The sequence below is a fragment of the Streptomyces huiliensis genome (genome assembly GCF_020037025.1).
Taxonomy (GTDB): Bacteria; Actinomycetota; Actinomycetes; order Streptomycetales; family Streptomycetaceae; genus Streptomyces; species Streptomyces huiliensis.
In genome coordinates this window covers 1-57671 of the sequence record NZ_JAIQLH010000079.1, presented here as the reverse complement: position 1 = coordinate 57671, position 57671 = coordinate 1, and the positions used below count along the sequence as shown (strand labels likewise).

The 57671-nt window shown below is 74.5% G+C and carries 49 protein-coding genes, 1 pseudogene and 2 riboswitches (1 of these 52 running past the window's edge); of the genes and pseudogenes, 34 read left to right on the top strand and 16 right to left on the bottom strand.

Annotated elements, in window-relative coordinates; genetic code table 11:
• The 3 genes from JNW98_RS16080 to JNW98_RS16070 form a co-directional block, all read right to left on the bottom strand.
• A protein-coding gene (locus tag JNW98_RS16080; protein ID WP_223768910.1) for a DUF6114 domain-containing protein crosses the window boundary here: on the bottom strand, positions 1-226 show its 5' end (the start). The gene continues 875 nt to the left of window position 1, outside the view; 226 of the gene's 1101 nt are visible here — the first part of the coding sequence; the start codon lies at positions 224-226; the stop codon falls past the left edge of the window.
• Between the two features lies 1 nt (position 227).
• Positions 228-851 (bottom strand): DUF6230 family protein, encoded by a 624-nt coding sequence (locus tag JNW98_RS16075; RefSeq protein ID WP_223768909.1) that lies wholly within the window; start codon positions 849-851, stop codon positions 228-230.
• Positions 852-943: 92 nt separating this feature from the next.
• On the bottom strand, positions 944-1864 hold the full coding sequence (locus tag JNW98_RS16070; RefSeq protein ID WP_372459258.1) for an esterase/lipase family protein: 921 nt from the start codon (positions 1862-1864) through the stop codon (positions 944-946).
• 309 nt (positions 1865-2173) lie between these two features.
• Between JNW98_RS16070 and JNW98_RS16065 the strand changes: the two genes are divergently transcribed.
• The 3 genes from JNW98_RS16065 (at position 2174) to JNW98_RS16055 (ending at position 5549) form a co-directional block, all read left to right on the top strand.
• Complete coding sequence (locus JNW98_RS16065; protein ID WP_223768908.1) at positions 2174-3181, top strand: class I SAM-dependent methyltransferase; 1008 nt, start codon at positions 2174-2176, stop codon at positions 3179-3181.
• 75 nt (positions 3182-3256) lie between these two features.
• Positions 3257-3790: a GNAT family N-acetyltransferase gene (locus tag JNW98_RS16060; protein WP_223768907.1), complete on the top strand. Its 534-nt coding sequence runs from the start codon at positions 3257-3259 to the stop codon at positions 3788-3790.
• Between the two features lie 31 nt (positions 3791-3821).
• Positions 3822-5549 carry an SMI1/KNR4 family protein gene (locus JNW98_RS16055; RefSeq protein WP_223768906.1) on the top strand — a complete coding sequence of 576 codons (1728 nt, stop codon included), beginning with the start codon at positions 3822-3824 and terminating at the stop codon, positions 5547-5549.
• On the opposite strand, the gene JNW98_RS16050 is transcribed toward JNW98_RS16055, so the two are convergent.
• Together JNW98_RS16050 and JNW98_RS16045 are read right to left on the bottom strand one after the other, a co-directional pair.
• Positions 5446-5847 (bottom strand): hypothetical protein, encoded by a 402-nt coding sequence (locus JNW98_RS16050; protein ID WP_223768905.1) that lies wholly within the window; start codon positions 5845-5847, stop codon positions 5446-5448. The genes JNW98_RS16055 and JNW98_RS16050 overlap by 104 nt on opposite strands.
• 290 nt (positions 5848-6137) lie before the next feature.
• Positions 6138-6671: a hypothetical protein gene (locus JNW98_RS16045; RefSeq protein ID WP_223768904.1), complete on the bottom strand. Its 534-nt coding sequence runs from the start codon at positions 6669-6671 to the stop codon at positions 6138-6140.
• Positions 6672-6984: 313 nt separating this feature from the next.
• Here JNW98_RS16045 and JNW98_RS16040 point away from each other — a divergent pair, with 313 nt between their 5' ends.
• The 8 genes from JNW98_RS16040 (at position 6985) to JNW98_RS16005 (ending at position 23589) form a co-directional block, all read left to right on the top strand.
• Positions 6985-9702, top strand: a complete 2718-nt coding sequence (locus JNW98_RS16040) for an AMP-binding protein (RefSeq protein ID WP_223768903.1) — start codon at positions 6985-6987, stop codon at positions 9700-9702.
• A 163-nt stretch (positions 9703-9865) separates the two neighbouring features.
• Positions 9866-12907 (top strand): AfsR/SARP family transcriptional regulator, encoded by a 3042-nt coding sequence (locus JNW98_RS16035; RefSeq protein ID WP_223768902.1) that lies wholly within the window; start codon positions 9866-9868, stop codon positions 12905-12907.
• 383 nt (positions 12908-13290) lie between these two features.
• The gene (locus tag JNW98_RS16030) at positions 13291-15111 is read left to right on the top strand and encodes an aromatic prenyltransferase (protein WP_223768901.1); all 1821 of its coding nucleotides are present in this window, start codon (positions 13291-13293) and stop codon (positions 15109-15111) included.
• Positions 15112-15172: 61 nt separating this feature from the next.
• Positions 15173-16963 (top strand): FAD-dependent monooxygenase, encoded by a 1791-nt coding sequence (locus JNW98_RS16025; protein WP_223768900.1) that lies wholly within the window; start codon positions 15173-15175, stop codon positions 16961-16963.
• A 49-nt stretch (positions 16964-17012) separates the two neighbouring features.
• Positions 17013-18530, top strand: a complete 1518-nt coding sequence (locus JNW98_RS16020) for an FAD-binding oxidoreductase (protein ID WP_223768899.1) — start codon at positions 17013-17015, stop codon at positions 18528-18530.
• A gap of 82 nt (positions 18531-18612) precedes the next feature.
• Complete coding sequence (locus JNW98_RS16015) at positions 18613-20232, top strand: prenyltransferase/squalene oxidase repeat-containing protein (protein WP_223768898.1); 1620 nt, start codon at positions 18613-18615, stop codon at positions 20230-20232.
• Between the two features lie 39 nt (positions 20233-20271).
• The gene (locus JNW98_RS16010) at positions 20272-22383 is read left to right on the top strand and encodes an MMPL family transporter (protein ID WP_223768897.1); all 2112 of its coding nucleotides are present in this window, start codon (positions 20272-20274) and stop codon (positions 22381-22383) included.
• Between the two features lie 105 nt (positions 22384-22488).
• Entirely contained in the window at positions 22489-23589 is a 1101-nt protein-coding gene (locus JNW98_RS16005; RefSeq protein ID WP_223768896.1) for an AfsR/SARP family transcriptional regulator, read from the top strand.
• Between the two features lie 67 nt (positions 23590-23656).
• Here the strand turns inward: JNW98_RS16005 and JNW98_RS16000 are convergent, their stop codons facing one another.
• The 4 genes from JNW98_RS16000 to JNW98_RS15985 all read right to left on the bottom strand — a co-directional run bounded on the left by JNW98_RS16000 (position 23657) and on the right by JNW98_RS15985 (position 27571).
• Positions 23657-24670, bottom strand: a complete 1014-nt coding sequence (locus tag JNW98_RS16000) for a class I SAM-dependent methyltransferase (RefSeq protein WP_223768895.1) — start codon at positions 24668-24670, stop codon at positions 23657-23659.
• Positions 24667-25734 (bottom strand): type III polyketide synthase, encoded by a 1068-nt coding sequence (locus tag JNW98_RS15995; protein ID WP_223768894.1) that lies wholly within the window; start codon positions 25732-25734, stop codon positions 24667-24669. The genes JNW98_RS16000 and JNW98_RS15995 overlap by 4 nt, the downstream gene beginning before the upstream one ends.
• A 140-nt stretch (positions 25735-25874) precedes the next feature.
• Positions 25875-27029: a DegT/DnrJ/EryC1/StrS family aminotransferase gene (locus JNW98_RS15990; protein ID WP_223768893.1), complete on the bottom strand. Its 1155-nt coding sequence runs from the start codon at positions 27027-27029 to the stop codon at positions 25875-25877.
• Entirely contained in the window at positions 27029-27571 is a 543-nt protein-coding gene (locus JNW98_RS15985; RefSeq protein WP_223768892.1) for a cupin domain-containing protein, read from the bottom strand. Before JNW98_RS15985 ends, JNW98_RS15990 begins: the two co-directional genes overlap by 1 nt.
• A 376-nt stretch (positions 27572-27947) precedes the next feature.
• Here JNW98_RS15985 and JNW98_RS15980 point away from each other — a divergent pair, with 376 nt between their 5' ends.
• Together JNW98_RS15980 and JNW98_RS15975 are read left to right on the top strand one after the other, a co-directional pair.
• A complete protein-coding gene (locus JNW98_RS15980; RefSeq protein ID WP_308015615.1) occupies positions 27948-29099 on the top strand; it encodes a polyprenyl synthetase family protein in 1152 nt (383 codons plus the stop codon).
• A 104-nt stretch (positions 29100-29203) separates the two neighbouring features.
• Complete coding sequence (locus tag JNW98_RS15975) at positions 29204-30802, top strand: class I adenylate-forming enzyme family protein (RefSeq protein ID WP_223768891.1); 1599 nt, start codon at positions 29204-29206, stop codon at positions 30800-30802.
• A 60-nt stretch (positions 30803-30862) separates the two neighbouring features.
• Here the strand turns inward: JNW98_RS15975 and JNW98_RS15970 are convergent, their stop codons facing one another.
• The 3 genes from JNW98_RS15970 to cynR all read right to left on the bottom strand — a co-directional run bounded on the left by JNW98_RS15970 (position 30863) and on the right by cynR (position 33084).
• Complete coding sequence (locus tag JNW98_RS15970) at positions 30863-31264, bottom strand: DoxX family protein (protein ID WP_372459256.1); 402 nt, start codon at positions 31262-31264, stop codon at positions 30863-30865.
• Positions 31265-31526: 262 nt separating this feature from the next.
• A complete protein-coding gene (locus JNW98_RS15965) occupies positions 31527-31991 on the bottom strand; it encodes a hypothetical protein (protein ID WP_223768889.1) in 465 nt (154 codons plus the stop codon).
• Between the two features lie 184 nt (positions 31992-32175).
• The gene (gene cynR, locus JNW98_RS15960; protein WP_308015614.1) at positions 32176-33084 is read right to left on the bottom strand and encodes a transcriptional regulator CynR; all 909 of its coding nucleotides are present in this window, start codon (positions 33082-33084) and stop codon (positions 32176-32178) included.
• A 124-nt stretch (positions 33085-33208) separates the two neighbouring features.
• On the opposite strand from cynR, the gene JNW98_RS15955 reads away from it, so the two are divergent.
• The 3 genes from JNW98_RS15955 (at position 33209) to JNW98_RS15945 (ending at position 34913) form a co-directional block, all read left to right on the top strand.
• A complete protein-coding gene (locus JNW98_RS15955) occupies positions 33209-33814 on the top strand; it encodes a carbonic anhydrase (protein ID WP_223768888.1) in 606 nt (201 codons plus the stop codon).
• A 34-nt stretch (positions 33815-33848) separates the two neighbouring features.
• Positions 33849-34319, top strand: a complete 471-nt coding sequence (gene cynS, locus JNW98_RS15950; RefSeq protein WP_223768887.1) for a cyanase — start codon at positions 33849-33851, stop codon at positions 34317-34319.
• An 81-nt stretch (positions 34320-34400) separates the two neighbouring features.
• The gene (locus tag JNW98_RS15945; protein WP_223768886.1) at positions 34401-34913 is read left to right on the top strand and encodes a nucleoside deaminase; all 513 of its coding nucleotides are present in this window, start codon (positions 34401-34403) and stop codon (positions 34911-34913) included.
• On the opposite strand, the gene JNW98_RS15940 is transcribed toward JNW98_RS15945, so the two are convergent.
• Together JNW98_RS15940 and JNW98_RS15935 are read right to left on the bottom strand one after the other, a co-directional pair.
• On the bottom strand, positions 34882-35097 hold the full coding sequence (locus JNW98_RS15940; RefSeq protein ID WP_223768885.1) for a ferredoxin: 216 nt from the start codon (positions 35095-35097) through the stop codon (positions 34882-34884). The two genes, JNW98_RS15945 and JNW98_RS15940, sit on opposite strands and share 32 nt — an antisense overlap.
• Positions 35098-35101: 4 nt before the next feature.
• Entirely contained in the window at positions 35102-36328 is a 1227-nt protein-coding gene (locus JNW98_RS15935) for a cytochrome P450 (protein ID WP_223768884.1), read from the bottom strand.
• A 334-nt stretch (positions 36329-36662) separates the two neighbouring features.
• Between JNW98_RS15935 and JNW98_RS15930 the strand changes: the two genes are divergently transcribed.
• From JNW98_RS15930 to JNW98_RS15895, 8 genes are all read left to right on the top strand, one after another.
• A complete protein-coding gene (locus JNW98_RS15930) occupies positions 36663-37073 on the top strand; it encodes a VOC family protein (protein WP_223768883.1) in 411 nt (136 codons plus the stop codon).
• 22 nt (positions 37074-37095) lie between these two features.
• On the top strand, positions 37096-37605 hold the full coding sequence (locus JNW98_RS15925; RefSeq protein WP_223768882.1) for a helix-turn-helix transcriptional regulator: 510 nt from the start codon (positions 37096-37098) through the stop codon (positions 37603-37605).
• Positions 37606-37672: 67 nt separating this feature from the next.
• A complete protein-coding gene (locus tag JNW98_RS15920) occupies positions 37673-38086 on the top strand; it encodes a VOC family protein (RefSeq protein WP_223768881.1) in 414 nt (137 codons plus the stop codon).
• A 103-nt stretch (positions 38087-38189) separates the two neighbouring features.
• A riboswitch (cobalamin riboswitch) is annotated at positions 38190-38427 on the top strand.
• A 207-nt stretch (positions 38428-38634) separates the two neighbouring features.
• A complete protein-coding gene (locus JNW98_RS15915) occupies positions 38635-40134 on the top strand; it encodes a CoA-acylating methylmalonate-semialdehyde dehydrogenase (RefSeq protein ID WP_223768880.1) in 1500 nt (499 codons plus the stop codon).
• A 5-nt stretch (positions 40135-40139) separates the two neighbouring features.
• On the top strand, positions 40140-41288 hold the full coding sequence (locus JNW98_RS15910; RefSeq protein WP_223768916.1) for an acyl-CoA dehydrogenase family protein: 1149 nt from the start codon (positions 40140-40142) through the stop codon (positions 41286-41288).
• On the top strand, positions 41285-42385 hold the full coding sequence (locus JNW98_RS15905) for an enoyl-CoA hydratase/isomerase family protein (RefSeq protein WP_223768879.1): 1101 nt from the start codon (positions 41285-41287) through the stop codon (positions 42383-42385). Before JNW98_RS15910 ends, JNW98_RS15905 begins: the two co-directional genes overlap by 4 nt.
• Positions 42382-43335, top strand: a complete 954-nt coding sequence (gene mmsB, locus JNW98_RS15900) for a 3-hydroxyisobutyrate dehydrogenase (RefSeq protein WP_223768878.1) — start codon at positions 42382-42384, stop codon at positions 43333-43335. The genes JNW98_RS15905 and mmsB overlap by 4 nt, the downstream gene beginning before the upstream one ends.
• Complete coding sequence (locus tag JNW98_RS15895; protein ID WP_223768877.1) at positions 43332-44126, top strand: enoyl-CoA hydratase; 795 nt, start codon at positions 43332-43334, stop codon at positions 44124-44126. The genes mmsB and JNW98_RS15895 overlap by 4 nt, the downstream gene beginning before the upstream one ends.
• A gap of 56 nt (positions 44127-44182) precedes the next feature.
• On the opposite strand, the gene metE is transcribed toward JNW98_RS15895, so the two are convergent.
• Positions 44183-46507 carry a 5-methyltetrahydropteroyltriglutamate--homocysteine S-methyltransferase gene (gene metE / locus JNW98_RS15890; protein ID WP_223768876.1) on the bottom strand — a complete coding sequence of 775 codons (2325 nt, stop codon included), beginning with the start codon at positions 46505-46507 and terminating at the stop codon, positions 44183-44185.
• A 169-nt stretch (positions 46508-46676) separates the two neighbouring features.
• Positions 46677-46899, bottom strand: a riboswitch (cobalamin riboswitch).
• 133 nt (positions 46900-47032) lie between these two features.
• On the opposite strand from metE, the gene JNW98_RS15885 reads away from it, so the two are divergent.
• From JNW98_RS15885 to JNW98_RS15860, 6 genes and pseudogenes are all read left to right on the top strand, one after another.
• The gene (locus JNW98_RS15885; RefSeq protein ID WP_223768875.1) at positions 47033-47602 is read left to right on the top strand and encodes a 2'-5' RNA ligase family protein; all 570 of its coding nucleotides are present in this window, start codon (positions 47033-47035) and stop codon (positions 47600-47602) included.
• A gap of 336 nt (positions 47603-47938) precedes the next feature.
• Positions 47939-48073 (top strand): annotated as a pseudogene (locus tag JNW98_RS15880) (alpha/beta hydrolase); the annotation flags it as partial.
• Between the two features lie 32 nt (positions 48074-48105).
• Positions 48106-48282: a hypothetical protein gene (locus tag JNW98_RS15875; RefSeq protein WP_223768874.1), complete on the top strand. Its 177-nt coding sequence runs from the start codon at positions 48106-48108 to the stop codon at positions 48280-48282.
• A gap of 321 nt (positions 48283-48603) precedes the next feature.
• Complete coding sequence (locus tag JNW98_RS15870; RefSeq protein ID WP_223768873.1) at positions 48604-49920, top strand: SGNH/GDSL hydrolase family protein; 1317 nt, start codon at positions 48604-48606, stop codon at positions 49918-49920.
• A 348-nt stretch (positions 49921-50268) separates the two neighbouring features.
• Positions 50269-51903, top strand: a complete 1635-nt coding sequence (gene abc-f, locus JNW98_RS15865) for a ribosomal protection-like ABC-F family protein (protein ID WP_223768872.1) — start codon at positions 50269-50271, stop codon at positions 51901-51903.
• Between the two features lie 60 nt (positions 51904-51963).
• Complete coding sequence (locus tag JNW98_RS15860; RefSeq protein ID WP_223768871.1) at positions 51964-52524, top strand: CGNR zinc finger domain-containing protein; 561 nt, start codon at positions 51964-51966, stop codon at positions 52522-52524.
• Between the two features lie 12 nt (positions 52525-52536).
• Here JNW98_RS15860 and JNW98_RS15855 read toward each other — a convergent pair whose 3' ends face one another.
• Positions 52537-53148 (bottom strand): TetR/AcrR family transcriptional regulator, encoded by a 612-nt coding sequence (locus JNW98_RS15855; RefSeq protein ID WP_308015613.1) that lies wholly within the window; start codon positions 53146-53148, stop codon positions 52537-52539.
• A 279-nt stretch (positions 53149-53427) separates the two neighbouring features.
• Here JNW98_RS15855 and JNW98_RS15850 point away from each other — a divergent pair, with 279 nt between their 5' ends.
• The 4 genes from JNW98_RS15850 to JNW98_RS15835 all read left to right on the top strand — a co-directional run.
• The gene (locus tag JNW98_RS15850) at positions 53428-53973 is read left to right on the top strand and encodes a 2Fe-2S iron-sulfur cluster-binding protein (protein ID WP_223768870.1); all 546 of its coding nucleotides are present in this window, start codon (positions 53428-53430) and stop codon (positions 53971-53973) included.
• The gene (locus tag JNW98_RS15845) at positions 53970-54968 is read left to right on the top strand and encodes an FAD binding domain-containing protein (RefSeq protein WP_223768869.1); all 999 of its coding nucleotides are present in this window, start codon (positions 53970-53972) and stop codon (positions 54966-54968) included. The genes JNW98_RS15850 and JNW98_RS15845 overlap by 4 nt, the downstream gene beginning before the upstream one ends.
• The gene (locus JNW98_RS15840) at positions 54968-57241 is read left to right on the top strand and encodes a xanthine dehydrogenase family protein molybdopterin-binding subunit (RefSeq protein ID WP_223768868.1); all 2274 of its coding nucleotides are present in this window, start codon (positions 54968-54970) and stop codon (positions 57239-57241) included. Before JNW98_RS15845 ends, JNW98_RS15840 begins: the two co-directional genes overlap by 1 nt.
• Positions 57225-57671: XdhC family protein (locus tag JNW98_RS15835; RefSeq protein ID WP_223768867.1), on the top strand; the 447-nt coding region annotated here is incomplete at its 3' end. The genes JNW98_RS15840 and JNW98_RS15835, both read left to right, overlap by 17 nt.

Genomic DNA, 57671 nt, shown 5'->3' with positions numbered 1-57671 from the left:
CGGCGGCGGCCAAGGCGCAGCCCAGGCCGAGCGTGGCGAGTCCGCCCGTTCCCAGCGTGATCACCACGGGGAGCGGGGCGCAGGTCACGGCGACGAGTTCGGCGCCGGCCAGCAGCAGGAGCGTTCCGGCCCAGAACGGCCGGGTGCGGCGCCACCTGCGCGGTGTCGTACGGGGTCGGGGAGCGGGGGGCGGCTGGTCCGGCGCCGCGTCGTGGTGCTCGTGCACGTCAGTAGCACCCCTCGTCGCCGGGGCGGACGCTGAGGGCCAGGCCCTTGAGGCGGAAGTTGCCTCCGGTGGCGGAGCGGGCGTGGGTGCGGACGCCGTCCACTTCGAGATCCGTCGCCTGGAGTCCGAACTGCCCTGCTGCCCCTCGGCTGTGAGGCACCGCGTCCAGCGTGGAGGCGTCCCGGCCGAGCTCCATCCGTCCGAACCGGGCGTCGCCCGTCAGGTCGTCCACGTCGATGACGAGGTCGTCGACCGTCACCGCGGTGTCCCGGTCGCCGGCGGTGAGTTTGAACGTCACCGTGCCGACCGGGGTGCTGATGCGCGTCGACTCGCACAGGCCGGTGAGCGTGGCGCTGCCCAGGGCGATCCTGGCCTGCGGCCGGCCCGGGCCGTCGACGGTGCGGTCCACCTCCGTGAACACCGTCAGCCCTTTGCCGGTGAGCTTCCGGGCGGAGATCTGGGACGTCGTTCCGGAGACGGCGAAGGACGCCGCCAGGATGCCCTGGGCCATGGCCACCGCCATCACCCCGACCAGGGCCAGCGCGAGGGCCGCCACGGGCACCGCCCGCCGCCACACCGTGCGGCCCTCGGCCGGAGCCGCCGGGCCGGCCGCGACTTCGCTCATGTCCCTTCCGCCTCCCCCGCGGCCGAAGCGAGCCCCCTGGCCTCCCCCGCAAGAAGCTGCCCGCCCGCCGGGGCCGTAGTCGTGACGCCTCGTCACCCGTGAGGAGGAACGTCGGGACGGGCCGCGTCCGCTTGCTCCGACCGGTCCACGGCTTCCGCGTCTCCGGGGACGCAGGTGGCGGGAGCGGCGTGCGAGGGATCCAGGGCGTTGGTCACGAGCCGGAAGGCGACGGGGTCCGCCGTGGCGAGGCCCCAGTGTTCGGCCGGGTCCACCGGACACACGTCCTGGATCAGGATGTTGTCGACGTTCGGGCCCGTGAGGAACTGGGAGCGGTACGGGACGACCGTCTCGTCGAAGCGGGTGGCGATGACGGTGTACCGCACGCCCGGCACGGTGTCACCGTCCCGGTTGAGCGTACGGAGGAACGCGGATCCGGCGAGCTGCTGCCGGACCGCCGGGTGACGGAGGAGGAGCGCGGTGGCGGGAACGTACCGGGTGAGGGTGGGGAGTCCCAGCACGGCCGTGCCGTGATTGCTGGGCGCGAGGCCGACGAGGGTGTGGACCTCGCGCGCTCCCCCGAGGAACCGCAGGTAGTAGCGGGGCATCAGGCCGCCCTGGGAGTGCCCGACGATGTCCACCTGCCGGGCACGCGTCGTTGCCAGCACCGCGCGGACGAAGGAGGCGAGTTCACGGGCCGAGCGGTCGATCGGGCCGAGACCGGCCAGGCCGGGGGCGTCGGGGACCCGCCCGTAGTCCAGGGCGAAGACGCAGTACCCGCGCCGCGTGAGGTGACCGGCGAGCGCGGGCCAGGTGGCGGCGGAGTCCAGCCACGTTCCGTGGACGAGCACGACCGGGCGCGGGTGTGCGGCCGACGGCTTGCACGGGCGTCCGTCGCCGCCGCTCCCGAGGCGCGCCGGGAGGCCGGGCCGTGCCGACGCAGATGCCGAAGCCGAAGCCGGCGCCGTCGACGCGCCCGCGCCCGTGCCCGTGTCGGTGCCTGTGCCCGGTGACATCGCGCACAGGCAGAGGAGGGCCGGCAGTACGGCGGCGGACAGGACGCGGCGGAGCGTACGGCGTGGTGGAGTCACTGCGGCGATGCCTCCGTGGATGCCCATGGGGCGCGAGGCCGCGCGCCCTCCCGACGGTGGACCTGTGCTGCGGCAGTGGGCTGTGCGCTGCGGCAGTGGTCCGTGCGACTGCTACCCGGCGCGTGCGCCGTCGAACTCCGGCGCGGCGTCGCACGGATGTGCCCGGCTACCCCCGGGAGAAGGGTCGTCCCGCCGCCCGCCCTGCCCGGCAGGGCCGGCGGGTAGACGCGACCCATGGGGACTTCCGCGGAAGGCCGGGCACCCGGCGGGGACGGCGGGCTCCCGGGCGACCGGGGCGCACCGGCCGTGCCGCCCGTCGTCCTGCCGGAGAGCGCCGTGCCGGGGACGGATCTGCCGGAGCCCGCGCCGCCGGAGACCGCCCTGCCGCAGGCCGACGCGCCGCCCATCGCCCTGCCATCCGTCGCCCTGCCGTCCGTCGCCCTGACGTCCCTGTGGACGCTGCACCACCGGGCGTCCGCCGCCCGACGGAACCCGCCGCTCCTCCACGACCCCGTCGCCGTCGCCCTGGTCGACCGGTGTGCCTGGCCCCTGGAGACGTGGTTCGGCCGGCCGCGGTCGCTCCCCGAGCAGTATCTTGCCCGCCGCGCCCGGCTGTACGACGCGGCGGTGGCGGAGTTCCTGCGCGCCCGTCCCGGGGCGACCGTCATCGCGCTGGGGGAGGGCCTGGAGACCCAGTTCTGGCGTGTCGGCGACGGCACGGCACACTGGCTCTCGGTCGACCTTCCCGAGGTGCTCGACCTCCGCCGGGCGGTGCTGCCGCACGGCCGGCGGCAGCGGGCCGTCGGCTGCTCCGCGACCGACCCGCGGTGGGCGGAACGCGCCGCCACCGAAGCCCCGGTACTGATCTCCGCCCAGGGCCTGCTCATGTACCTGTCCCCGGCCGAGACCACCGCCCTAGTCCGGCTGTGCGCCGGCCACTTCCCGCGCGGCACGCTGCTCTTCGACACCCTCCCCGAATGGGTGGCCCACCGCACGGCCCGCCGCTTCATGACATGGGGCGGCACCTTCCGGTTCCCTCCGCTCCGGGCCACCCGCCGCTCGTCCTACCTGCGGACCGGCCCGGGGCGGGACCGGTACACGGTGACCGAGCACCCCATCGGCCCGTACGTGCTGGGCACGTGCGCGGCGGCCCGGCCCCTGCACCTGGCCCAGCGGTCGCGGTGGGTGCGCGAGGTCTTCCTGCCGACCCTCGTCCGCCTGGACCCTCCCGCCGGCCGGTAGCGGGAGGAGCCGCCCGGTCGTCGCCGTTCGGCACCGCGTTCGGCGGGGCGCGGCGCGCAGGGCAGTATGGGGGCCATGACCGAGATCCACACGCCACGCCTGCTCCTGCGCCGCTGGGACGACGACGACCTGATCGCCCTGTCGGACATCACCGCCGACCCGCACGTCATGCGCTGGATCGGTGACGGCTCGGTCCTCGACGGGGACGGTACGGCGGAGGCCGTCGAGCGGTGGGAGGAGGAGTGGGACGACGAGGGCTTCGGCGTCTTCGCGGTGGAGCTCCTGGGGTCGGGCGAACTCGCCGGTGCCGTCGGGCTGTCCGTTCCGGAGTACCTCCCGGAGGTGCTGCCGGACGTGGAGATCACCTGGCGCCTCGGCCGGCCCTTCTGGGGGCAGGGCTACGCCTCCGAAGCCGCCCAGGCCACCCTGGAGTTCGCACTCCAGGACCGCGGCCTCGACCGGGTCCTCGGCATCGTGCGCCCGGAGGACGCGGCCTCAAAGAACGTGCTGCGCAAGCTCGGCATGGAGCCGGAGCGCCAGACGGCCCACCCGGCGTACGGCTTCCCCCTGGACGTCCACTCCATCGACCTCACGGAGTACCAGGCCTGACCGCCCGCGGCGCGAGAAGGGAAGCGAGTTCATGGTGGGAAGCGAGTCCATGGTGGGAAGCGACTCCATGGTGGCGCGAGCGGTGCGGCGGATCGCCGAGGGCCTGAGGGCGAGCGCGCCGTCGGGGTGGCAGCGGGCCGTGCTGGACAGCACGGCGGGCCCGGGGAGCGTCGGCGTCGCCGGCGGTTACGCCGTTCCCGGGCAGCCGCTGTGGCGCAACCCGGTTCCCAGCCCCTTCGAGGAGCTGCGTGCGCTGGCGGAGGCGGTGCGGAAGGCGCGGGGCTGGGAGCGCGTCACCGTGGAGGTGGAGTGCCGGCCGTCGGGGGAGTACCGGCTGGTGGCCTGGCGGGACGCCGTCACCAGCCTGCGCGGGCGGGGCGGTGGCTGGCAGGCCGTCCTCGACCCCGCCTGCCGGCTGCCGCAGCCGGGCTTCACCCAGGACGAGGGCACCGCGGCGCCGGCCGGCGACCCCGACCTGGCGCGGACCCGCCTGCTCGCCTTCCTGGAGCGGCGCGCCGCCGTACTTGGCCGGGCCGAGGAACTGCCGCCGCCCGCCTCGGCCGCGGCGCTGGAGGAGGCCGAGCGCCGCATCGGCCGTCCGCTGCCGGCGGACCTGCGGGCGCTCTACCGGGTGGCCGACGGCGACGGCGACAGCATCGGGATCGGGCACCGCTACCTGCTCGGCGGCAACGCCTGGCTGTCCCTGAAGGACCTGGCCGCCGTGCACGCCCTGCTCCAGGAGCCGGCCCGGACCCATTGGGAGCTGGACTGGCACGCGGTCATCCTCGACGCCGACCCGCCCGAGACCGTACGCCGGTGCGCCGGGCACCCGGGATGGGTGCCCTTCGCCAGCGGCGAGGACGGCAACTACCTGGCCGTCGACCTCTCGCCCGCCGCCGACGGCCGGCCCGGGCAGGTCATCCGGATCGGCCGCGACCACGACCGGCGGCCGGAGTACGTCGCCGACTCCGTCACCTCGCTGCTCGGCCACCAGCTGGAGCAGCTCGAACGCGGGGCCTTCGAGACGTACGACGACGACCTCGAACTGCTGGAGCCGGTTCCCCGCGCGGGCGACGGCGGCCGGGCGTGGATCTCCGAAGACCGGATACCGGAGGAGCTCCCGCCCGCCGTGCAGGAGCTCCACCTGAACGACGCCCCCTGCCCGGTCGACCTGGGCCCGCTGCGGGCCGCCGGCAGCCTGCGGCGGCTGACCCTGAACCGCTGCTCCACCACCGACCTCGCACCGCTGCGTACGCTCCCGGTCGAATCGCTGTGCCTGACGCTGACCGGCGGCACCCTCGACCCGCTCCGGGACCACCCCCATCTCACCTCCCTGGCACTGAGCGGCGATGAGCCGGTCGACGTCGCCGTGCTGCGCACCGTCGCGAACCTGCGGGGCCTGGACCTCTCCCGCGCCCGCGTCGCCGACCTCTCCGTCCTGGCCGGTCTGACGGAGCTGCGATACCTCTCGCTCACCACCGCGCAGTGGGCCGCCCTGCTGGACGCGGGCCATGCGCCGCCGGCGCTCGCCGCCGCCCGTCTGACCGACGACGACGCCACGCTGGAACAGGCCCTGACCTGGGCGGCCCGGCTCGGCCTGGAGACGGCGGACGCGCTGCGCGCCGCCGGGGAGCTCGGGCCTGTCTCCGAGGGGCCTACCCCCGAAGAGGCTCGGCCGCCGGGCCGGGGCCGGGGCCGGGGCCGGGGCCGGGGCCGGGGCCGGGGCCGGGGTACACCGCGAAGCGCAGATAGGTCGTGACGTCGCCGGGGCGGCGGCCCGTCCGGTGGCTGACGAGTTCCTGGAGTCCGGTGAACGACTCCAGCGGCCCGGGCGCCAGGGCGTCGACGAGAGCGCGGTAGGGGCCGGTGGGCGCGCCCTCGTCGCGCAGGACCGTCTCGACGCGGCGGACCGCCTCCCGTTCGTCCTCGCAGAGGCCCGGCATCCGCAGGTACGTGGTCGCCTCGACCGCCCGTTCCGCGCCGCCGCGGAACGCCAGGCACGTCAACGCGGCCTCGCCCGCGTCCTTCCGGTCCGGGCCGGCGAGGGTGCGGTACACGTGCGCCGCGTGGAGCGGATCGTGGTGCAGCGCCGCCGAGGCGAAGGCGTTGACCGTGCCCAGGTCCGCGGCGCGGGTTCGTGGCCGGCGTCGTCGAGGTTCGCCATCCCGACCATCGTGCCCCGGTCGGGATCCAGCGGCGAGGCGTGAGCATGTTCTGCCGACCAGAATGACCCACGCCGCGCTTGCAGCGGCCGCGACTCCGATCACCTCGCGGCCGGGCGCCCGCGCGGCCTCCCCGGGGAGCATCATGCTCCTCGGGGAGGCCGCGGGACCGTGGCCCCCGTGGACTACCAGGTGAAGGCGGCCGACTGGTTGCCGGTGGCGGTGCAGTAGGAGCTGAAGCTGCCGGTGGGCTTGTTGACGGTGAGCTTCAGGGACCAGTTGTTCTCGTCCGGCGCGCCCGCGAGGGCGGCCGAGTCGGTGGTGTCACCGGCGGAGAGGGAGCCGGTGGTGAGCGGGAGCGGGCCGAAGGAGATCGGGTCGCCCGTGCCCGCGGCCGCGTGCGCGGTGCCGGAGAACCGCACCTCGCCGGCCGCACCGCCCGAGGTCTTCTTCAGCTTCAGGGTGGCGGTCACCGTGTTGGCCTTGAGCGGGTACTGCTGGCGGATGTCCGCGGAGTCGATCCGGATCGTCTTGCCGCCGCCGGAGTCGGCCGCGGTGAGCGTGACGGTACCGGCGCCCGCGGAGCCGCAGTCGTAGGTGGCCGTCGCCGTCGCCGGGGCGACGGCCACCGCGGAACCGGCCAGGGCCAGGGACGCGGCGAGCGCGCTGGAGGCGGCGATCGAGGTCAGGGCGACGCGTCGCGCCGTGAAGCCATGCATGAGGTGCTCCTTCGTGGCAGGTGCCGTTTTCCTGACGGAACGGGGGAATGCGTACGAGTGCCGGGCCCGGCGTCTCGTCCGCAGTCAATCCCGCGGGTCTCTGCCGGTGGTTGGCGGCCGGTTGGCGATCTCTTGGCCGCCGCCGGCGGACCACGCCCACCAGGGGTCCGGCGGGGCCGCCGTTCCCGCGGAGTGCAGTCCCCCCATAGGCCGCGTATGGCGTATCCGGGCAGGATGGTCTCCAAAGTCCGGACTCAGGGAACTTAGGGAACTCAGGGAATCAGGAACGCCCATGGACCCGACAGGAGCAGCGTTGTTCGAACCACAGGACGTCGCCCGCGCGGAGTGGTGTGTCGTGCTCAACGGCGAGGAACAGTACGCGATCTGGCCGGACGCCCGTGACCTGCCCGCCGGCTGGCGGGCGGAGGGCACCAGGGGGGCGCGGGAGCGGTGCCTGGCGCGGGTGCAGGAGGTGTGGACGGACCCGTGTCCGGCGGGCCTGCGCCGCCGGGCGGCCGAGGGCCTGGCCGTGGGCGGCGCCGACGGCGTGGCGTCGGCCGTCGGGAGGCAGGCGTGCCGGATCCCGGGGGCGGAAGCCGTGCGCGGTGACGGCTTCGCCCTGACCTTCGGGGAGTTGGACGCGGCGTCGAACCGCTGGGCCCGGTACCTGCGGTCGCTGGGCGCGGGGCGCGGCGCGGTCGTCGGGGTGCTGCTCGGGCGGGGCGCCGGACTGCACGCGGTGACGCTGGGCGTGTGGAAGGCGGGGGCGGCGTGCCTGCCGCTGGATCCTGAGTCGCCGACGGCGGCGCGTGCCCTGCTCGGCGTCGCCGGGGCGCGGTTCCTGGTCACCGAGATGCCGTACGGACCCGGTGACTTCGCGGGACGGGTGCGGTACGCGGACGATCCCGAGGTGTGCGGCGCCCTCGCCCGGCTCCCGGACGAGCCGCTCGGCGGAGGCCCGGATCCCGGCGACGTGGCGTACGTGACGCGGGTGCCCGGGGCGGACGGCCTCCCGCTCGCCGTCGAGGTCACGCATCGCGGGCTGGCGCATCATCTGGCGTCCCTGGAGCGGGAGTTCGACGGTACGGGCGGCGGCGGTACGGCGGTCTTCGGGTCGGTCGCCTCGGAGGCGGCGGTGACGGGGCTGTGGGCGCCGCTGTGGGCCGGGCGGCGCGTGCTGCTCGCGCCGCGGGCGCTGGATCCGGAGGGGTCGGGGGAGTGGCTCGCGGCGGATGGTCCGTTCGCCCTCCTCTCGGTGACGCCTGATCAGATAGAGCTCCTGGCAAGGCAGTTGGGATGCACGGCCGGTGACCGGCTCGCCCGGCGGTTCGTGGTCGCGGGCGGCGCGCCGGGGCCCGCGGCGGCACGGCTCGCCGGGCTGCTCGGCCCCGGCCGGCTGCGGGCCGTGTACGGAGCGGCCGAGACGTCGTTCGGCCCCTTCCTGACCCCCGCCGCGGGGCCGGACGGCGGCACCCGGCTGCTGGTGCTCGACGACGCCTTCCGGCCGGTGCCGGACGGCGCGGTGGGGGAGTTGTACGTGGCGGGCCCGGGGGTGGCCCGCGGCTATGCGGGCCGGGCCGCGCTGACGGCCCGGCGGTTCCCGCCCGACCCCTGCGGCCCGCCCGGGGCGCGGATGTTCCGCACCGGGGAGCCGGCCCGCCGCACGGGCACGGGCGAGGTGCGGCTGCTCGGCCGCACGGACCGGCGGCAGGTGTGGGTGCGCGGCCACCGGACGGATCCGGCGGAGGCCGAGGAGGCGCTCCACGACCACCCGGGCGTCGCCGAGGCCGTCGTCGTCGCCGTCGAGGACGCGCCGGACGACGTCCGGCTGGCCGCCTACGTCGTGCCGCGCCCCGGGGGGCGTGGGCCGGCCCCGGCGGCGCTGGAGGACCACTGTGCGCGGCGGCTGCCCGCCCACCTGGTCCCCGCGAGCGTCACCCTCCTCGACGAGGTGCCGCGCGGCGCCGACGGGCGGGTGGCGCGGTCGGCGCTCCCCGGAGCGCACGGACGGCCCGAAGGGTGCGGGCGGTCCGAAGGGGACGGACGGCCTGAAATGCACGGGCGGCCCGGAGCGCACGGATGGCCTGAAGTGCACGGACGGCCTGAAGGGTACGGGCGCGGCGGGCGGTTCGTGACCGGGCCCGGGCCGCGTCCGTTCCCCGGTGGGTCCGGTCTCGTGGAGGCGCTCGCGGCGCACCGGGTGCCGGGGGCCTGTTTCGCGCTGCTGGAGGGCGGCCGCCTGGTGGCGGTCGAGGCGGCGGGCAGCGACGGCGCGGGCCGGCCCATCACCCCCCGCACCGCCTTCCCCGCGGGGCGGCTGAGCGGGCACGTCGCCGCGCTCGGCGCCCTGCGCCTGGTGGACCAGGGGCTGCTGGCGCCGGACGCCGAGGCCGGCCGCGCCGGAGACGCCCCGGTCACCCTGGCGGACCTGCTGTGCCGCCGCCGGGCCGGCGCGGCTGCCGCGCCGCCGGCCGCCCTGCTGGCCACGCTGCTGGAGAACGTCACGGGCGAGGCGTTCGGCCCGCTGCTGCGGCGCCTGGTGCTCGGGCCGCTCGGTCTGGATGGCAGCTGCTTCGGCGCGCCCCCGCCCCGGAGCGGCGACGGGGACGGCGCGCCGGTGGCCCGCGTGGGCCATGACGCCGCCGGCCGGGTGCTGCCCGGCGCGGAGCGGGCCGGGGACCCGGCCCAACTCTGGAGCACCGTAACGGACTTGGCCAAGGTGGCGGGGGAGCTCCGGCGCTCCCTGCGGGGCGCGCCGTTCGGCCGGGACGTCGCGGCGTGCGGGGCGACACCGCGCCCGGACGGCCCCCACGGTGCCGCCACGCGGGCCGGAACCCCACGTTCCGAGCGCGTGCGCGCGTCCGACACGGCGCCCCCGGGCTACTACGCGGCATCGGTGTTCTGCCCGCGCGCCGACCGCGGTCTCGTCGTGCTGGCCAACGGCAGCGCGGGAGAGCGGGTGGGCAGGGAGCTCGCGGCGCGTCTGAACGCGCGTACGTCATATGACGGACGAGCCCCGGACGATCGGTGACGGAACGTGGCGGCCCTCGCGGGACCCGCAGGTCAACCCCAACTGCCAGGCACGCACAGTGAGTTCTCGTACAAGTATGTTGTCGAGATCAGATCCGCTCCACACAATGAATTGGCAATGTCTTCGCGGGGGGCGGGGCGTGCGGGTCCTGGAGGGAGGCTGGGTGGCGCCCCGATTGTCGTTTCAGGTGCTGGGGCCGCTCAAGGTGAGCGTGGACGGCAGACCACTGCTCCTGCGCAGCGCCCGGCAGCGCACGTTACTGGCCCTGCTGCTGCTCACCCCGGGACGCGCCGTCTCCGTCGACGCGCTCGCGGACGCCGTCTGGTCCGGCGACCCGCCCGCCACCGCGCGCAACCAGATCGCCATCTGTGTCTCCGCGCTGCGCAGGACCTTCCGCGACGAGGCGGGCGCGGACGGCCTCATCGAGACGCAGCTGCCCGGCTACGTCCTGCACAGCGAGAGCCACTACGTCGACGTGGCCGACCTGTACGCGTCGGCCGCGGCTGCCCGGGCCGCCGTCGAGGCGGGGGACGCGAACGAGGCCGCGGCCCGCTTCGAACACGCCCTCGCGCTCTGGTCGGGGCCGGTGCTCGACGGCCTGGACGGCGGCGCGCTCAGCGGCGCGGTCGGCCGGATCTCCGAGCTGCGGACGAATCTGACCGAGGAGTACGCCGCCGTCCGGCTCCGGCAGGGCCGCTACCGGTCGGTGGTGGAGTGGCTGGCGCCGGTCGTCGCCGAACACCCGCTGCGCGAGTACGCCCGCGCCCTCCTCATGCGGGCGTACCACCTGTCGGGCCGCCGGTCCGAAGCGCTGGACTGCTACCGCGAGGGGCGCCGCGTCCTCGTCGCCGAGCTGGGCGTCGAGCCCGGCACCGAACTGCGGGAGGCGCACCGCGAGGTGCTGGCGGGCGAGGAGCGCGTCACGGCCGCGCCGGACACCGCCGCCGCGCCGGACACCGCCGCCACCCCTGCCTCCGTGCCCGCCGAAGCCCCCGTCCCCGCCACCGTGCCGCACCGCATCCCCCTGCCCCCCGAGCCGTTCGTCGGACGCGAGGGCGAACTGCGGCTCCTGGAGCGGCTCGTGCCCTCGTCACGGGGGTACGCCGACGGCACGCCGGCCGGCGTCGCCGCGATATGCGGCCCGGCCGGCGTCGGCAAGAGCGCGCTGGCCCTGCACTGGGCCGACCGCATGGCGGAGCACTTCCCCGACGGCCGCCTCCACCTGGACCTCCGGGACCCGCACGGCGGCCCCGGATCCCCCGCGGCCGCCCTGGAGCAGGCGCTCCGCGCGCTCGGCGTGCCCGGCACCGCGATCCCCGCCGGCCTGGAGGACCGCGCGGCGCTCTACCGCGGCGCCCTCGACGGCAGACGGCTGCTCGTCGTCCTCGACGACGCCCGCTCCGCGGCGCAGGTCCGCCCCCTGCTGCCCGGCCGCGGCCCAGCCCGGGCCCTGGTCACCAGCCGGGACCCGCTGCACGGCCTCGCCGGGGCGTCCCTGGTCCGGGTGGAACTGGGCGTCATGAGCCGGGCCGAGGGCCTGGACCTGCTCACCGCCACGATCGGGGAACACCGGATGGCGGCCGAACGGACTGCGGCCGAGCGCCTGGTGGACCTGTGCGACCGGCTTCCGCTGGCCCTGCGGGTCGTCGCCACCCGGCTGCTGTCCGACGACCGGTGGACGCTGCGTCAGATGGCGGCGCGGATGGAGGACCGCCGCGAGCGCGTGAGCATGCTCAGCCCCGGCGAGAGCGGGGTCCGGTCGAGCGCCTGGATCGGCTACCGGGCCCTCTCGGTGCAGGACGCCCGGCTCTACCGGCAGTTGAGCATGCTGGACGGGCCCGACTTCCCGGCCTGGATCGGCGTCCCCGTCCTCGGCGTCGGCCCGCGGGCGTCCGAGGACGTGCTCCACCGCCTCGTCGCCGCCCGGCTCCTCGACGTCCGGCCGGGGCACGGCGGCACGAGCCGCTTCCGCTTCCCGGACGCCCTGCGCCGGTTCGCCCGCGAGCGGTGCCTGGCCGAGGACGACGAGCAGGAGCGCGAACGGACCCTGGACCGGGTCCTGAACGCGGTGCTCACGCTGGTGCGCGCGGCCCAGGAGCAGCTGTACGGCAAGGGCGACGCCCCGCACGGCGGCCCGGCGTCCGCCGGGACGGTCCCGGGCGAGACGGTGAGCGAACTCGTCGCCGAACCCATCGAGTGGTTCGAGGCCGAGCGGGAGGCGCTCGGCGCGCTCGTCGCGCAGGCGGTGCGCGAGGGCCGGACGGAACGCGCCTGGCACCTCGCCGTCGGCATGGTCCCGTTCTACGAGATCCGCAACCACCTGGAGGACTGGCGGCGCACCGCCGAATGCGCCCTGGAGGGCGCCCGGCACGCCGGCGACACCCGCGGGGCGGGCACCATGCTCCGCTCCCTGGGCACCCTCGCCATCTACCAGCGCCGCTACGAGGAGGCGCGGGAGCGGCTGCTCACCGCGCTGTCCTGCCTGGAGCGGAGCGACGACATCCAGGGCCGGGCCATCGTGCGGCGCAACCTCGCGGTGTGCGCCCGCTTCTACGGCGACCTCACCGAGGCGGCCCGCTACTGCGAGGAGTCCCTGACGCTGTTCCGGCGGGCCGGCGACGACTCCGGCCTCTCCCACGCGCTGGGGCTGCTCGCCCAGATCGAGATCGAGCAGGGCGACCCGGAACGCGGCGTGGAGCTCAGCAACCAGGCGATCGAGGTCAGTTACCAGGCGGGCTCGCTGCGCAGCCGCACCCAGAACCTCTACCGGCTCGCGGAGGCGCTGCTCGGCGCGGGCCGCTCCGCGCAGGCCGAGCGGGTCTGCCACGACGTGGTGGGGCTCGCCCGCGGCCAGGGTGACCGGCTCGGCGAGGCCCACGGCCTGTGCGCCCTCGGCGAGGCCCAGTGGCGGCAGCACGAGCCGCACAAGGCCCGCGCCAGCCTGCTGCTCGCGCTGCGCCTCGCCGAAGAGGTGGGTGACCGGTTCCTGCAGGCCCGCATCGTCACCCACCTCGCCTGCGCGGACGCGGTCCGCGGCGGCGCGGGCGCGGGCGAGCCGCTGGACTGGGCCCAGGAGGAGTTCCGTACGCTCAACGCGCCGACGTGGGAGCGGCGTGTCGGCCGGCTGCGCGAGGCCCTGGAGTCGCACGACGCGGTCCGTCCCATCGAGGGAGCGGTCCTGGCCTGCCTGCTCGCCGACCGCTGACGCGACGTGGCCCACCGCTGACCCGCGCACCCCGATCCGCCGGGGCGCGCGGACACGTCACGTCCAGGGCAGGTCGTCGTCGTCCGCCCCGGAGCCGGGGAGCTGCGGAGGGACGGGCGCGGTGCCGGCGGGCGTCCTGGTGACCGTACGGGTACGGGGTCTGCGCATGAAGGAAACTCCTCATGGATGCGCCGGAATTGTTTTCCCAGTTTTCCGAAGTACGTGGAACGGTTTTCCTCCGACATTCTAGAGGAGCGCGCTTTTGACGCGCTTTCGCCGCCGTTTCGCGTGCTCGAAATCGATCCGATAACGCGCGGAGAGAACCCGGGGTTAGGGTCCTGGCAGGTTGTTCCCAGGAGATGCCACGGGACGGAGATCGCGCTGTGCCGCATTCCACTGGTGCCGCTTCCCGGCCCGTCGAAAAGGACGTCGGCCGGGACGGCCCGGACGCCGAGACGCCCGGACCGCTCGCCTTCCGGCTGCTCGGCCCGGTCTCCGCGACCCGGGCCGGCGCGGCGGTCCCGCTGGCCGGGACGAAGGTCCACACCGTACTCGCGGTGCTGCTGCTCGCGCGCGGCGCGCCGGTCGCCGACCGGCGGCTGAGCGCCGCGCTGTGGGGAGACGCGCCCCCGCCCACGGCGCCCGCCCAGCTCTACACCCATGTCTCCCGGCTCAGGAAAGCGCTGGGAAACGGGGCGCGCATCCACCGGAAAGGAACGGGTTACGTTTTCGACGGCCGGGGGGCGGAGGTCGACCTGCTCGCTTTCGAGCGGCTCGAGCGGCTCGGCGGGCAGGCGCTCGGGGAAAACCGCCACGACGAAGCGTCGGGACTGCTCGGCGCCGCACTCGGCCGCTGGAGCGGACAGGCCCTGGAGAACACGACCGAGCATCTGCTGCGGTACGAGCGCCCGCGGCTGGAAGCCCTGCGGAAGCGGACGCTGGAGCGCCGGATCGAGGCGGACCTGTCGCTCGGCAGGCACCGCTCGCTGGTGCCCGAACTCCTGTCCCTGGTCGCCCGCTTCCCCACGGACGAGACCCTGCGCGCCCAGCTCATCACCGCGCTGGACCGCTCCGACCGGCAGGCCGAGGCCGTCCGGGTCTACGGCGAGGGCCGCCGGATCCTCGACGAACAACTCGGCGTCCTGCCCGGCCGGCGGCTCAGCGGCGCCTATCTGCGGATGCTGCGCGGCGGGAGCGCCGGCCCGCCGGACAGCCGGGTTCCCGACCGGCGGCCGAGACCGGCCGCCACGAACACAAGGATGGTGACTGCCGTGAGCGAGCCCGACCCGACCACCCGGGGGAGCGCCGCCGAGGCCCTCCGCTCGGCCATCGAGGAGGCGGCCGGGCTGCTGGAGGTGGACTACGCGCGCGACGACGTGCGGCGCGTCCTGGACGTGTACGGAGGCGACCTCACCCGGGCCGTGGTCGCGTTCCGGGTGTCCACCGGCGCGCACCGCACGGGCGAGCTCGACTGCCGGTTCACGGTGCCGCGGGACGTCGACCCCTACCGACTCGCCCTGGAACACGGGCTGTTGGAGGAGACCGGCCACCCCGTGGGCCGGCTGCTGGCCGAACTGAGCGCCCACTGTCCCGTGGACGGCTACGGCATCGACTTCGGTGTCGTGGGCGGCTTCAAGAAGATCTGGGCGGTGCTGCCCCGCACCGCGCTCCAGGACGTCCGCGGACTCGCCGGCCTCCCGTCGATGCCCCGCGCCCTGGGCGAGAGCCTCGGCTTCGTCGCCCGGCACGGCCTGGGCGACACCGTGGGCCTGCTCGGCATCGACTACCGCCACCGCACCGTGAACGTCTACTTCGGCGAGCCGCCCGCCGGGGGCATCGCCCCCGAGTCCGTACGCGCCATGCTCCGCGAGGTCGACCAGGCGGAACCGAGCGAGCAGATGCTCCGGCTCGGCCGCCGGGCCTTCGGCGTGTACGTGACGCTCACCTGGGACTCGCCGGTCATCGAGCGGATCTGCTTCGCCGTGGCGACGACGGATCCGTTCTCCCTGCCCGTCGAACTCGACGAGCGGATCGGGCGGTTCGTCCGCCACGTGCGGCGGGCCGACCCGGACACCCGGTTCGTCTACGCCGTCGCCTCCCAGCCCGACGGCGAGTACTACAAGCTCCAGTCCTACTACCGCTGGGATTCCGGCGTGCGGGACATCATGCGGCTCCCCGAAGGGGCCCTCGCGGACCCGGTGTGACCGGCGCGGCCCCTCACCTCCCCCTGTCTTCTTCCCTTTCCCTCCTTCGGAAGGACCGATCGTGAGCACCCTGAAAGTCCCGGTACTGATCGTGGGCGGCGGCGGTTCCGGGCTGGCAGCCTCCGTCTTCCTCTCCGGCCACGGCGTCGACCACCTGCTGGTCGAGCGCCGCGCGGACACCTCGCGCCTGCCGAAGGCGCACTACGTCAACCAGCGCACCATGGGCATCTTCCGCCAGCACGGCCTGGCGGACGACGTGGCCGAACGGGCCGCGTCACCCGAGCAGTTCGGCACGGTCCGCTGGCAGACCACGCTCACCGGGCCCGGCCCGCTCGACGGCCGGGTCATCCACGAGATGGACGGCTTCGGCGGCGGCGCGCTGCGCGAGCGGTACGAGGCGGCGGGCCCCGCGCTGCCGGCCAAACTGCCTCAGCTGCGGCTGGAACCGGTGCTGCGGCGCCACGCGGAGGAGCGCAACCCCGGACACGTCCGGTTCGGCCACGAGCTGGTCTCGCTCACCGAGAACGGCGACGGCGAGGACGTCACCGCCGAGATCCGCTGCGTGGAGACCGGCGGCGTCACCACGGTCACGGCGCGCTACGTGATCGCGGCGGACGCCGGCCGCACGGTCGGCCCCGCCCTCGGCGTCCGCATGGAGGGCCTGCCCGCCCTCTTCGACGCCACCACGGCCTACTTCTCCGCCGACCTCTCCGCCTGGTGGACCGGGGGCTCGGTCATCACCTGGTTCCTCAACCCCTACCGCCCCGACCTCTCCAGCGCCCTCATCGAGATGGGCCCCACCTGGGGAAAGCACTGCGAGGAGTGGGGACTCCACCTGCCGCTCGCCGGCATCGACCGCACCGACGAGAAGGCGGTCACCGGCCGCATCCGCGAGGTCCTCGGCCTGCCCGACCTCGAACTCACCCTGCACGACGTGACGAGCTGGAGCGTGGAGGCCGTGCTCGCCGAACGCTACCGCCACGGCCGGGCGTTCCTCGTCGGCGACGCCGCCCACCGCCAGCCGCCCGCCGTCGGCCTCGGCCTCAACAGCGGCATCCAGGACGCGCACAACCTCGCCTGGAAGCTCGCCGGGGTGCTCTCCGGTCGCGCCGGCGAGGACCTGCTCGACACCTACGAGGCCGAGCGCCGGCCCGTCGGCCAGGCCAACCTGGGCTGGGCGATGTCCGCCGCCGCGCACCACCAGGTGGTCATCGACGCCGCCGTCGGCCTCGGCCCGCACGTGCCGCCGGAGCGCCGCACGCCCGCGTTCTTCTCCTACTTCTCGCCGACCCCGGTCGGCGCCGCGCAGCGCGCCAGAGCGGCGGAGATCTTCGCCACCCACCGCGGCGAGTGCCAGGCCCTCGACGTGGAGACCGGCTTCGCCTACGAGCAGGGCGCGGTCGTCCCGGACGGCAGCCGGCCGCCGGCCCGCGCGCCGCTGGGCGACGAGTACCGGCCCACGACGCGTCCGGGGCACCTGCTGCCGCACGCCTGGGCCGAGCGCGACGGCCGGCGCGTGTCCACCCACGACCTGGTCGGCCCCGACGCGGGCTTCGTGCTGATCACCGGGGCGGACGGGGAGGCGTGGACCGAGGCCGCCGCGACGGCGGCCGAGAAGCTCTCCGTCCCCGTGACCGTCGTCCGGATCGGCGCCGACGGCGAGGGCGCGGAGTACACCGACGCCGACGGCACATGGGCGCGCCTGCGCGGGACGGACGGCGCCGGCGCCGGTGGCGCCCTCCTCGTACGGCCCGACCAGCACGTGGCCTGGCGCGCCGCGGGCGCCGCGGCGGACCCCGCGGAAGCCCTGACCGGTGCGCTCGCCCTCGTCCTGGGGCACCGGGCGCCGTGACCGCCCGCACCGCCCTCCCGAACCCCCTGACCCCCACGGAAGAAGCAGCATGATCGACAGAAGGTCCTTCCTCGCCGGCACCGGCGGTGCCGCGCTGGCCGTCACGGCACTGACCGGCGCCGCGCAGCCCAAGTCGACTGTCACGAACACCCGTTGGGGACGGCTCGCCGACCGGCTCCAAGGGCGCCTCGTGCTCCCGTCCGACGCGGACTACCAGCGCGCCAAGCAGCTGTACCAGGTCCAGTTCGACACCGTCAGCCCCCGCGCGGTCGCCTACTGCGCCTCCGCCGCCGACGTCGCCGCCTGCGTGCGCTTCGCCGAGGCGTACGGCATACCCGTCGCCGCGCGCAGCGGCGGCCACAGCGCGGGCGGATACTCGACCACCCAGGGCCTGGTAGTCGACGTGTCGGGCCTCAACTCCGTGGTGCGCGGCGAGCGTTCGGTGCGGGTGGGGCCGGGCGCCCAGTCCGTCGACATCGCGGACACGCTCGCCCCGGCCGGCCTCGGCCTGTCCATCGGATACTGCCCCACCGTCGCGGCCGGCGGCTTCCTCCAGGGCGGCGGCATGGGCCTGTTCACCCGCAGCATCGGCGTCGCCTCCGACAAGGTGACCGCCGCGCAGGTGGTCCTCGCCGACGGCCGCACGGTCACCGCCTCGCCGCACCGCAACAGCGACCTCTTCTGGGCCCTGCGCGGCGGCGGTGGCGGCAACTTCGGGATCGTCACCTCGTACGAGGTCACCCCCTCGCCGCTGACGGACGTGGCCGCCGTCAACCTCGTCTGGACCTTCGACCAGGCACTGGACATGCTCGACGGCTGGACCCGGTGGCTGCCCGACGCGCCGTGGACGATCGGCAGCGGCGTCAACGTCACACTGACCGACGCCGGCCCCGGCACGGTGCCGACCGCCGCCGTCTTCCTGGGCTCGGTGGACACCGGCAAGGGGTTCGACGACGAGATCGCCCGCCTGGTCTCGCTGGTCGGCCGCCCCCCGGTGGCGCGGCGGCAGTTCACCGCACCGTACAAGTCCGTCCTGATGTCGCTGTACCAGTGCTCCGAGCTCACCGCCCAGCAGTGCCACCGCTCCGACACGACCCCCGGCGGGACGCTCCAGCGCCCGGCGTTCGGGGCCTGGCGCAGCCGACTGTTCGGGCGGACGATGCCGCGCGAGGGCTGGGCGAAGGCGCTGAAGGCGTTCGACGCGAGCCGGTTCCCCGGCCAGATGCGCCAGTTGCAGATCTCCGCCCTCGGCGGCCGTGTCAACACCGTGCGCCGCGACGCCACCGCCTACGTCCACCGCGACAGCCTCTTCTCGGTCAGCTACCTCACCTCGAACACCGCCGGGCCGGTCCCGCAGGAGGCCAGGTCCGCCGCATGGGAGTACGTCGACCGCGGCTTCTCGGTGATCGACCCGTACTCCAACGGCGAGACGTACCAGAACTTCATCGACCCGCGCCTGCCGGACTGGCGGCGTTCGTACTACGCCGAGAACCACGCCCGGCTGGCGCGCATCAAGCGGAAGTACGACCCACACCGGTTCTTCCGGTTCGCCCAGGGCATCGGCTGACGGCCGCCGGGCCGTCCGCCACCCCACGGTCCGCCACCCCACGTACCCGGCGGCCTTCTGGCCGGTTCGGAAGGAGCACTCCATGAAGATCGCGGACCCGGCGCGCCCGGCCCCGCTGCCCCTGCCCGACGGGGTCTCCCCCGACGAGGTGCGCCGGGCCACGGCCCGGTTGGTCGCGTACGTCGGCGGCAGGACCGACGACGACGGCGCGATACGCGAGCAGTGCGAGAGCAGAGTGCTGGAATCGGCGCTCGCCCTGTCGCTGATGGCCAGGACGGGCACGGACGGCCCGGCCCGCGGCCGCCTCCTCGGCTACCTGCGCGGCCACCAGGAGTCCCCGGACGCGCTCGACCGGGTGCTCGCCTCGCGGGCCGTCGGACTCGCCGCGGGCCGGGACCCCGGCGGCGACGGCGCCCTCGCCGGCACCCTGGCGTCGGGCGTCCTCGACGCCGCGCCGGGCTTCATCTCCACCCGCCGCCGCCTGATGGTCTACGCGGTGCTCTCGGTACTCGGCTGCCCGCTGCCCGCCGACGCCGGACTCCCGGGCGGCGGACGGGTGCCCACCGACCCGCTGCACTCCTGGGCCGCCGTCCAGCAGGCGGCCATCACCCTGATCATCGCCGGCGCCCTCGGCGAACGGAACCGGGCCACCGCGGCAGCCCTGGACACCCTCCTGGCCACCGACCCCGCCGGCACGGTGTGGGAGGGCTACGCGCTGATGCACCTGCTGGTGCTGCACGCGCTGGCCGGCACCCCCGGCCACGAGGAGACCGTGCGCCGCGGCCTCGCGACGCTGCTGCGCCACCAACGCACCGACGGCGGCTTCCCGTTCGTCCTGGAGATGCACAACTGGTGCACCTCCACCGGCGGCCTCGCCCTGCACGCCGCCGGCGCCGACCCGGCGCTGCTGCGCCGGATGGCCGGGACGCTCGCCGCCCGGCGGGGCGGCGCGCCGCTGCCCTCGCTCTCCCGCGGCAAGGCGCTGACCGGCGGCTGGTCGATGTCGCCGCTCGTCGCGCAGAACGACGTCGACGACACCTCCTGCGCCCTGGAGTTCCTCCAGGCGGTCGCCCCGGCCGCGCACGCCGGGACGATAGCCGGTGGGGTGGCCGCGCTGCTGGCCGTGCAGGGCGCGGACGGCGGCTTCCCGACCTACGTCGAGGGCGCCTCCTCCGAACCGTGCATGACGGCCGCCGCGGTCTGCGCGCTCGGCCCGCACCCCGCCGCCGCACCGCGGCGGGCGAAGGCCCTGGCGTTCCTCGCCGACAGCCAGCACGCCGACGGCGGCTTCGAGCCGGGCTGGAGCCGCAGCCGGCTGCACAGCCTGTTCCGGGTGCGGCTCGCCGCCTGCACGGCGGGCCCGGACGACGCGCGCACCGCCGCCATGGCCGCGCGGATCGAGCGGACGGTGCGCGCGACGCAGAACGCCGACGGCGGCTGGGGCATGCGGCCCGGCGACCCCAGCGACGACATCAGCACCGCCTACGGCCTGATCACCCTCTGCCACGCCGACGACCCGCGGCCCGTCGGCGCCGCGCTGACCTGGCTGCTGGAGCGGCAGAAGGCCGACGGCAGTTACGGCGGCCCGCCCGACATGGTCGGCCCGCGCCCCTTCGCGTACCACTTCCCGCTGCTCACCGACATCCCGGTGCTGCTCGCGTTCGGGCACGCCCGCGCGCGCGTCCGGCACCTGGGCGGCTGAGAGACGCGGTCCACTCCCACGGAACACGGAGACACAGACATGCTGCGAAAACTGGCCGCCCTGCCCAGTGGAAGGGTGGGCAAGTGGGTCGTCATCGCGCTCTGGACCGTCGTCCTGGTCCCGGCGCTGATGCTGGCCGGCAAGCTCGGTGACGCGGAGGAGAACGACAACTCGGCCTGGCTGCCCGGCAACGCCGAGTCCACCGCCGTCGTCGAACGCGCCCGGAAGGTGACGCCGGTCGACTCCGTGCCCGCGATCGTGGTCTACGAACGGGCCGCCGGGGTCACCCAGGCGGATCTGGCCAAGGCGCGCGCGGACGCCAAGGCGTTCCAGGGCATCGAGAACGTCGTCGGCACCCCGCAGGGGCCGGTCGCGTCCCAGGACGGCAAGGCCCTCCAGACCGTCGTCCAGGTCCACAAGGACAAGTCCGGTTGGGAAGGGCTCGGCAAGGTCGTCGACGCGATGACCGACGTCGGCGAGGACGGCGCGGACGGCCTCGGCTTCCACGTCGCGGGCCCGGCCGGCTACGGCGCCGACTCCATCAAGGCGTTCGGCGGCGGCGGCGCGCTCACCACGATCACCGCGCTCGTCGTGGTCGCGATCCTGCTGCTCACCTACCGGAGCCCACTGCTGCCCCTGCTGCCGTTGATCACCGTCGGCGTGGCGCTGACGGCGGCCAAGGCCCTGATCTACCTGCTGGCCGACAACGCCGGCCTCGTCGTCAACAAACAGACCGGCTTCATCCTCGTCGTGCTCATCTTCGGCGCCGCCACCGACTACGCGCTGCTGCTGATCTCCCGCTACCGGGAGGAACTGGCGCGGCACGAGGACCGGCACCAGGCGATGGCCGAGGCCCTCTACCGCTCCGGACCCGCGATCGTGGCCAGCGCGGCGACCGTCGCGATCAGCCTGATGCTGCTGATGCTCGCCGTCCTCAACTCCACCAAGGGCATGGGCCCGGCCTGCGCCATCGGCGTCCTGGTCGGCCTGCTCGCCATGACGACGCTGATGCCGGCCCTGCTCGTCGCCTGCGGCCGGTGGATCTTCTGGCCGGTGAAACCGGTGTACGGCGCCGAGCAGGTGACGAAGGAGAGCGTCTGGACCCGCGTCGGGAACGCCATCTCGGGCCGCCCGCGGCTGGTCTGGGCGGGCACCGTCGTGGTGCTCGCCGCGATGGCCCTCGGCACGCTCGGGCTCGACGCCTCGGGCCTGGCCAACAAGGACCAGTTCACCGGAAAGCCGCGGATGGCGGTGGCCGAGGAGGTCCGGGCCGCCCACTTCCCGGCCGGATCGGGCGATCCCGTCTACGTCGTCGCCGAGGCCGGCGCGGCCGGCCGGGTACGGACGGCGCTCGCGGAGGTGCCCGGCATCGGCTCCGTCGCGGAGCCGGTGGTCCGGGACGGCGGAGCGGTGCTGCTCGCCCAGCTGAAGGACGAGCCCAGCAGCGCGGCGGCGCGGCGCACCGTCGAACGCGCCAGGACCGCGGTCCACCGGATCGAGGGCGCGGACGCCCAGGTCGGCGGCAGCACCGCGATCATGGTCGACACGGAGAACGCCGCGACCCGCGACTCCAAGGTGATCATCCCGATCGTGCTGCTCGTGGTGCTGCTCATCCTGGGCGTGCTGCTGCGCGCGGTGATCGCGCCCCTGCTGCTGATGGCCACGGTGCTGCTGTCGTTCGGCGCGGCGCTCGGCGTGAGCAGCCTGGTGTTCGAGCACGTGCTCGGACTGGCCGGGGCCGAAGCCTCGTTCCCGCTGCTCGCCTTCGTGTTCCTGGTCGCGCTGGGCATCGACTACAACATCTTCCTGGTGACCCGGATCCGCGAGGACGCGCTGTCGCTCGGCACCCGGCGTGCCGCGCTCACCGGCCTGACCTCCACCGGCGGCGTGATCACCTCGGCGGGCGTGGTGCTGGCCGGCACCTTCGCGGCGATGGCCTCGCTGCCGCTGGTCTTCGCGGTGGAACTGGGCTTCACGGTGGCGTTCGGCGTGCTGCTCGACACCGTCGTGGTGCGCTCGGTCCTGGTCACCGCGCTCGTCCTGGACACGGGCCGCTGGATGTGGTGGCCCGGCGCGCTGTTCCGGCGCCGCGACGACGCCCCGGCACCGGCCGGCGAGTCCGGCCAGACGCCCGCGTACAGCGGCGCCTGACCGCCGGGGCGGGCCCGTAGCGGCGGCCACCACCCGCGCGGTCCGGGGCAGGTCCGGGCACACACCTTCAGGGCGGACCCTAGGAGTGCGAAGACGATGGACGCGATGGACACGTTGGACAGGACGGGCGGCGACGTCCGCCACGGCACCATGACCACCGTCCCGGTGGCCGTCGGACGGCGCGGACGGCAGGCCGGCCCCCCGCAGGGGACGACGGGCGGCCCGGACGGCGGAGGCGCCCGGCGCATCGCCGAACTGGAGCGCGAGGTGCGGGAGTTGCAGCGTGCGAACGAGACCCTCAAGCAGTACGTCAGCAAGGCCCTCGACCTCGACACCGGCTCCCCCCGGCGCCCGGACGACCCCGTCCCGCACCTCTCCGGACAGGACGGCCCGGCCGCGTACGGACCACCGCCGCGTCCCGTGCCGGACGCCGGGGTGGAGTTCCGGGTGCTCGGCCCGGTCGAGGCGGCCGTCGGCGGCCGGTGGGTGGACCTCGGCGCGCCCAAGCAGCGCGCGGCACTCGTGCTGCTGGTCAGCCAGGTGGGCCAGCCGGTCTCGGTGGACGTGCTGGTGGAGGCGCTGTGGGACGGCCGCCCGCCACAGTCGGCCATCACGTCGCTCCACGCGTACATCGCCAACCTCCGGCGCGTCCTGGAGCCGGACCGGGCCCCGCGCACCCCCGCGACCGTGCTGTGCACCCGCGGCCGCGGCTACCTGCTCGACAGCCGGGCCGTCCACGTCGACGCCCACCGCTTCTGGGAGAACGCCACCGCCGGCTGGCAGGCGCTCGACCGCGGTGACCCGCAGCGCGCGCTGCACGCCTTCGAGGCCGGCCTCGACCTGTGGCGCGGCGAGGCGTACGCGGAGGCGGCCACCGCCCCGCACGTCGCCCCCGAAGCCGTCCGCCTGGAGGAACTGCGCCTCTCGGTCACCGAGAGCCGCTGCGCCACCCTCATCGCGGTGGGCAACCACGAGATGGCCGTGCCCGAACTGGTGGCCTTCACCCAGGCCCACCCCCTGCGCGAGTACGGCTACGAGCTGCTGAGCCTCGCCCTGTACCGGGCGGGCCGGCAGGCCGACGCCCTGTCCGTGCTGCGGCTCCACCAGAAGAAGATGGTGGACGACCTGGGCATCTCGCCCAGCCCCGCGCTCCGGCACCTGGAGCGGGAGATCCTGCGCCAGGCACCGGAGCTCGAGCGCTCCTAGCGCGGACCCGCCGCCACCTCCGGCGCGACAGCCCCCAAAGGGGCCGCCGCGCCGGAGGTTTCCCCTGTCAGCGGGCGAGGACGAGCGTGGTCGGCGACGGGGTCTCCAGGAAGCGGACGTCCTCGAACCCGGCGGCGGTGAGCCACTGCCGGTAGTCGCGCCGCCGCCACGTGGAGCCGTGCCGGCTCTTGAGGAGCATCTCCCCGGCGAAGGTCAGCGCGAAGGGCGGGCCGGCACGGTCGTCGTCGACGACGTAGTCCGAGACGACGAGCGTGCCGCCGGGCCGCAGCGCCCGGCGGGCCCGGGCGAAGACCGCCTGATTGTCCTCGGGCCCCTCCTGGTGGGCGATGTTCGAGTACATGACGACGTCGTGCTCGTCCTCGCCGAAGTCGACGGTGTGGAAGTCCCCGTCGACGTGGTCCACCCGCTCGCCCACGCCCTGCTCCGCCAGGAGCCGCCGGGCGATCGCGTTGATGGGAGCCCAGTCGACCTGGACGGCGCGGGCCTCGGGGTTGAGCCCCAGCCAGACGGCCGAGCAGACCCCCGAGCCGCCGCCGATGTCGAGGACCGAGATCTTCCCGGCGTCCGCCAGCCCGAGCGCCTCGGCGGCGAGGCGCGCCACGGGTACGGTCTGCGCGGCCAGGGCCTGGACGAGCCGCTCCCAGTGCGGGTTGTCGGCGATCTCCACCACCGCGTCCGCCACCGGCCCGCCGGCGCGCACCACGTCGGGCAGCGCGGCGAGCGAGGCCAGGTGGCCCATCTTGAGGCGGGCGAACCCGGTCAGCGACTCCGGCCGGCCCGCCACGAGGAAGGCGGACGCCTCCGGGGTGTTGCGGTAGCGGCCCTCCGCCACCGCCACCAGGTCCAGGGCGACCAGGCTGTCCAGCAGCGCCTGCGCGCCGCGCGGCGCGATCCCGGCGCGCCCGGCCAGTTCCGCCGGGGTGGCGCCCTCCTCTTCCAGGTCCTCCAGGTGCGTGAACAGGTCGTACGTCGCCGCCGTCCCGAGGACGCCGGTGGCCCAGTATCCGTTGATCATCCGCATGACGCGGTCCGAGGTGGGGCCGTCCTGCGCGCCGGTCATGCGGTCCTCCCCGCGTACGGACGCCGTGCGGCCCCGGCCGCGGGACGCCCGCCGTCCGTGCCGTCGACCCAGGTGCCCAGGGCCATTTCGGCGGTGATGCCGGGACCGAAGCCGGCGATCACGCCGGTGGCGCCCGTCGGCAGCGGCCCCTCCTCGAACCGTCGGCGCAGCGCGTCCAGCACCACCGCGCTGGCGATGTTCCCGTACTCGGTCAGCGTCCCCCAGCTGTGCCGGAAGACCTCGCGGTCGACCCCCAGGTAGCGGGCGAGGTCGTCCAGGATCCGCGGGCCGCCGGCGTGGACGATGTAGAAGTCCAGGTCCGCGGCGTCCCAGCCGTGGCCCGCGGCGAGGTCGCGCAGCACCGGGGCGAGCGGTTCCATGGTGCCCGGCACCCGCCGGTCGAGCTGGAAGTGGAATCCGGTGCCGCGCACGGCGTAGGAGATCCACTCCTCGGTGTTCGGGATGAGGTACGAGGCGTTGCGCCGCAGCCGGACACCTGTGACGCCGGGGTCCTGCCGGCCGCGCACCACGGCCGCCGCCACCGCGTCCCCGAACAGGCCGTCGGACAGCAGCGAGCCGATGTCGTCGGCGTCGGGCTGGTAGCAGAGCGAGCACATCTCGCACGAGACGATCAGCGCGTTGCTGTCCGGGTGGGCCGCGCAGAAGTCGTGGGCCCGGTTGATCGCCGCCCCGCCCGCCGCGCAGCCCAGCTGGGCGATGGGCAGTTGCCGGGTGTCGTACCGGAACCCCATGGTGTTGATGAGCCACGCGGTGAGCGAGGGCATCATGAAGCCGGTGCACGACACGTAGACGATCGCGTCGATGTCCTCGGCCCGCAGCATGGCGTTGGCCAGCGCCTCCTCGACGACGTCGGGGCAGCGCTTCTTCGACTCGGTCTCGTAGATCCGGTTGCGCTCCTCGAAGCCCGGGTGCTCCAGGGTCTGTTCGATCGGCTGCACCAGGTGCCGCTTCCGCACGCCGGTGTTCCTTATCAAGCGGAGGGCGAGCGGCAGTTGGGGCTTTCCCGCGTGGGTCCGCTCGGCGAACTCCAGCGTCTGTTCCATGGTGATGGTGTACTCCGGCACGCGTACCGCGGGTCTGCACAGGACGGGCGCGTCCGGCGGCTGTTTCTCGGCGGGCTCTGGAAACTCGGAAAGTTCAGCAGGCTTGGTAAGTGACGACATGTCTCTGCCTCTTGCCTCGGTCAGTTCGGAGGGCGCAGGTGGTTCCGCAGCTCGGCCCGCAGGACCTCCGCGACCCGTTCGACCTGGTCCGGGCGGAGCTCCGCGTGCAGGGGAAGGGCCAGGTTGCGCTGGAAGAGGTCCGCCGAGACGGGACAGCTCCGCCCGGTGTCGAAGACCGGCTGCACATGGCAGGCCCAGGTGCCGTGGCCACAGCCGATGCCCCGGGCGCGCAGCGCGGCGGCGAGCCCGGAGCGGTCGACCCGCGGGTCGAGGGTCACCAGGTAGGACTGCCAGGCGTGGGTGCGGTCCGCCGGCACGTGCGGCAGCGTGAGCAGTTCCTCGTCGGCGAGCAGCCGCCCGTACGCCGCCGCGGCCGCGGTCCGGCGGTCCAGGAGTTCGCCGACCCGCTCCAGCTGCACCAGGAGGATCGCGGCGGCGATGTCGGACAGCTTGTAGTTGTAGCCGATCTCGGTGAACGAGGGGATCGGCAGGCCGGCCTCCCGCGCCTGGTCGTAGATGCTGCCGATGCCGAACGACGACCGGAGCCGGGCCGCCGCCCCGACGGCCGGGTCGGTGGCGAGCAGCGCCCCGCCCTCGCCGCTGGTGGCGCCCTTGCGGCCGTGGAACGACAGGCAGGCCACCGGTGCGAGCGTGCCCGCCGGGCGGCCCCGGTAGGTGGCGCCGACCGCGCAGGCGGCGTCCTCGACGAGGAAGAGGCCGTGGCGGTCGGTCAGGGCCGTCAACTCGGCGTAGTCGGCGGGCAGTCCGACGGTGTCCACCGCGATCACGCCGACCGTGCGCGGACCGATCAGGTCCGCCACCGCCCGGGGGTCGATGGTGCCGGTGTCGCGGCGCACGTCCGCGAAGACGGGCGTAGCGCCGGCGTAGCGCACCGCGTGGGCCGGGGCGGGGAAGGTGTGGTCGGCGACGATCACCTCGTCGCCGGGCTCGACGCCGAGCGCCAGCACGGCCAGGTGCAGGGCGGCCCCGCAGTTGCTCAGCGCGACCGCGTCGCCGACGCCGTAGCGGCTCTTCAGCAGGGCTTCGAGCGCCTTGCCCTTCGGGCCCTGGCCGGCGGGCCAGCCCGAGGCGAACACCTCGGCCACCGCCGCGAGTTCCCGTTCGCCCAGGCTGGCGTGGACGAGTGGGACGGCCTCCTCGGCCGTCACCGCCATCAGGCCCGCCCGGCCGGCGCGGGGACGGGCGGGGTGTAGCGGAGCGGGGTGATCTGCTGTACGTCGTACCGCTCGCGCATCCGCTCCACGGCCGCGGAGTCCACGGACCGGCCGGCGGCGAAGATCTCGACGATCTCCTCGAAGTAGCGCTCGTGGTCCGGCGAGGGAGAGCTCTGGAACAGCATCCGGGCCGGCCGGTCCGTGGGGTTCCGGAACGCGTGCGGGGTGCCCGGCGGCACGAACATGCAGCTGCCCGCGGTCGCCCGGACGGGCCGGTCGCCGCTCGGCGACTCCCAGTCGTGCCAGGTGTCCCCGGTCCGCTCGGCGGGCTCGAAGGCGAGGAGCTCCAACTCCCCTTCCAGGACGTAGAAAAATTCCTGGGAGTGGCTGTGGGTGTGGGCGCCGACGTCGAAGCCCGGCGGCACGACCACCTCGAACACGGAGGCGGCGGAGCCGTCCGCGGCCGTGACCTTGAAGGTCACGTCCTGCGCTTTCGTGGAGAGTCTCCGGCCGTGGCCGGGCGGGACGATGAGACCGCTCATGTGGTGTCGCTCTCTCGGGTGGACCGCCGGCGCGGCCTGGCCGGCCGCGCCGGCGGCGGAACTCTGCGGACAGCGGAGACCGGGGTGCCCCCGGGGGCCGGACGCGTCGCGGCGGCGGGGCGTCCCCGGCGAACCGCGCGATCCGCGCCCCGGGCCGGGCCGGCCTCCGGAAGGGAGCATGTCAGCGGCTTCTTGGGGGCGGCTGGGCCCGGAATTGGCGCGTCCTTGCCGCCAAGCGGATCCCAATCCGCCGCGTACTGCCCGGCAAGGGGCGGCGCCGAGGATGCGGGTCAGGGCCGCCGACGGGCGGGACAGGGCCGCCTCTTGGGCGGGCCCGCGGGGGCCGAGGGGGCGAACAGAGCCAGGGGGAGGCGGAGTGCTGAGAGAACGGGACCGCTCGGAGCGATCCGGGCAGCCGGAGCGGCCGGTGCCGGCGGAGGCCGCCGGGGCCGTCGCCGGGGCGGCGGCGGAGCGCGGCGGCGCCGACGAGGAGACCTGCGGGAAGCTGCTCGACCGCGTCGACCGGCGGATCGGGCAACTGCTGAACGCCGAGCGGGCGCGCTGGAGTGCCGTGGACCCCCGGGTGGCCGTGCCGGTCACGGCCGTCGCGGAGCTGGTGGTGGCGGGCGGCAAGCGGCTGCGCCCGCTGTTCTGCGTCACCGGCTACCTGGCGGCCCGCCCCGGCGCGGAAACGGCTCCGGCCGCCGACGACGCGGTCGTCGACGCGGCGGCCGCGCTCGAACTGCTGCACGCCTTCGCGCTCCTCCACGACGACGTCATGGACGGCTCGTCCACCCGGCGCGGCGCCCCGACCGCCCACACCGCGCACGCCGCCCGCCATGCGCGGCACGTCTGGGCCGGGGAGTCCCGCCGGTACGGGGAGGGCGTCGCCATCCTCGCCGGGGACCTGGCGCTCGGCTACGCGAACCGGCTCGCGGGCGGGCTGCCCGGACCGGCGGCACGGGTGTGGCACGAGCTGGTCGCGGAGCTGATCGTCGGTCAGCAGCTGGACCTCTCCCTGGCCGCCGAGTCGGACGCCGACCCGGACCTGGCCCGCTGGGTCGCCGTCTGCAAGTCCGGCCGCTACACCGTCCACCGCCCGCTCGCCCTCGGCGCGGCCCTCGCCGGCCGCCCCGACCTGCACCCGGCCTTCGAGGCGTACGGGGTCGCCGCCGGCGAGGCGTTCCAGCTGCGGGACGACCTGCTCGACGTGTTCGGCGACGCGGCGGCGACCGGCAAGCCGGCCGGCCTGGACCTAGGGCAGCACAAGATGACCCTGCTGGTGGCCTTGGCCGCGGCCCGGGACCCGCGGGTCGCCCGGCTGGTCGGACGCGGCGGCTCCGCCGACCGGGACCCGGCCGGACTCCGCGCCGCCCTGCTCGCCTCCGGCGTGCGCGCGGACGTCGAGGCGCGGATCGACGCCCTGGTCGCCGACGCCCGCGCCGCCCTGGCGGACGCCGGCCTGCCGGACCGCTGGCGCCTGCGCCTCGGGGAACTGGCCGGCAGGGTCGCCTACCGCGACCGCTGACACGCGCCGTACCCACACCGCGTACCCCCGCCCGTTCGCACCCCCACCCGTTCGTAGCCCCGCCCGTTCGTACCCCAGCCCGGCCCACGCAAAGGAAGACCTTCATGCGAAGCGTGTCGTCGTACCAGCCCCGCCGCGCGGCGGCCCGCACGTCACCGCACCGGCACGGCCTCTACCTCGGTGTCGTGCCGGAGCGGGCGGCGCGCGTCCGCGGCGCGATGCCGCTCGTCCTCGACCACGACCTCGACGTCCTGCCGGAGGCCGGCCGCCGGCTGACGGTCCGGCGGCTGGCGGACGCCGTGGCGGACCTTGCGAACCGGCTCGCCGCCGGCGGAGTGGGCCCCGGCCGCCACGTGGTGATCTGCAAGGCCCCCAACTTCGACCTCTGGCTGCTCGCGACGGCGGTGGAGCGCGTCGGCGCGGTCCCGGTCATGCTCTCGCACCACCTGGACCCCGCGTCCGTCGCCGCGTTGCTGGCCCGGCTGGACCGGCCGTACCTGATCACCGACGGGCCCGGGCTCCGCGCCCTCACCGAGGGCGGCGTGGACCTGACGGAGCTCACCCGGGGCGTGATCGGCGTGGGCGACGCCGGCCCCGGCGCGGTCGCGCTCGCCGCACTGGACGGCACGGTACCGGTACGCCCGGTGCTGCGCGGCCCGGACGAGCCGGCCATGATCACGCACACCTCCGGCACCACGGGTCTGCCCAAGCTGGTGGTGCACACGCCGCGGACGATGCGCGCCCGGCTGCGCCCACAGCTGTTCCTGCTGGGGCTGATGAGGAAGCGCGGCACCGTCGCCATCCACCTCCCCTTCGGCCACTCCAGGACGTTCGCAGCGCTCTCGCTCTGCCTCCTCCAGGGCATGCCCGCGCTGCTGGTGAAGGACGGGGAGCCGGACGCCGTCGCCGCCTTCTTCGCCGAGCGCCGGCCCTGGCTGATCGAGGCGCTGCCCAACTCCTTCCTCGCCTGGGAGGAGTTGGCCGACGACGCGCGCCGCCCGTTCGCGTCGGTGAAGTACTTCAGCAGCACCTTCGACGCGATCCACCCCAGGACGGTCCGCCGGCTGCTGGGCGCCTCCGCCCGGCGCGCGCAGTTCTTCCAGATCTACGGGCAGAGCGAGGTCGGCCCGGCGGCCGGCCGGCCGTACTACCGCCCGCTGGCCCGCTGGATGGACGGCCGCTGCGTGGGCTACCCGCTGCCGGGCAGCGCCCGGGTCCGGCTGGTGAGCCGCGACGGCGGGCGGCCCTCGCGCCGGAACCCCGGCCTCATCGAGGTCCGTTGGGACGGGCTGGCGAAGACGTACCACGGCGAGCGGGAGCGCTACGACGCCCAGTTGCACGACGGCTGGTGGCGTACGGGGGACGTGGGCTACCGGACGCTGTTCGGCTGCCTGCACCTGCTGGACCGCGAGTTCGACGCGATCCCGGGGGTGAGCAGCAACCTGGAGATCGAGGACGTCCTGCTGGACCGGCTGGCGGAGCTGGCCGAGGTCGTCGTCGTCCCGGGGCCCGAGGGCACGGCGGTCCCGGTCGTGTGCACCCACCGCGACGAGCCGCTGGACACGGACCGCTGGCGCGCCGCCACGGCCGCGTACCCCCTGCTGGCCGATCCCGTCCGGATCCCGCTGGCCGAACTGCCGCGTACCGCCACGCTGAAGACCCGCCGGGTGGAGCTCTCCCGCCGCCTGGCGGCCGGACTGTAGCCCGGCCCGGCACCGAGCGGCCCGCGCCGCCCCCTCGGGGAGGCGCGGGCCGCTCGGGTGTCACGCGAATCCGTGGTGGGCCAGCCCCAGGACGAGGACGGCCACCGCGGTGGCCAGGAACACGATGCCGCCCACGATGTCGCGGGAGCCCACCCGCACATGGGCGATGATCGCCCCGATGAAGTAGAGGATGAGCCCGCAGGCGGCGAGCGACCCCAGCACCGGCACGGCGAGCCCGGCCCCCAGCCCCACGGTGCCGGCCGCCAGCAACAGGCCCAGGACCGGCACGTACTTCCGGGGTATGCCCTTCATGTCCGCCTGGGTCTTGGGGTATTCGTGGCCGATCAGGTAGGTGACGGCGGCGGCACCGTTGAAGACCACACCGAGAATGGTGACCGTGACGAAGGCGATGAACACGTTCTCTCCGCTCTGTGGAGACAATGTTTCAAGGCGCCCCGTCATGGGAGCCGTTCCCTCGGACGGCCGGCCACCGGGTGCGCCGGTGATCCGAACACCCGGCAGTCGCGCGCAACACCACGACACCTTGGTGCTGTTGGGGCTGAACGCGCGTGTGCGCGTGCCGTGATCGTACAGGTCGCCTGGGCGGAGGAGAACCACTTTCACCCGTTCCCGCAGGGTGAAAGAGCTGGTCAGCAGGGCAAGGGGGGCTTGGCACGCCGTCGGCGGGCGGACCGGCCACCGGTCCGCCCGCCGACGGGCTCGCTCAATGCGCGGTGCGGGTGTTCCAGATGGCCTGACTGCCGTCGTAGATCACGACGTTGCCGTCGTCCTGGACGGCGAGCCGGGAGCCGGGGTGCCCGGCGGTCTTCGAGTTCCAGACCGCCTTGCCGGAGCGGGTGTAGACGACGAAGTTGCCGTCCGTCTGGAAGACCGCCCGCCACCCCTGGCCGACGGTGCCGGTGTTCCACCGGGCCCGGCCGAACTCGTCGTAGACGACGAGGTTGCCGTCCGTCTGCATGACCAGCGTGGCCGTGTCGGAGCTCCACGACTGGCCGTGCTCCAGCACGGCGGTTGCCTCCAGGATCCGCGTGGCCTTGATTCTCACCGTGGTCGTCGCTCTCGCGCCGTCGGCCGCGGTGTGGGTGTCCGGTGCCGCGCCGGCCTGGCCGGCGAGCGTCAGGGTGGCGAGCGTGGCAACCGCGAGGAGTGCGCTGACCCTCTTCTTCATCGAGAGGGCCTCCTTTCGCCGGATGGGCGTCCGCCGGCTCCTGCCGGGGACGGCGGACCGAGTCTGCCACCGCCGGCGAGGACGCAGATCGGACGGTTGTGCGACATGACGTGTTCGCGCCGCTGTATTGGCCAACCGGACACTCTGGACACGAGGGCGCCCGTCTGCGCGCGCTCGGCGCGGATCACCGCGGTGGGGCGTAGCCGCGGCTCCGGACGAGGTCGTGCGCGAGCCGGGCGAAGGCGTGGCAGGCGGCGCTGTGGTACGCGCCGTCGCGGCGGAGGAGGGTGACGGTGCGGGTGGGGAGGGGCGGGGTGAGCGGGACGGGGACGAGGTGGGGGTGGTCGTGGGTGATGGCGTCGGGCAGGACGGTGGCCAGGTCGGTGCGCCGGACGATCTCGGTGAGGGCCTGGAGGGAGTCGGCCTCGACGGTGACGCGCGGGGTGACGCGGTGGTCGGCGAAGTAGGCGTCGATGTGGGTCCGGGTCGCGAAGTCCGTGTTCAGCAGCGCCAGTCGCTCGTCCCGGAGGGCGCCGAGCGGTAGCGGGTCCGCCGGCGCGGGAGTGTGCCCGGCCGCCCTGACCAGGGTGAGGGTCTCGGTGAACAGCGGTGTGGCGGCGATGCCGGGCAGGTGGGGGCCGGCGAAGGCGATGCCGACGTCGAGGTCGTCGGCGAGGAGGGCGGCCTCGACGCGGTCCTGGGTCATCTCCCGGACCGTCAGCGTGAGTCCGGGGTGCCGGGCGTGGAGTTCGGCGGTGAGCGGGCCCACGAGGTAGGCGGTGAACGTGGGGGTGACCGCGAGCCGCAGGTGGCCGCGGGAGAGGTCCCGGACGTCGTGGACGGCGCGCTCGGCGGCGGCCAGGTCGCGCAGGGCCCGCCGGGCGTGGTCGGTGTAGACGGCGCCGGCGTCGGTGAGCCGTACCGCGCGCCCGGTGCGGTCCAGCAGCTGCACGCCGAGGGTGCGTTCGAGCTGTTTGACCTGCTGGGACAGGGTGGGCTGGGAGATGTGCAGCTCCTCGGCGGCACGGGTGAAGTTGCCGTGCTCGGCGACGGCGAGCAGATAGCGCAGGTGACGCAGTTCCAGGGCGGCCATGAGCGGAGTATAGATGGTGCCTATAGGAGTCATGGCGAGCAACTCTTGGACGCTATAGGTGCAGGTCGTGCAGGGTGGTTCTTGCCGGTCCCCGAGGGCCCGGCGGCTACCGAAGGAGTGACCCATGCAGGACCTCGCCGAGGGCGTCGCCCGCTTCCAGCGCGACGTCTTCCCGGCCAAGGCGGACCTCTTCACCCGCCTGGCCACGCATCACGCGCCGCACACGCTGTTCATCGGCTGCTCGGACGCCCGCGTCGTACCCGAGCTGATCACCCAGGGCGAGCCGGGCGAGCTCTTCGTCGTCCGCACCGCCGGAAACCTCGTCCCCGCCTACACGCCCGGCGCCGACGGGGTGGCGGCGAGCATCGAGTACGCCGTCGCCGTGCTGGGCGTGACCGAGATCGTGGTGTGCGGGCACTCCGCCTGCGGCGCGATGACCGCCCTGGCCGAAGGCCACGACCTCGGCGGCGCGCCGGTGGTCGCCGGCTGGCTGCGGCACGCGGACGCCGCCGTGGCCCGCGCCGCAGGCCCGGCGGCCGGCCCGGACGCGGTGGCCGCCCTGGTCCGCCGGAACGTGTCCGCGCAGCTCGTGAACCTGGCCACCCACCCCTCCGTGGCCCGGGCGCTGGCCGAGCGGACGGTGACCCTGCGCGGCTGGGTCTTCGACATCGCCTCCGGGCGCGTCGAGGAGCTCGACGCCACCGGCGCGGGCACCGCCCTCGCTTCCTGACCCCTTTCTTCCCCCCTACACAAGGAGCCCTCTCATGGTGCACGCCCAGTTCGACCCCACCGCACGCGAGGCCCTGGCCGCCCAGGCCGTGGACGCCAAGATCCGCAAGGACCTCTCCTGGCAGCAGGTGGCCGACGCCTCCGGCCTGTCGGTCGCCTTCACCACCGCCGCCGTCCTCGGCCAGCACCCGCTGCCGCGGGAGTCCGCCGAGGCCGTCGCCGAGCTGCTGGGCCTGGACGACGACGCGGCGCTGCTGCTGCAGACCATCCCGACCCGCGGCTCGATCCCCGGCGGCATCCCCACCGACCCGACGATCTACCGCTTCCACGAGATGCTCCAGGTCTACGGCACCACTCTCAAGGCCCTGGTCCACGAGCAGTTCGGCGACGGCATCATCTCCGCGATCAACTTCAAGCTGGACGTGCGGAAGGTCGCCGACCCCGACGGCGGCGAGCGGGCCGTCATCACCCTGGACGGCAAGTACCTGCCGACCAAGCCCTTCTGACCCGCGAGGGGGCGGGGCCACACCGGCCCCGCCCCCCTCCGTCCACCCCCCCCCGACCCCCGAAAGGCCCCGGCCACCCCCATGGACTTCATCCAGCGCACCATCGACCTCGCCCGCCGGAACGTCGCCGAGGGCGGCCGCCCGTTCGCGACCGTCATCGTCAAGGACGGCGAGATCCTCGCCGAGAGCCCGAACAGGGTCGCCCAGACCGGCGACCCCACCGCCCACGCGGAGATCCTCGCCATCCGCGCGGCCTGCACGAAGCTCGGCACCGAGCACCTCACCGGCACCACCATCTACGTCCTGGCCCACCCGTGCCCGATGTGCCTGGGCTCGCTGTACTACTGCTCCCCGGACGAGGTCGTCTTCCTCACCACCCGCGACGCCTACGAGCCGCACTACGTCGACGACCGCAAGTACTTCGAACTGGGCAGCTTCTACGAGGAGTTCGCCAAGCCGTGGGACGAGCGCCGGCTGCCCATGCGCCACGAGCCCCGGGACGCCGCCGTCGAGGTCTACCGCCTCTGGCAGGAGCACAACGGCGGCGAGCGCCGCGCGGCCGTCACGGGTGGGGCGGGGAACCCGGCTCCGTGAGGGTGATGGCGGAGGCCGGGCAGATGCCGGCGGCGGTGCGGACCGCCGTGTGCCGGTCCTGGGGCGGGTGGGCGTCCAGGAGGAGGACGAGGCCGTCGTCCTCGTCCTGGTCGAAGACCTGAGGGGCCGTCAGGGCGCACATGCCGGCGCCGAGGCAGCGGGTGCGGTCGACTCGGATGTCCACGAGGTCAGACCTCGTCCCAGGTGACCGGCAGCCGGTGGACGCCGTAGATGTTCATGTGCGTCCGCAGGGGTATGTCCTCGGCCGGTACGGCCAGGCGCAGCGTGGGGAACCGGCCGAGCAGTGCGGGCAGGGCCACCGTCAGTTCCACGCGGGCCAGTTGCTGGCCCAGGCACTGGTGGATGCCGTGGCCGAAGCCCAGGTGCCCGGTGGCCGTGCGGTGCGGGTCGAGGACGTCGGGGTCGGGGAACCGGCCCGGGTCCCGGTTGGCGGCCTCCAGGGAGAGGGTGACGCTGTCGCCCGCCCTGATGGTCCTGCCCTCCAGCTCGACGTCCTCCAGCGCGGACCGCACGGTCGTGTGGGCGATCGTCAGGTAGCGCATCAGCTCTTCGACGGCCCGCGGGGCGAGTTCCGGGTCCGCGCGCAGGGCGTCGGCCCGGCCCGGGGTGGTGAGCAGGGCGAACGTACCGTGGGCGAGCATGTTGGCGGTGGTGTCGAGCCCGGCGGCGAGCAGGAAGCCCCCGAGGCCGGCCAGCTCGTCGTCACTGAGGTCCGAGTCCCGGGCCAGGTCGCCGAGCAGGTCGTCGGAGGGCGCGGCGCGCTGGGCGGCGACCAGTTCGGCCATGTACTCCTGGAGTCCGGCGTACGCGGCCATCACCTCCTCGGGCGTCGACTCCCTGGACATGAGCGCGTGGGCGTGCCCCTGGAAGCGCTCCCGGTCGGCGTAGGGGACACCCAGCAGCTCGCAGATGACCAGCGCGGGGAGAGGGCGGGCGAACGCCTCGACCAGGTCGACGCCCGGGCCGCGGCGCTCCATCGCGTCCAGGTGCTCGGCGGTGATCTCCTCGACCCGTTCGGTGAGCCGCCGCATGCGGCGGACGGTGAACTTGCCCGCCAGGAGCCGCCTCAGGCGGGTGTGCTCGGGTGCGTCCATCCCGGTCATGTCGCCGACCACGGCGGGCGGCGGCGGGCCCTCGGGGCCGCCGGGGAAGGGCAGGTGCAGCAGCTCGTACCGCGAGCTGAAGCGCGGGTCCGCGAGGACCGAGCGGACCGCGGAGTAGCCGGTGGCCAGCCAGCCGAGGTGCCCGTCGGGATACCTCATCCGGGCCAGCGGCCGCTCCTCGCGGAGCTCCGCCAGCCCGGCGGGCGGGTCGAACGGGCAGCCGGCGGCGCGCTGGGTGGGGAGCGTGACGGGCTCGTCGGCCGGGGCGTGGGGCGACGGTTCGTGGTGCACGGTGTCCTCCGTGGGAAGTCGCTCGTCGATGGCGTCATTGGCGCCAAAGGTGTGTCATCGGTGCTGTCGCGTCGGCGTACGTATGTGTGGCGGGTGCCGGCTGGTCGAAGAATGCGCGTCAGTGGAAGGGTGGATGCGGCGGATTCCGCGCGCGCTGTCCACGTCGTGATGATGGCATCATAGTGGTGCCATCGCAAGGGTGTGGTGGCTCAGCTTGGCGTCATGAGGTGGCAGCCGTGGCGCGGCCGACGTTGAGCCGTCGACGTCCTGGCATATCCGGATCGGTCAGGAATCGAGAAGCGCGGTGTGCGGAGCCGCCTCTAGCCTGCTCACCATGGACATCACCATTCACACCACCGCTCTCCCGCACGACGACCCGGACGCGTCGCTCGCCTTCTACCGCGACGTGCTCGGCTTCGAGGTCCGCAGCGATGTCGGGCAGGGCAGGATGCGCTGGATCACGGTCGGCCCGGCCGGTCAGCCGGGCACGTCGATCCTGCTGGCGCCGCCCGCCGCCGACCCCGGCATCACCGAGGACGAGCGCCGCACGATCACCGAGATGATGGCCAAGGGCACGTACGGCTGGATCCTGCTGGCCACCCCGGACCTCGACGCCACGTTCGAGAAGGTGCAGGCCGGTGACACCGAGGTCGTCCAGGAGCCGACCGAGCAGCCGTACGGCGTCCGCGACTGCGCGTTCCGCGACCCCGCGGGCAACCTGGTCCGCATCCAGGAACTGCGCTGAGCTCCGGAGGGGAAGGGTTCCCGTGTGTCAGTCCGAATGGCGGCGTGCGCGCGTCGAGGCGCAGCGCCTGGCCGATCTCGCCCGGCTGCGCCGCGTCCGCGACCGGATCGACCGGGACTACGCGCAGCCGCTGAACGTGGAGGCGCTCGCGCGTGCCGTGAACATGTCCGCCGGGCACCTGAGCCGGCAGTTCCGGGCCGCCTACGGTGAGTCGCCGTACTCGTACCTGATGACGCGTCGCATCGAGCGGGCGACGGCCCTGCTGAGGCGGGGCGACCTCAGCGTCACCGAGGTCTGCTTCACGGTCGGCTGCGCGTCGCTGGGGACGTTCACCACCCGCTTCACCGAGCTGGTCGGCATGCCGCCCGGGGCCTTCCGGCGCCAGGCGGCGGGCGCGGCGGGCGCGGTGGATACGACGGGTCCGGCGGGCCCGGCGATCGACGTCGAGGGGATGCCGGCGTGCGTGGCGAAGCACGTCTCGCGACCGGTCAGGAATCGAGAAGCCCCGGCCGCCCCGCGGCCCCTAGCGTGAAGGTCATCGGCAGCCGGGCCCGGCCCGGCATCCGGCACACAGACCTCCGCGGCACAAGGAGTACGTCATGAAAGCGCACGTCAGCTCGATCCTCCTCGGCGTCCGGGACATGGACCGGGCCAAGCGGTTCTACACCGAGGGACTCGGCTGGAAGATCCGGAACGACTACGGCGTCTCGGTGTTCTTCGCGTCGGACGGCGCCTCGCCGGTCGGCTTCTACGGCCGCGAGGGGCTGGCCGACCTGGTGGGCACGGACGCGGAGGGCAGGGGCTTCAGCGGGCTGGTCCTGACCTACGTCGTCCGGAGCGAGGCACGGGTCGGCGAGGTCATGGAGGAGGCCCGTGCGGCCGGTGCCACGATCCTCAAGCCCGCCGGCGCCCTGCCGTGGGGCGGGTACGGCGGCACCTTCGCCGACCCGGACGGCTACGTCTGGAGCCTCGGCTACAGCGCCACCGGAACCGACCAGCCCTACGCCGAGTAGTCCGCCTCGGCGGCGACCCGCTCTCGCCCGGCGCGTCCGCGTCCGGGCGAGCCCGCGTGACCCCACCTCCGGGTCCGCGGCGGCCCGTTGACCCTGGACTTACTAGGACGTCCAACTATATGGTCAGGCCAACAAGCCCGCGGTGCAGGGAAGCCGGTGTGAATCCGGCACGGTCCCGCCACTGTGACCGGGGAGCGCGTTTTCACCGGCGACAGGCCGTCCGTACACGGCGGTCGCCGACAGGAAGGACGTCACTGACGGCGCGGCGACGCGACGTCGGGAAGGCGGAAAGCGCGTGGTGATCCGGGAGTCAGGATACCGGCCGCGCGGTCGTTCCGTGTTGTCCACGAGGATGGAGCAGACACGCATGGCACCGGTCCGTTTCCACGACCCAGGTGATCCGGCGCGGCGAGCGGTACCGCCCGCCGCCTGACGGCCCGTCACCCCTTCGCGTCCCACGGCTTCGTGTGCGGGCCCCGCAGCGGCCCGCGCCTCCGCCGTGCCATCCCCGGATCCCACCTGTCGAGACCTGACGAGAGCAGGCTTCCATGGTCCGCGAACTGACCCATTTCGTCGCCGGCAAGCACACCCCCGGAACCTCGGGCGCCTACGGCGACGTGTACGACCCCAACACCGGTGAGATCCAGGCCCGCGTGCCCCTCGCGAGCCGCGCCGAGACCGAGAGCGCCATCGCCGACGCCGCCGAGGCCCAGCACGCGTGGGGGGAGTGGAACCCGCAGCGCCGCGCCCGCGTCCTGCTGCGGTTCCTCGACCTCGTAGAGAAGGAAAAGGACGCGCTGGCCCGGCTGCTGTCGGGCGAGCACGGCAAGACCGTCGCCGACGCGCACGGCGACATCCAACGGGGTCTTGAGGTCGTCGAGTTCGCCGCCGGCGTGCCGCACCTGATCAAGGGCGAGTTCACCGACAACGCCGGCACCGGCATCGACGTCCACTCGCTGCGGCAGCCCCTCGGCGTGACCGCGGGCATCACACCGTTCAACTTCCCCGCGATGATCCCGCTGTGGAAGGCCGCACCCGCCCTCGCCTGCGGCAACTCCTTCATCCTCAAACCGTCCGAGCGCGACCCGTCCGTACCGCTCCGGCTCGCCGAACTGTTCCTGGAGGCCGGACTGCCGCCGGGCGTGCTGAACGTCGTCAACGGCGGCAAGGAGGCCGTCGACACGCTGCTGGCGGACCCCCGCGTCAAGGCGCTCGGCTTCGTCGGCTCGACGCCCGTCGCCGCACACGTCTACGCCACCGCCGCCGTGCACGGCAAGCGCGCCCAGTGCTTCGGCGGCGCCAAGAACCACCTGATCGTGATGCCGGACGCCGACCTCGACCAGGCCGCCGACGCCCTCGTCGGCGCCGGCTACGGCTCGGCGGGGGAGCGGTGCATGGCCGTGTCCGTGGCCGTGCCCGTCGGTACGGAGACCGCCGACGCCCTCGTCGCCCGGCTGACCGAGCGGATCGCCGGGCTCCGGATCGGTCGCTCGGACGACCCCGGGGCCGACTTCGGCCCGCTGGTCGGACGGGACGCCGTCGACCGTGTCCGCCGCTACGTCGACCTGGGCGTCGAAGAGGGAGCCGAACTCGTCGTGGACGGGCGGGGATTCCGCCTTCCCGGACACGAGAACGGCTTCTTCGCCGGGGCCTCCCTCTTCGACCGGGTCACCCCCGACATGCGGATATACCAGGAGGAGATCTTCGGCCCGGTCCTCTCCGTCGTCCGCGCCGCCGACTACGAGGAGGCGCTGCGGCTGCCCGGCGAGCACCCGTACGGCAACGGTGTCGCCCTCTTCACCCGCGACGGCGACACCGCCCGCGACTTCACCCGCCGCGTCGAGACCGGCATGGTCGGCGTCAACGTCCCGATCCCCGTCCCGGTCGCCTACCACACCTTCGGCGGCTGGAAGCGGTCCGGCTTCGGCGACCTCAACCAGCACGGCCCGGACGCCATCCGCTTCTACACCCGCACCAAGACCGTCACCTCGCGCTGGCCCTCCGGGGTCAAGGAGGGCGCGAGCTTCACCCTCCCCACGATGGCGTGAGCGCGATGACCACCCTCCTCACCGACGACCAGCTCGCCCTGGTCGAGACCACGCTGGACTTCGCGCAGGAGCACCTCGCCCCGCACGCCGTCGCCTGGGACCGGGACAAGCACTTCCCCCTCGACGTCCTCCGCAAGGCCGCCGCCCTCGGCCTCGGCGGCGTCTACGTGTCCGAGGACGCGGGCGGCTCCGGCCTCACCCGCGCCGACGGCGTCCTGGTCTTCGAGGTCCTGGCCACCGGCTGCCCGTCCATCGCCGGGTACCTGTCCATCCACAACATGGTCGCCTGGATGATCGACCGCTACGGCGACGCCGCCCAGCGCGCCCGCTGGCTGCCCGCCCTCTGCTCCTTGGACCGGCCCGGCAGCTACTGCCTCACCGAGCCGGGCGCCGGCTCCGACGCCGCCGCGCTGAGCACCCGCGCCGTCCGCGACGGCGACCACTACGTCCTCACCGGCGTCAAGCAGTTCATCTCCGGCGCCGGCGCCTCCGAGGTGTACGTGGTGATGGCCCGCACCGGCGCCGAAGGACCCCGCGGCGTCTCGGCGTTCGTCGTCGAACGCGACGACCCCGGCCTGTCCTTCGGCCCCGACGAACGGAAGATGGGCTGGAACGCCCAGCCCACCCGCCAGGTGGTCCTGGACGGCGTCCGGATCCCCGCCGACCGGCTGCTCGGCGCCGAGGGCGACGGCTTCCGCATCGCCATGAACGGCCTCAACGGCGGCCGCCTCGGCATCGCCGCCTGCTCCCTCGGCGGCGCGCGCAGCGCCCTGCACCGCAGCCTGGAGTACCTGGCCGACCGGGAGGCGTTCGGCGCCCCGCTGCTGGAGGCGCAGGCCCTCCAGTTCCGCCTCGCCGACATGGCCACCGAACTGGCCGCGGCCCGCGCCCTCGTCCGGCAGGCCGCCGAGGCCCTGGACCGCGGCGACCCCAAGGCGGCCGAACTCTGCGCCATGGCAAAGCGGTTCGCCACCGACACCGGCTACTCCGTCGCCGACCGCGCTCTCCAACTCCACGGTGGCTACGGCTATCTCAGCGAGTACGGCATCGAGAAAATAGTCCGCGACCTCCGCGTGCACCGCATCCTGGAAGGGACCAACGAGATCATGAGCCTCATCGTCGCCCGCGGCCTCACGGCGGGGGTCCGGTCATGACCGACGCGACGAGCGCCGGCGCGACGAGGGCCGACGACTCCGTCCTCCTCCGCACCGAGGGGCACGCGGCGTACATCACCCTCAACCGCCCCAAGGCACTCAACGCCCTCACCCACCCCATGGTCGACCGGATCGCCGAGGCCCTCGACACCTGGGAACGCGACCCGGCCGTACGGACCGTCGTCCTCACCGGCGCCGGCGACCGCGGCCTCTGCGCGGGCGGCGACATCCGCGCCATCCACGACGACGCCCGCGCGGGCGGCGACGCCTCGGCGGCGTTCTGGCGCGCCGAATACCGGCTCAACGCCCGCATCGCCCGCTACCCCAAGCCGTACGTCGCCGTCATGGACGGCATCGTCATGGGCGGCGGCATCGGCGTCTCCGCCCACGGCAGCGTCCGGATCGTCACCGAACGCTCCCGCCTGGCCATGCCCGAGACCGGCATCGGCTTCGTCCCCGACGTCGGCGGCACCTACCTGCTCTCCCTCGCCCCCGGCGGACTCGGCACCCACCTCGCGCTGACCGCCGGCGCAGTGGGCGCCGCCGACGCGCTGCTCTGCGGCCTCGCCGACCTCTGCGTCCCCGCCGCACACCTGCCCGCCCTCACCGCCGCCCTCGCCCACCGGCCCGTCCACGAGGTCCTGCCCGGGTTCGTCACGTCGCCGCCGGAGGGCGTGCTGGCGGCGCACCGGGAGTGGATCGACACCTGCTACGCGGCCGACACCGTCGAGGAGATCGTCGACCGGCTCCAGGGCAGTGGACACCCGGCCGCCAAGGAGGCCGCCGAGGCGATCCTCGGCAAGTCGCCCACCGCACTCAAGGTCACCCTCGCCGCGCTGCGGCGCGCCCCCGCGCTGGGCCGGCTGGAACGGGTGCTGGAGCAGGAGTACCGCGTCTCCTGCGCCGCGCTCACCACGCTGGACCTGGTGGAGGGCATCCGCGCCCAGGTCGTCGACAAGGACCGGAACCCGCGCTGGACGCCCGCCACGCTCGCCGACGTCTCCGCCGAGGACGTCGACCGCTTCTTCGCCCCGCTCGGCGACCGGGAGCTCACCCTGGCCCCCGGTGACGGTCCACTACAGGAGGTGCCCTGGTGACTGCGACCCCAGCGAACGAGACGACGCCCGTGACGGTGAAGACCGTCGGCTTCGTCGGCCTCGGCAACATGGGCGGCCCGATGGCCGCCAACCTGGTGAAGGCGGGACACCGCGTCACCGGCTTCGACCTGGTCCCGGAGGCCGTCGAGGCCGCCGCCAAGGCCGGCGTCCGGCCCGCCGCGTCCGCCGCCGAGGCCGTCGCGGACGCCGACCTCGTGTTCACCATGCTGCCGACGGGACGGCACGTCCTCGACCTCTACACGGACGGCGGGCTGCTGGCCGCCGCCCGGCCCGGCACCCTCTTCGTCGACAGCTCGACGATCGACGTCGCCGACGCCCGCGCTGCCCACGAGGCGGCGCGCGCGGCCGGGCACCGGGCCCTGGACGCCCCCGTCTCGGGCGGCGTGTTCGGCGCCGAGGCCGCCACCCTGACGTTCATGGCCGGCGGCGACGCGGCGGAGTTCGCGGAGGCCGAGCCGGTGCTGGCCGGGATGGGCCGCAAGACCGTGCACTGCGGGCCGGCGGGCGCCGGGCAGGCCGCCAAGATCTGCAACAACATGATCCTCGGCATCTCGATGATCGCCATCAGCGAGGCGTTCGTCCTCGGCGAGAGCCTCGGCCTCTCCCAGCAGGCCATGTTCGACGTGGCGTCCACGTCCTCCGGGCAGTGCTGGGCCCTGACCGTCAACTGTCCGGTGCCCGGCCCGGTCCCGGCCAGCCCGGCCAACCGCGACTACCGCCCCGGCTTCTCCGCCCCGCTGATGGCCAAGGACCTCCGCCTCGCCGCGAACGCCATCCGGGCCGGCGGCGTGGACGCCGCCCTCGGGCTGCGCGCGGCCGAGCTGTACACCGCGTTCGCCGAGGGCAGGGGGGCCGAGGAGGACTTCTCCGGGATCTTCCGCGTGATACGGGACAACTCCGGGCAGCCGGCGGAAGGGGAGCACGCGTGACGGACCCGCACGGCACGCCGCCCTACGAGACCATCCTGGTCGAACGCAAGGGCCGCACCGCTCTCCTCACCCTCAACCGCCCCAAGGCGCTCAACGCCCTCAACCTCCAGGTGATGGACGAGGTCGTGGACGCCACCGCCGCCCTCGACCGGGACCCGGACGTCGGCTGTGTCGTCATCACCGGGTCGGAGAAGGCGTTCGCCGCCGGGGCGGACATCAAGGAGATGCGGCCGCGGAGTTACACCGACATGTACCTCGGCGACTGGTTCACCGCCTGGGACCGGCTCGGCGCGCTGCGCACGCCCACCGTCGCCGCCGTCTCCGGCTACGCGCTCGGCGGCGGCTGCGAACTCGCCATGCTCTGCGACATCGTGCTCGCCGCCGACACGGCGGTCTTCGGCCAGCCGGAGATCAAGCTCGGGGTCATCCCGGGCATCGGCGGCTCGCAGCGGCTGACCCGGGCCGTCGGCAAGGCCAAGGCCATGGAGCTGTGCCTCACCGGCCGCACCATGGACGCGGCCGAGGCCGAACGGGCCGGGCTCGTCTCCCGCGTCGTCCCGGCCGGCGAGCTGCTCGCCGAGGCGCTGAGCGTGGCCGAGACCGTGGCGGGGATGTCGGCGCCGGTCGCGATGATGGCCAAGGAGAGCGTCAACCGCGCCTTCGAGACCACCCTCGCCGAGGGCGTGCGCTTCGAACGCCGGCTGTTCCACGCGGTGTTCGCGACCGAGGACCAGAAGGAGGGGATGACGGCGTTCGTCGAGAAGCGGCCGCCGCGCTTCGGCCACCGCTGACCCGCCCGGACGGGCCCGCCGGACCGCCCAGGCGGGCCGGCGGGCCCGTCCGCCTCTCAGCCGCCGGACAGTTCGCCGCGGACGGTCCGGGCGGCGGCCACCAGGTTCTCCAGCGAGGCCCGGGTCTCCGGCCAGCCGCGGGTCTTCAGCCCGCAGTCCGGGTTGACCCACAGCCGCTCGGCCGGGATCGCCTTCAGCCCGGTGCGCAGCAGCTCCGCCGCCTCCTCCGCGCTCGGCACGCGCGGCGAGTGGATGTCGTAGACGCCGGGACCCGCCTCCCGCGGATAGCCGTGCGCGGCCAGCTCGCGGGCGACCTGCATGTGCGAACGGGCCGCCTCCAGGCTGATGACGTCGGCGTCGAGGTCGTCGATGGCCTGGACGACGTCCCCGAACTCGGCGTAGCACATGTGCGTGTGGATCTGGGTGTCCGGGCGGACGCCGCTCGTGGTGAGGCGGAAGGACTCCGTCGCCCAGGTCAGGTACGCGGGTCGGTCGGCGGCACGCAGGGGCAGCGTCTCGCGCAGCGCCGGCTCGTCGACCTGGATCACCGACGTGCCGGACGCCTCCAGGTCCTCCACCTCGTCGCGCAGGGCGAGGGCGACCTGCCGTGCGGTGTCGGAGAGGGGCTGGTCGTCGCGCACGAACGACCAGGCGAGCATGGTGACCGGGCCGGTGAGCATGCCCTTGACCGGACGGTCGGTGAGCGACTGCGCGTACGTCGTCCAGCGCACGGTCATCGGCTCCGGGCGGGAGATGTCGCCGGCCAGGACGGGCGGACGGACGTAGCGGGTGCCGTACGACTGCACCCAGCCGTGCTGGGTGGCGAGGTAGCCGGTGAGCCGCTCGGCGAAGTACTGGACCATGTCGTTGCGTTCGGGCTCGCCGTGCACGAGGACGTCGAGACCGGTCTTCTCCTGGAAGGAGATCACCTCCCGGATCTCGGCCCCGATCCGCTCCTCGTAGCCGGCCGTGCCGATCCGGCCCGCGCGCAGGTCGGCGCGGGCGGCGCGGAGTTCGCCGGTCTGCGGGAAGGAGCCGATGGTCGTGGTCGGCAGCAGCGGCAGGCCGAGGCGGGTCCGCTGCGCGCCGGCCCGCTCGGCGTACGGCTGGGACCGGCGGGCGTCGGCCTCCGTCACCGCCGCCGCGCGCGCCCGTACGGCCGGGTCGCGGGTGATCGGGGAACCGGCGCGGGAGGCCAGGTCGGCCCGGTTGGCGGCCAGTTCGGCGGCGATGGTGTCGGTGCCCTGGCCGAGGCCCTTGGCCAGGATCGCGATCTCCCGCGTCTTCTGCCGCGCGAAGGCCAGCCAGCGCAGGATCTGCGGCTCGATGTCGCGCTCCAGGGCGGCGTCGAGCGGGACGTGGAGGAGGGACGAGGAGGCGGACACGTCCACCCGGTCCGCCAGCCCGAGCAGCGTGCCCAGGGTGGCGAGGGACTTCTCCAGGTCGTTCACCCAGATGTTGCGGCCGTTGACGACCCCGGCGACCAGCCGCTTGCCGGGCAGCCCGCCGACGGCGGCGAGGTCGTCGAGGTTGGCGGCGGCGGCCTCGGTGAAGTCCAGGGCGAGCCCCTCCACCGGCGCCTTGGCCAGGACGGGAAGCGCGTCGCCGAGCCGGTCGAAGTAGGAGGCGACGAGCAGCTTGGGCCGGTCGGGCCCGGGCAGGCCGCCGAGCTCGCGGTAGGCGCGGGCGGCGGCGTTCAGCTCGGCCGGGGTGCGGTCCTGGACCAGGGCCGGCTCGTCCAGCTGCACCCACTCGGCGCCGGCCGCCCGCAGGGCGGCCAGGACCTCGGCGTACACCGGCAGCAGCCGGTCCAGCAGGGTGAGCGGGTCGAAGTCCGCGGCCACGCCCGGGGCGGGCTTGGCGAGCAGCAGGTACGTGACCGGGCCGACGAGGACCGGACGGGCCGTCAGGCCGAGGGCGAGCGCCTCCCCCAACTCCGCTACCTGCTCGGCCGGATCGGCGCGGAACACGGTGTCCGGGCCCAGCTCCGGCACCAGGTAGTGGTAGTTGGTGTCGAACCACTTGGTCATCTCCAGCGGCGCCACGTCCTGCGTGCCGCGCGCCATCGCGAAGTACCCGCCCAGGGCGTCCGCCTCGACGGCGGCCCGGTGCCGGGCGGGGATCGCGCCGACCATGACGGTGGTGTCGAGGACGTGGTCGTAGTACGAGAAGTCGCCGGTGGGCACCTCGTGGACGCCTTCGTCGGCGAGCTGCCGCCAGTTGCCCCGCCGGAGCTCGGCGGCGGTGTCCCGGAGGGCGTCGGCCGTCACGCGGCCCTTCCAGTAGCCCTCGACCGCCTTCTTCAGTTCCCGGTTCCGGCCCTGGCGGGGGTAGCCGTACACGGTGGCCCGTGCTGCCGCGGCTGCGGACTTCGCTGTCACGGAGATCTCCTTCGCGAGATGGATCCCTGAGATCCCGGTGCGGGACGAGAGCGCGAAGGGTGCGACGGACCGGACGGCCGCGACCCCGCGCGGCAAAGGCGCGGTCGTGCCGTCTGGTGTGTACGCCGACCCGCCCTCGAGGTCACCGGGATGTCCGCGTACGGAACGGTCCGCACACGGGCAGTCGGCAGGTCTTCGGACTCGCGGGCGCGCCTCGTGACGTACGAGGCACCTACTGGCCGTCGCTTCCCAGGCCCCGTACGTCGGGCCCAGTGCGTATGACGGCGGTCGTTCCCGCTCACCGCTGCGGGGCAGTCCCGGATTCCCACCGGGTTCCCTCTTGCGACGCTCCCGTCTGGCGGGCGGGGCGAACCGGCTGCTCCGGCCAGCGTAGAGGGTGCGGGGCTTCCGGAGGAGGGGAGTTCGCGATTCGGATGGTGAGGTGGGACACGTGGGGCGGCCGGGTCTCGCGGGACGACGGCTGTCCGACTCGTGCGATCCGGATGCGGCCGGGATCATGGGTACGTGGACGGCGATCCGCTAGCGGAGACGGCACCGACGGCCCGGACGGCCGTGGCGTGGCTGCCGCCGCGCGCGCTCTGGCCGGCGATCCAGGACATCCGCCGGGAGCACGACCCGCAGGTGCGGCGGTGGCCGCCGCACGTGAACCTGCTGTTCGGCTTCGTCCCCGAGGAGGTGTTCGGGCGCGCCCTGCCGCTGCTCTCCGCCGCGGCGGCCGAGTGCCCGGCCTTCCCGGCGCGGCTGGCGGGCGTCCGGTACTTCCGGCACCGGCGGTACGCCACGGTGTGGCTCGACCCGGCGGCGGCCGGCCTGGCCCCCTGGGCGCTCCTGCACGCCGAGCTGACGTCCCGCGTCCCCCTCCGCCCCGGCCGCGGCGACCGTTTCGTCCCGCACCTCTCCCTCGGCCGCACCACCGAGCCGCGCACCCTGGCCGCCGCGTGCGCGGCCCGGCTCGGGGCGCTGTCGGCCGAGGTGGAGGAGATCGCGCTGCTGTCCCGGCGCGGGGAGGAACCGATGCGGGTGCGGGCGGTGGTCGCGCTGGGGTCGGGGGAGGTGCGGGAGGTGTCGGAGTAGGGGGCCCGCTCCCGGACCGCGGGTGGCAGGCGGTCGAGGAGCACCGGCTCGCGGTGGGCGGGTTGCGGGCGCGGGCGGATGTGGTCCTGCGTGGGGGGTGAGGGGGAGTGGCCCCTGTCCCGCCCTTTCACCGTTTCTTGCGGGAGCTCCGCCCCCGCACCCCCGACCAAACAGCGCCAGTCTGCGGTGAGTTGCCGGACGTCACCTGTTTGACCGGTGACGCGCGGCGTGCCATAGTCGTCGGCACGCCCCCGGCGGGCGCAGGCACTTCGCACGCACGGAGGGCTTGGCGTGATCAATCGGCGCACGTTCGGGAAGGCGCGCGGCCTCTGGGCCGGTGCCGGCCCCGCCTACCGGGACCGGTTCACCGGTCCGTACGACCACCGGACCCTGAAGGGCGTCGGGCACAACCTGCCCCAGGAGGCGCCCGAGGCGTTCGCCCGGGCCGTCGTCGACGCGGACCGACTCTGACTGTCAGTCAGCTAAGCGGAAGGAGCGGGGACATGAGGGACGACGAGGCGGCGGCGCGCCACGCGCGGTTCGGTGCGCTGCCCGAGCGGATCGCCTACGAGGACTTGGTGGAGGAGAAGGCGGCCTCGCCGGAGCCTCCGGAGTACGGCCCCGGCGGCCCCGAGGTGCGCACCCACCTCGCCTGCCTGGCGTGGGACCTGGCGCTCTGAGCCGGACGAAAACCGCTTCGGGTGGCCGTACCCGGAAGCAGCGCGGGCTGAGCCCGGTGAACGGAAATATCCGGGACGACTCCGACGCCGTGACGAAACCAGCCGCGTCGATCACCGCACTGGGCTGCTCGGCTCCAGCAGGTGACTGAGCGCCTCCACCGTTCCGGCTCATCGCTCGTCACCTGGCGGAACGCGCGCGGGCCCGGCCTCGGCCCCATGTGGGGTTAACCCGAAGGCGGATTCGGGGGCCAGCCCCGCTGATCTCCGGCTCGAAGGACGCTGAGATCTCCTCATCACTCTTTTTTTACCGAGGAGATCCTGATGCATTCAGCGAAGCCGCGGCTGTGGAAGAAGGGACGACGAGGCATGCTCGCCGCCGGCACGGCGGTGCTCACCGCGCTCGTTGTCTCGGCGGCAGCCGTGGCACACGAGGACGCGCGGCAGCAGTCGCGCGCCCCCGAAGGTCCGGTGTGGACCGGGGCATGGGGCACAGCCATGCAGCGGCCCGTCGAGGGCAGCGAAGACTGGGGGCCCAACTGGTCGCGGCAGGGGTTCGCCGACCAGTCCGTACGTCAAGTGGTCCGCGTGACGACCGGCGGCTCCACGCTGAGGATCAGGCTGTCCAACTCGTACGGCACCTCTCCGCTGCGGATCACCGCCGCGACCGTCGGCCGGTCCGCCGGCGACGCCCGGGTCTGGCCAGGCACAGCACGCGAGCTGACGTTCGGCGGGGCTCAGGGCACCACCATCGCCCCGGGCCGTGACATCGTGAGCGATGCCGAGGCCCTGAGCACCTCCCCGCTGGAGAAGCTGACCGTCACCCTGTACGTCGCCGACCGTACCGGTCCAGCCACTTTCCACCGGTACACCACTGCCACCTCGTACCGCGCCTCCGGACGCCATCTGGCCGACTCCGGCGGCGACGCCTTCAAGACGTCCACGAACGCCTGGTACTTCCTCAGCGGTGTGGAAGTGTCCGGCGGAGCCTCCCCGCAGCGCGGCACCGTGGTCGCCTTCGGGGACTCACTCATGGACGGGACAGGAGCCACGCCCGGCGCTGACAACCGCTTCACGGACAAGCTCGCCGAACGCCTCGCTGCCGCCCACCGCCCGCTGGACGTGGTCAACGCCGGCATCGCCGGAAACCGGATCCTCAACGGCTCCCCCTGCTACGGGGACAAGGCCACCGACCGCTTCCGGCGCGACGTACTCGACCGCCCTGGCGTGCGCGCGGTGATCATTCATCTGGGCGGCAACGACATCGGCGCCCCCGAGATGGGCGACCCCTGCATGGACCCCGCACCCCACGTGACCGCGGACCAGATCATCAAGGCCCATAAAGAGCTGATCCGCGCTTCCCACGCCCGCGGTGTCAAGGCCGTCGGCGCGACCATCCTGCCCATGAAGGGCGCCCTTTTCCCCGTCTACAGCGAGCGGGGCGAGAAGGTCCGGGCCGCGGTCAACCACTGGATTCGCACCAGCGGCGCGTACGACTCCGTCCTCGACATCGACCGTGCCCTCGCCCACCCCGCCGACCCCACCCTGCCGCGCCCCGGCTACGTTTTCCAAGACGGCCTGCACCCCAACGAAGCCGGGTCCCACGCCATCGCCTCCGCGGTGAACCTCAACGCCCTCTGAAACTCTCGCCGGCAGCGCCATGCCCGTATGGCACGACAAACGCCGCGGCCGGGGGGCCGTGCCGTCGATCGACACCGCTACATTGACAGTTGCGGGACAGCTTGTAGGGTGGGCGCCGTCAGTGATCTTGCGTAGAGGAGACCGGACATGGTGGTGGACGACGACATCTCCGGGTGATACCCGGACCCGACCGGCCACCGGCGGGCGCGCCTTGGGCGACGCCGCCGCGGTGGTCCGTCTCGCCGTCCCCTTTTCCTGTTCCAGGCGCAGTGCTCTCCACGCCACGGCTTCCGTACCGCGGTTTCCCGGGGGAGAGCTCTGCCCTCTGCTCCACACGAGGTCGTCTCCATGTCCGACGCTTCCGTCATCTGCTCCCGGCTGTCCTTCTCCTGGCCCGACGAGACCCCGGTGTTCCAGGACCTGTCCTTCACCGTCGGCGCGGGCCGCACGGGGCTCGTCGCGCCCAACGGCTCCGGCAAGAGCACCCTGCTCAAGCTGATCGCCGGTGAACTCCGGCCCACCGGCGGCTCCTTGACCGTCCAGGGCGCGATCGGGTACCTCCCGCAGACCCTGCCCCTCACCGGGGAGCCGACGGTCGCCGAGATCCTCGGCATCGACGCGGTGATCCGCGCCATCGACGCCGTCGAGTCCGGCGACGTGGGCGAAGAGCACTTCACGACCATCGGCGACGACTGGGACGTCGAGGAGCGCACCCGCGCCCAGCTCGACCGGCTCGGCCTCGGCGGGCTCGCCCTCGACCGCACCCTGGGCACGCTCAGCGGCGGCCAGATCGTCAGCCTCGGCCTGGCGGCGCAGCTGCTCAAGCGTCCCGACGTGCTGCTGCTGGACGAACCGACCAACAACCTCGACCTCGAAGCGCGCCACAAGCTCTACGACGTCCTCGCGGACTGGAACGGCACCCTGCTGCTCGTCAGCCACGACCGCGCCCTGCTCGACCGCATGGAGCGCATCGCCGAACTCGACCGCGGCGAACTGCGGACCTACGGCGGCAACTTCAGCCGGTACGAGGAGGCCGTCCGGAACGAGCGGGAGGTCGCGGAGAAGAACGTCCGCAACGCCGAGCAGGAGCTGAAGCGGGAGAAGCGCGAGATGCAGCAGGCCCGGGAACGGGCCGAGAAGCGGGCGAGCAACGCCGCCCGCAACCTCAAGAACGCCGGCCTGCCGCGCATCTTCGCCGGGAACATGAAGCGCGGCGCCCAGGAGTCCGCCGGCCGGGCCGGCCAGACGCACGCCACGCGCGTCCACGAGGCACAGGCCCGGCTGGACGAGGCGGGCCGCGCCCTGCGGGACGAGCAGCGGCTCGTCCTGGAGCTGCCCGACACCGACGTCCCCGCCGGCCGCACCCTCGTCCTGGGCGAGGGGCTGCGGGTCCGCCGCGGCGAGCGCGAGCTGTTCACGGGGGACGGCGTCGACCTCACGGTCCGCGGGCCCGAGCGCATCGCGCTCACCGGGCCCAACGGCGCGGGCAAGACCACGCTGCTGCGGCTGATCGCGGGCGGACTCGCCCCGGACGGCGGCACCGTCCGGCGGGCCGACGGGCGGATCGCCTCCCTGTCGCAGCGCCTCGACCTGCTCGACCCGGGCCGTACGGTGGCCGAGAACTTCGCGGCCGCCGCCCCGCACCGGCCGGAGGCGGAACGGATGAACCTGCTCGCGCGGTTCCTGTTCCGCGGCCCCCGGGCCCACCTGCCCGTCCGCGTCCTCTCCGGCGGCGAACTGCTGCGCGCCACGCTCGCCTGCGTCCTGTGCGCCGAACCGGCGCCGCAGCTCCTGCTGTTGGACGAGCCGACGAACAATCTGGACCTGGTCGGCGTCGGGCAGCTGGAGAGTGCCCTGGCCTGCTACCGCGGCGCGTTCGTGGTGGTCAGCCATGACGAGCGGTTCCTCGGGCGGATCGGCGTCGACCGGTGGCTGCGGGTCGCGGACGGGAGGCTGACGGAGACGGGGGCGCCGGACGCCTGAGCGGCTCCGACCGCGACGACCGTCCTTGCGGGTGCCGGGATCACCCGCCAGGATGGTGACGTGAATCCGGACCACGTCTTCGTGTGCGGCCACCCGGCCCTGGACTTCGCGGCCACGCTCCGGGCGCGCCGCACGCTGCGGTTCGAGATGTTCGCGACGCCGGACCGGCTGGACGCGTGGTACGTGGAGTCCGGCCTCGTCGACGCCGTCTCGCCCGCCCGGCGGGCCGACGTCGAGCGGGCGGCGGCCGTGCGCGAGGCCGTCTACCGGCTGGTCACCGACCGGCGCCGCGGCGCGGACTTCGCCGACGAGGCGCTGGCCGCGGTCAACGACGCGGCGGCGAAGGCGCCCGCCGCGCCCCGGCTGACCCGCTCCGGGCGCTGGACCTCGGCGACGCAGCGCGAAGCGCTGGCGGCCGTCGCCCGGCACGCGGTGGAGCTGCTGAGCGGCCCGGACGTGCCCCTGCTCAAGGAGTGCGGCAACCCCGAGTGCACCCGCGTCTACGTCGACCGCTCGCGCGGCATGCGCCGCCAGTGGTGCGGCATGGAGTCCTGCGGCAACAAGATCAAGGCCGCGGCGTACCGCGCCCGCAGGAAGACCTCCGTCGCTGCGGCGGGGTGAACCGCCGGGCCGTCAGCCCGTCCCGCCGCGACGCCCGGGGGCGCCCGCCCGCAGCCCGTCCGTGACCAGGTCGAAGAGGCGCCCGACGCGCTCCTCGGCGTCGGGGCGGGCGCCGATGTGCCAGAGGCCGGCGATGGCGAGGAGGAAGTCGTCGGGCGTCACGCCGGGGCGGATGGCGCCGGCCTTCTCGTTGGCCTCCAGGAGGAGTTCGATGGCGTCCGTGATGGGCGCGTGGCCCCAGCGGGCCGGGGTGGCGGGGGCGCGGGTGGCCTCGCGCATCGCGTCGGCCAGGCCCGCCTTGGCCGCCGCGTAGCGGGCCAGCCGGTCCAGCCACTCGCGCAGGGCCCGCTCGGGCGGCCGGGTCGCGAGCAGCCGGCGGGCGGCCTCGTACACCTGCTGCACCTCGAAGCGGTAGACCTCCAGGATGAGCGCCTCCCGGTCGGGGAAGTTCCGGTAGAGGGTCCCCTGTCCGACGCCGGCCTTCTTCGCGATCACGCTGAGCGCGACGGCGGGGGAGTGTGTCAGCTCCTCCAGCGCCGCCGCCAGGATGCGTTCGCGGTTGCGCCGGGCGTCCGCGCGCCGGTGCGGGGGTTCGCCGTCCTGCTCTGGCACCGTCGTCCGCACGCGTGTCCTCGCCCTCTCTCCGTACCCGCTCCGATTCCCAACTCTTGCCCGTCCGGCGGCCGTCCGCTAGGTTCGAGTATCCGGACAGCTGTCCGCTACGCGCGTCCTCCGGACAACTGCCCACCGCACAGTCCCATTTTAGTGGCCGAGCTCCACCGGCCGAGACGGCCGTCGGAACGGCCGACGGCCCGCGGCCCGCCTCTTCCGGCGCCACCCGTGCCGCGCACCCGTCCGCCGAACCCCCGTGGAAACCCCCTGCCGAGAGCCGAAAAGGGCCCCATGACCGAAGCGACGTCCAGCGTCATCACCCTGCACATCAACGGAACCCCGCACACCCTCACCGTCGACCACCGCACCACCCTCCTCGACGCCCTGCGCGAGCGCCTCGCCCTGACCGGCACCAAGAAGGGCTGCGACCAAGGGCAGTGCGGCGCCTGCACCGTGCTGCTCGACGGCCGGCGCGCCGTGGCCTGTTTACAGCTCGCCGTCGCCGCCGAAGGGCGGGCGATCACCACCATCGAGGGCGTCGCCGACGGCGACCGGCTGCACCCCGTCCAGCAGGCGTTCCTCGAACTCGACGGCTACCAGTGCGGCTACTGCACCCCCGGGCAGATCTGCTCGGCCCTCGCCGTCCTCGACGAGCACGCGGCCGGCTGGCCCAGTGCCGCCACCGCCGACGTCCGCCCCGAGGCGGGTCCGCCCGCCCTCACCGACGCCGAGATCCGGGAGCGGATGAGCGGCAACCTGTGCCGCTGCGGCGCGTACCCGACGATCGTCCGGGCCGTCGCGCGGGCCGCGGGCGCGGAGTCGGAGGTGGTGGCGTGAGGGAGTTCCGCTACCACCGCGCCGCCGCCACGGCCGACGCGGTGGCCCTGCTCGCGGCCGACCCCGAGGCCCGCCCGCTCGGCGGCGGCACCAACCTCGTCGACCTGATGAAGACCGGCGCCGAGCGGCCCGCCCTCCTCGTCGACCTGCGCGACCTGCCCCTCGACCGGATCGAGACCACCGCCGACGGCGGCCTGCGAGTCGGCGCGACGGTCACCAACAGCGACCTGGCCGCCCACCCCGAAGTGCGGCGCCGCTACCCGATGCTGACGCAGGCCGTCCTCGCCGGCGCCTCCGGGCAGCTGCGCAACATGGCCACCGTCGGCGGGAACCTGCTCCAGCGCACCCGCTGCGGCTACTTCACCGCCGGGGCGACGGAGGCCGCGCCCTGCAACAAGCGTGCGCCCGGCAGCGGTTGCGCCGCGGTGGCCGGCGAGCACCGCAACCACGCCGTCCTCGGCGCCTCCGCGCACTGCGTCGCCGTCCACCCGTCCGACATGGCCGTGGCCCTGGCCGCCCTCGACGCGGTCGTCACCTACGAGACGGCGGACGGACCCGGCGAGCTGCCCCTCACCGCGTTCTACCGGCCGGTCGGCGACACCCCGCACCAGGAGACCGCGCTGCCGCCCGGCGCGCTGGTCACCGGCGTCGTCCTGCCGCCGGCACCGCCCGGCGCGTCCCGCTACCGCAAGGTGCGCGACCGCGCGTCGTACGCCTTCGCGATCGGCTCGCTCGCCGCCGCGCTCGACGTCCGCGACGGCGTCGTCCGCGAGGCGCGGCTCGCCTTCGGCGCGGTCGCCTCCCACCCGTGGCGGGCCCGCCGCGCCGAACAGGCCCTGACCGGAGGTCCCGCCGACGCCGCCGCCTTCGCCGCCGCCGCCGACGCGGAACTGGCCGCCGCCCGGCCCCTGCCGCACAACGGCTACAAACTGCCGCTGCTGCGCGACCTGGTCGTCGACGTCCTGACCGCACTCACCGAGGAGGCCGCTGCCTGATGACCACCGCGACGACCGCCCCCGCGGCCACCACCCCCGCCACCCCGTCCGTCGGCGCCTCCCACCTCCGCGTCGAAGGCCGCGACAAGGTCACCGGCGCCGCCCGCTACGCCGCCGACCACCCCGCCGACGGGCTCGCGCACGGCTGGATCGTCCTCTCCACCGTGGCCCGCGGCCGGATCCGTTCCGTCGACGACGCGCCCGTCCGGGCCATGCCCGGCGTCCTCACCGTCCTGCACCACGGCAACGCGCCGCGCCTGAAGGAGGACTTCGCGGGCACCTTCGGGCCCGACGCCACCACGCGCATCCTCCAGCACGACCGGGTGCCGCACGCGGGCTGGCCGGTCGCGTGCGTCGTGGCCGAGACGCCCGAGCAGGCGAGGGAGGCCGCGGAGGCGCTCGTCGTCACGTACGACACCGAGCCGCACGACGTCACCCTCCGCCCCGGGCACCCCGGCAGCCACCCGGCGGAGACCACGGCCATGGGGCCCGGCCGCACCGAGAAGGGCGACGTGGAGGCCGAACTCGCCGCCTCCGACATCGTGGTGGACGCCTGGTACACCACCCCCGAGGAACACCACAACCCGATGGAGCCGCACGCGGCGATGGCCCGCTGGGAGGACGGGCGGCTGGAGGTCGTCGACTCCACCCAGGGCGCGTACGCGACCGCCCGGGACCTCGCACAGCTCCTCGGCCTCGACCCGGCCGACGTCCGCGTGCGGTCCGAGCACGTCGGCGGCGGCTTCGGCAGCAAGGCGCAGGCCCGCCCGCACCTCGTCCTCGCCGCCATGGCGGCGACCGTGCTCGGCCGGCCGGTGCGCATCGCGCTCACCCGGCGGCAGACGTTCTCGCTCATCGGCCACCGCAGCGCCACCGTCCAGCGTGTCCGGCTGGGCGCCGGCGCGGACGGCCGGCTGCGCGCCCTGGACCACGCGGCGCTCAGCGCCACTTCCACGGTGCACGAGTTCGTCGAGCCGAGCGCCGCGTACGCGCGGTCCATGTACGACGCGAGCGGCCACCGCACCGTCCACCGGGTGCTGCCCCTCGACGTCCCCACGCCCACCTTCATGCGCGCGCCCGGCGAGGCCCCCGGCTCGTTCGCCGTGGAGTGTGCGCTCGACGAACTGGCCGAGCGGTGCGGCCTGGACCCGATCGTGCTGCGCGCCCGCAACGAGCCCGCCGCGGGACCGGTCTCGGGACTCCCCTTCGCCGGGCACCGCCTGGCCGACTGCTTCACTGAAGGGGCCCGCCGGTTCGGCTGGGCCGGACGCGACCCGCGCCCCGGCGTCCGCCGCGACGGCCGGTGGCTGCTCGGCACCGGCACGGCGGCGTCCTCCTTCTTCACCGGCGCCTTCCCGGCGACCGCCACCGCCACCGCGCACGCCGACGGCGCCTTCACCGTCCGCATCGCCGCCGCGGACATCGGGACGGGAGCCCGTACCGCCCTCACCCAACTGGCCGCCGACGCCCTCGACGTGGCGCCGGACCGGGTCCGCGTCCTCATCGCCGACAGCGACTTCGGTGACGCCTGGGTCGCCGGCGGCTCCATGGGCACCCGCTCCTGGGGCTGGGCCGTCCGACTCGCGGCGCGCGACCTGCGCGACCGGCTCGCCTCGGGCGCCGGGATCCCGCCGGAGGGGCTGACCGTGCGCGCGAACACGGAAGAGGCGGTGCGGTCCCTCGCCGCGTACGAACGGCACGCGTACGGCGCCCAGTTCGCCGAAGTCGCCGTCGACCCGGGCACCGGCGAGATCCGCGTCCGCCGCATGCTCGGCGTCTTCGCCGCCGGCCGGATCGTCAACCCGCTCACCGCCCGCAACCAGCTCACCGGCGGCATGGTCTGGGGCCTGTCCATGGCCCTGCACGAGGAGGCCGTCCGGGACACCGCCTCGGGCGGCCTGGTCAACGCCGACCTCGCGGGCTACCACGTCGCGGCCCACGCGGACGTCCCCGCCATCGAGGTCGCCTGGCTGGACGACCCGGACCCCGACGACCCCGTCGGCATCAAGGGCATCGGCGAGATCGGCACGGTCGGCTCCGCCGCGGCCGTCGCCAACGCCGTCTGGCACGCGACCGGCGTCCGCCACCGCGACCTGCCGATCCGCCCCGACCGCGTCCTGGCCGGCGGCGCCGCGCCCGTGACCGCCGCGCCCGTGACCGCCGCGCCCGTGACCGCCGCGCCCGTGACCGCCGCGCCCGTGACCGCCGCGCCCGTGACCGCCGCGTCCGTGACCGCCGCGCCCGTGGAGCAGGACCGTGCTGGACATCGCTGAGGACCTGGCCGCCTGGGCCGCCGACGGACGCGGTTTCGCCGTCGCCACCGTCGTCTCCGTCACCGGCAGCGCCCCGCGCGGCCCGGGCGCCGCGCTGGCCGTCGACGACCGCGGCCGGGCCGTCGGCTCCGTCTCCGGCGGCTGCGTCGAGGCGGCGGTGTACGAGCTGTGCGAACGGGCGCTGCGGGAGGGGACGGTGTTCCGGGAACGGTTCGGGTACAGCGACGACGACGCCTTCGCCGTGGGCCTGACCTGCGGCGGGACGCTGGACGTCCTGGTCGCCCCCGTCCCGGCGGCCGCCCCCGGCCGCCCCGTCCTCACCCGCGCCCTGACGGCCGCCGCCCGCGGCGAGGCGGTGGCCCTGGCCCGCGTCGCCCGCGGCCCGGACGACCTCACGGGCGCCCTGCTCGTCCGCCCCGACGGCACCGCC

Coding starts and splice junctions, on each gene's coding strand:
- JNW98_RS16075 (WP_223768909.1), bottom strand. CDS start 851: ATGAGCGAAGTCGCGGCCGGCCCGGCGGCTCCGGCCGAGGGCCGCACG.
- JNW98_RS16070 (WP_372459258.1), bottom strand. CDS start 1,864: ATGTCACCGGGCACAGGCACCGACACGGGCACGGGCGCGGGCGCGTCG.
- JNW98_RS16065 (WP_223768908.1), top strand. CDS start 2,174: ATGGGGACTTCCGCGGAAGGCCGGGCACCCGGCGGGGACGGCGGGCTC.
- JNW98_RS16060 (WP_223768907.1), top strand. CDS start 3,257: ATGACCGAGATCCACACGCCACGCCTGCTCCTGCGCCGCTGGGACGAC.
- JNW98_RS16055 (WP_223768906.1), top strand. CDS start 3,822: ATGGTGGGAAGCGAGTCCATGGTGGGAAGCGACTCCATGGTGGCGCGA.
- JNW98_RS16045 (WP_223768904.1), bottom strand. CDS start 6,671: ATGCATGGCTTCACGGCGCGACGCGTCGCCCTGACCTCGATCGCCGCC.
- JNW98_RS16020 (WP_223768899.1), top strand. CDS start 17,013: ATGATCGACAGAAGGTCCTTCCTCGCCGGCACCGGCGGTGCCGCGCTG.
- JNW98_RS16015 (WP_223768898.1), top strand. CDS start 18,613: ATGAAGATCGCGGACCCGGCGCGCCCGGCCCCGCTGCCCCTGCCCGAC.
- JNW98_RS16010 (WP_223768897.1), top strand. CDS start 20,272: ATGCTGCGAAAACTGGCCGCCCTGCCCAGTGGAAGGGTGGGCAAGTGG.
- JNW98_RS16005 (WP_223768896.1), top strand. CDS start 22,489: ATGGACACGTTGGACAGGACGGGCGGCGACGTCCGCCACGGCACCATG.
- JNW98_RS16000 (WP_223768895.1), bottom strand. CDS start 24,670: ATGACCGGCGCGCAGGACGGCCCCACCTCGGACCGCGTCATGCGGATG.
- JNW98_RS15995 (WP_223768894.1), bottom strand. CDS start 25,734: ATGGAACAGACGCTGGAGTTCGCCGAGCGGACCCACGCGGGAAAGCCC.
- JNW98_RS15990 (WP_223768893.1), bottom strand. CDS start 27,029: ATGGCGGTGACGGCCGAGGAGGCCGTCCCACTCGTCCACGCCAGCCTG.
- JNW98_RS15985 (WP_223768892.1), bottom strand. CDS start 27,571: ATGAGCGGTCTCATCGTCCCGCCCGGCCACGGCCGGAGACTCTCCACG.
- JNW98_RS15975 (WP_223768891.1), top strand. CDS start 29,204: ATGCGAAGCGTGTCGTCGTACCAGCCCCGCCGCGCGGCGGCCCGCACG.
- JNW98_RS15970 (WP_372459256.1), bottom strand. CDS start 31,264: ATGACGGGGCGCCTTGAAACATTGTCTCCACAGAGCGGAGAGAACGTG.
- JNW98_RS15965 (WP_223768889.1), bottom strand. CDS start 31,991: ATGAAGAAGAGGGTCAGCGCACTCCTCGCGGTTGCCACGCTCGCCACC.
- cynR (WP_308015614.1), bottom strand. CDS start 33,084: ATGGCCGCCCTGGAACTGCGTCACCTGCGCTATCTGCTCGCCGTCGCC.
- JNW98_RS15955 (WP_223768888.1), top strand. CDS start 33,209: ATGCAGGACCTCGCCGAGGGCGTCGCCCGCTTCCAGCGCGACGTCTTC.
- cynS (WP_223768887.1), top strand. CDS start 33,849: ATGGTGCACGCCCAGTTCGACCCCACCGCACGCGAGGCCCTGGCCGCC.
- JNW98_RS15945 (WP_223768886.1), top strand. CDS start 34,401: ATGGACTTCATCCAGCGCACCATCGACCTCGCCCGCCGGAACGTCGCC.
- JNW98_RS15930 (WP_223768883.1), top strand. CDS start 36,663: ATGGACATCACCATTCACACCACCGCTCTCCCGCACGACGACCCGGAC.
- JNW98_RS15920 (WP_223768881.1), top strand. CDS start 37,673: ATGAAAGCGCACGTCAGCTCGATCCTCCTCGGCGTCCGGGACATGGAC.
- JNW98_RS15915 (WP_223768880.1), top strand. CDS start 38,635: ATGGTCCGCGAACTGACCCATTTCGTCGCCGGCAAGCACACCCCCGGA.
- JNW98_RS15910 (WP_223768916.1), top strand. CDS start 40,140: ATGACCACCCTCCTCACCGACGACCAGCTCGCCCTGGTCGAGACCACG.
- JNW98_RS15905 (WP_223768879.1), top strand. CDS start 41,285: ATGACCGACGCGACGAGCGCCGGCGCGACGAGGGCCGACGACTCCGTC.
- JNW98_RS15875 (WP_223768874.1), top strand. CDS start 48,106: ATGAGGGACGACGAGGCGGCGGCGCGCCACGCGCGGTTCGGTGCGCTG.
- JNW98_RS15870 (WP_223768873.1), top strand. CDS start 48,604: ATGCATTCAGCGAAGCCGCGGCTGTGGAAGAAGGGACGACGAGGCATG.
- abc-f (WP_223768872.1), top strand. CDS start 50,269: ATGTCCGACGCTTCCGTCATCTGCTCCCGGCTGTCCTTCTCCTGGCCC.
- JNW98_RS15850 (WP_223768870.1), top strand. CDS start 53,428: ATGACCGAAGCGACGTCCAGCGTCATCACCCTGCACATCAACGGAACC.
- JNW98_RS15840 (WP_223768868.1), top strand. CDS start 54,968: ATGACCACCGCGACGACCGCCCCCGCGGCCACCACCCCCGCCACCCCG.